The organism is Paenibacillus sp. FSL R7-0312 (assembly GCF_038004445.1).
Lineage (GTDB): Bacteria > Bacillota > Bacilli > Paenibacillales > Paenibacillaceae > Paenibacillus_AQ.
Genome location: NZ_JBBORE010000001.1, coordinates 6,281,483 through 6,339,153 on the forward strand (window position 1 = coordinate 6,281,483; position 57,671 = coordinate 6,339,153).

Annotated in this window: 54 protein-coding genes and 1 other RNA gene (2 of these 55 running past the window's edge); 19 read left to right on the forward strand and 36 right to left on the reverse strand. The window is 51.9% G+C overall.

Annotated features, from left to right (window positions below; all coding sequences use genetic code 11):
* Positions 1-1,235, reverse strand: the 5' portion of a protein-coding gene (locus MKX70_RS27420; RefSeq protein WP_042235047.1) for a DNA polymerase IV. Its footprint begins 58 nt before the window's first position; only the first 1,235 of its 1,293 coding nucleotides appear in the window; its start codon is at positions 1,233-1,235; its stop codon lies beyond the left edge, outside the window.
* Between the two features lie 270 nt (positions 1,236-1,505).
* Here MKX70_RS27420 and cimA point away from each other — a divergent pair, with 270 nt between their 5' ends.
* Positions 1,506-3,125: a citramalate synthase gene (gene cimA / locus MKX70_RS27425; protein ID WP_042235045.1), complete on the forward strand. Its 1,620-nt coding sequence runs from the start codon at positions 1,506-1,508 to the stop codon at positions 3,123-3,125.
* A gap of 95 nt (positions 3,126-3,220) precedes the next feature.
* Here the strand turns inward: cimA and MKX70_RS27430 are convergent, their stop codons facing one another.
* Complete coding sequence (locus MKX70_RS27430; protein ID WP_042235044.1) at positions 3,221-3,781, reverse strand: TlpA family protein disulfide reductase; 561 nt, start codon at positions 3,779-3,781, stop codon at positions 3,221-3,223.
* 131 nt (positions 3,782-3,912) lie between these two features.
* Here MKX70_RS27430 and MKX70_RS27435 point away from each other — a divergent pair, with 131 nt between their 5' ends.
* Entirely contained in the window at positions 3,913-4,383 is a 471-nt protein-coding gene (locus tag MKX70_RS27435) for a Mov34/MPN/PAD-1 family protein (RefSeq protein ID WP_052416237.1), read from the forward strand.
* Here the strand turns inward: MKX70_RS27435 and MKX70_RS27440 are convergent.
* From MKX70_RS27440 to MKX70_RS27450, 3 genes are read right to left on the reverse strand one after another with little or no spacing between them, the layout of a single operon-like run.
* Complete coding sequence (locus MKX70_RS27440; protein ID WP_042135741.1) at positions 4,369-5,118, reverse strand: exonuclease domain-containing protein; 750 nt, start codon at positions 5,116-5,118, stop codon at positions 4,369-4,371. The genes MKX70_RS27435 and MKX70_RS27440 overlap by 15 nt on opposite strands.
* Positions 5,115-6,188, reverse strand: a complete 1,074-nt coding sequence (locus tag MKX70_RS27445; RefSeq protein ID WP_042242170.1) for a DUF294 nucleotidyltransferase-like domain-containing protein — start codon at positions 6,186-6,188, stop codon at positions 5,115-5,117. The genes MKX70_RS27440 and MKX70_RS27445 overlap by 4 nt, the downstream gene beginning before the upstream one ends.
* Positions 6,189-6,230: 42 nt before the next feature.
* On the reverse strand, positions 6,231-7,619 hold the full coding sequence (locus MKX70_RS27450) for an ammonium transporter (RefSeq protein WP_042235041.1): 1,389 nt from the start codon (positions 7,617-7,619) through the stop codon (positions 6,231-6,233).
* Between the two features lie 676 nt (positions 7,620-8,295).
* On the opposite strand from MKX70_RS27450, the gene MKX70_RS27455 reads away from it, so the two are divergent.
* Both MKX70_RS27455 and MKX70_RS27460 read left to right on the forward strand, forming a co-directional pair.
* Complete coding sequence (locus tag MKX70_RS27455; protein WP_042135737.1) at positions 8,296-8,727, forward strand: MerR family transcriptional regulator; 432 nt, start codon at positions 8,296-8,298, stop codon at positions 8,725-8,727.
* Between the two features lie 34 nt (positions 8,728-8,761).
* Positions 8,762-9,439 carry a zinc metallopeptidase gene (locus MKX70_RS27460; RefSeq protein WP_442950510.1) on the forward strand — a complete coding sequence of 226 codons (678 nt, stop codon included), beginning with the start codon at positions 8,762-8,764 and terminating at the stop codon, positions 9,437-9,439.
* Positions 9,440-9,478: 39 nt separating this feature from the next.
* On the opposite strand, the gene MKX70_RS27465 is transcribed toward MKX70_RS27460, so the two are convergent.
* Both MKX70_RS27465 and MKX70_RS27470 read right to left on the reverse strand, forming a co-directional pair.
* On the reverse strand, positions 9,479-10,396 hold the full coding sequence (locus MKX70_RS27465; protein WP_039299738.1) for a LysR family transcriptional regulator: 918 nt from the start codon (positions 10,394-10,396) through the stop codon (positions 9,479-9,481).
* A gap of 14 nt (positions 10,397-10,410) precedes the next feature.
* Positions 10,411-11,037: a rhomboid family intramembrane serine protease gene (locus tag MKX70_RS27470; protein ID WP_042235039.1), complete on the reverse strand. Its 627-nt coding sequence runs from the start codon at positions 11,035-11,037 to the stop codon at positions 10,411-10,413.
* Positions 11,038-11,149: 112 nt separating this feature from the next.
* On the opposite strand from MKX70_RS27470, the gene tpx reads away from it, so the two are divergent.
* A complete protein-coding gene (gene tpx / locus MKX70_RS27475; protein ID WP_042235038.1) occupies positions 11,150-11,668 on the forward strand; it encodes a thiol peroxidase in 519 nt (172 codons plus the stop codon).
* A gap of 175 nt (positions 11,669-11,843) precedes the next feature.
* Here the strand turns inward: tpx and MKX70_RS27480 are convergent, their stop codons facing one another.
* The 3 genes from MKX70_RS27480 to MKX70_RS27490 form a co-directional block, all read right to left on the reverse strand.
* Complete coding sequence (locus MKX70_RS27480) at positions 11,844-12,233, reverse strand: DUF1499 domain-containing protein (RefSeq protein ID WP_039299722.1); 390 nt, start codon at positions 12,231-12,233, stop codon at positions 11,844-11,846.
* A gap of 173 nt (positions 12,234-12,406) precedes the next feature.
* Positions 12,407-12,598, reverse strand: a non-coding RNA gene (ssrS, locus tag MKX70_RS27485) — 6S RNA.
* 104 nt (positions 12,599-12,702) lie between these two features.
* On the reverse strand, positions 12,703-13,521 hold the full coding sequence (locus MKX70_RS27490; protein ID WP_042235036.1) for a YesL family protein: 819 nt from the start codon (positions 13,519-13,521) through the stop codon (positions 12,703-12,705).
* Positions 13,522-13,698: 177 nt separating this feature from the next.
* On the opposite strand from MKX70_RS27490, the gene MKX70_RS27495 reads away from it, so the two are divergent.
* Positions 13,699-13,794 carry a hypothetical protein gene (locus MKX70_RS27495; protein ID WP_039299719.1) on the forward strand — a complete coding sequence of 32 codons (96 nt, stop codon included), beginning with the start codon at positions 13,699-13,701 and terminating at the stop codon, positions 13,792-13,794.
* Positions 13,795-13,910: 116 nt separating this feature from the next.
* On the opposite strand, the gene MKX70_RS27500 is transcribed toward MKX70_RS27495, so the two are convergent.
* Positions 13,911-15,569 carry a DEAD/DEAH box helicase gene (locus MKX70_RS27500; protein WP_042235034.1) on the reverse strand — a complete coding sequence of 553 codons (1,659 nt, stop codon included), beginning with the start codon at positions 15,567-15,569 and terminating at the stop codon, positions 13,911-13,913.
* A gap of 319 nt (positions 15,570-15,888) precedes the next feature.
* On the opposite strand from MKX70_RS27500, the gene MKX70_RS27505 reads away from it, so the two are divergent.
* The 4 genes from MKX70_RS27505 to MKX70_RS27520 all read left to right on the forward strand — a co-directional run bounded on the left by MKX70_RS27505 (position 15,889) and on the right by MKX70_RS27520 (position 20,043).
* Positions 15,889-16,713: a YitT family protein gene (locus tag MKX70_RS27505; protein WP_039299805.1), complete on the forward strand. Its 825-nt coding sequence runs from the start codon at positions 15,889-15,891 to the stop codon at positions 16,711-16,713.
* A gap of 178 nt (positions 16,714-16,891) precedes the next feature.
* Positions 16,892-17,080 carry a hypothetical protein gene (locus MKX70_RS27510; RefSeq protein WP_171718441.1) on the forward strand — a complete coding sequence of 63 codons (189 nt, stop codon included), beginning with the start codon at positions 16,892-16,894 and terminating at the stop codon, positions 17,078-17,080.
* Positions 17,081-17,320: 240 nt separating this feature from the next.
* Complete coding sequence (locus MKX70_RS27515) at positions 17,321-18,556, forward strand: putative glycoside hydrolase (RefSeq protein WP_042235032.1); 1,236 nt, start codon at positions 17,321-17,323, stop codon at positions 18,554-18,556.
* Between the two features lie 131 nt (positions 18,557-18,687).
* A complete protein-coding gene (locus MKX70_RS27520; RefSeq protein WP_042235030.1) occupies positions 18,688-20,043 on the forward strand; it encodes an MATE family efflux transporter in 1,356 nt (451 codons plus the stop codon).
* A gap of 70 nt (positions 20,044-20,113) precedes the next feature.
* Here the strand turns inward: MKX70_RS27520 and MKX70_RS27525 are convergent, their stop codons facing one another.
* The 4 genes from MKX70_RS27525 to MKX70_RS27540 form a co-directional block, all read right to left on the reverse strand.
* Positions 20,114-20,374 carry a metal-sensitive transcriptional regulator gene (locus MKX70_RS27525; RefSeq protein ID WP_042235028.1) on the reverse strand — a complete coding sequence of 87 codons (261 nt, stop codon included), beginning with the start codon at positions 20,372-20,374 and terminating at the stop codon, positions 20,114-20,116.
* Between the two features lie 15 nt (positions 20,375-20,389).
* Positions 20,390-22,873, reverse strand: a complete 2,484-nt coding sequence (locus MKX70_RS27530) for an FAD-dependent oxidoreductase (protein ID WP_042235027.1) — start codon at positions 22,871-22,873, stop codon at positions 20,390-20,392.
* Positions 22,874-23,115: 242 nt separating this feature from the next.
* Positions 23,116-24,087, reverse strand: a complete 972-nt coding sequence (pfkA, locus tag MKX70_RS27535) for a 6-phosphofructokinase (RefSeq protein ID WP_042235025.1) — start codon at positions 24,085-24,087, stop codon at positions 23,116-23,118.
* Positions 24,088-24,160: 73 nt separating this feature from the next.
* The gene (locus MKX70_RS27540; RefSeq protein WP_042242166.1) at positions 24,161-25,243 is read right to left on the reverse strand and encodes a tetraprenyl-beta-curcumene synthase family protein; all 1,083 of its coding nucleotides are present in this window, start codon (positions 25,241-25,243) and stop codon (positions 24,161-24,163) included.
* A 225-nt stretch (positions 25,244-25,468) separates the two neighbouring features.
* On the opposite strand from MKX70_RS27540, the gene MKX70_RS27545 reads away from it, so the two are divergent.
* On the forward strand, positions 25,469-26,713 hold the full coding sequence (locus MKX70_RS27545) for an MFS transporter (RefSeq protein ID WP_042235023.1): 1,245 nt from the start codon (positions 25,469-25,471) through the stop codon (positions 26,711-26,713).
* A 210-nt stretch (positions 26,714-26,923) separates the two neighbouring features.
* Here MKX70_RS27545 and MKX70_RS27550 read toward each other — a convergent pair whose 3' ends face one another.
* Positions 26,924-27,121, reverse strand: coding sequence for a cold shock domain-containing protein (locus tag MKX70_RS27550; protein WP_036725228.1), 198 nt, complete (start codon positions 27,119-27,121; stop codon positions 26,924-26,926).
* A gap of 172 nt (positions 27,122-27,293) precedes the next feature.
* Between MKX70_RS27550 and MKX70_RS27555 the strand changes: the two genes are divergently transcribed.
* The 6 genes from MKX70_RS27555 (at position 27,294) to MKX70_RS27580 (ending at position 32,116) form a co-directional block, all read left to right on the forward strand.
* A complete protein-coding gene (locus MKX70_RS27555) occupies positions 27,294-27,527 on the forward strand; it encodes a hypothetical protein (protein ID WP_036702226.1) in 234 nt (77 codons plus the stop codon).
* 6 nt (positions 27,528-27,533) lie between these two features.
* On the forward strand, positions 27,534-27,704 hold the full coding sequence (locus MKX70_RS27560) for a hypothetical protein (protein WP_039299681.1): 171 nt from the start codon (positions 27,534-27,536) through the stop codon (positions 27,702-27,704).
* A 214-nt stretch (positions 27,705-27,918) separates the two neighbouring features.
* Positions 27,919-29,709 (forward strand): oligoendopeptidase F, encoded by a 1,791-nt coding sequence (gene pepF, locus MKX70_RS27565; RefSeq protein ID WP_042242164.1) that lies wholly within the window; start codon positions 27,919-27,921, stop codon positions 29,707-29,709.
* An 84-nt stretch (positions 29,710-29,793) separates the two neighbouring features.
* Positions 29,794-30,114, forward strand: coding sequence for a LapA family protein (locus MKX70_RS27570; protein ID WP_042235020.1), 321 nt, complete (start codon positions 29,794-29,796; stop codon positions 30,112-30,114).
* Positions 30,115-30,141: 27 nt separating this feature from the next.
* A complete protein-coding gene (locus tag MKX70_RS27575; protein WP_042235019.1) occupies positions 30,142-31,185 on the forward strand; it encodes a M42 family metallopeptidase in 1,044 nt (347 codons plus the stop codon).
* 106 nt (positions 31,186-31,291) lie between these two features.
* The gene (locus MKX70_RS27580; RefSeq protein WP_231637831.1) at positions 31,292-32,116 is read left to right on the forward strand and encodes a hypothetical protein; all 825 of its coding nucleotides are present in this window, start codon (positions 31,292-31,294) and stop codon (positions 32,114-32,116) included.
* 475 nt (positions 32,117-32,591) lie between these two features.
* Here the strand turns inward: MKX70_RS27580 and MKX70_RS27585 are convergent, their stop codons facing one another.
* The 11 genes from MKX70_RS27585 to hemE all read right to left on the reverse strand — a co-directional run bounded on the left by MKX70_RS27585 (position 32,592) and on the right by hemE (position 44,401).
* A complete protein-coding gene (locus MKX70_RS27585; RefSeq protein ID WP_156123086.1) occupies positions 32,592-32,915 on the reverse strand; it encodes a hypothetical protein in 324 nt (107 codons plus the stop codon).
* 445 nt (positions 32,916-33,360) lie between these two features.
* On the reverse strand, positions 33,361-33,846 hold the full coding sequence (locus tag MKX70_RS27590; RefSeq protein WP_042235013.1) for a tetratricopeptide repeat protein: 486 nt from the start codon (positions 33,844-33,846) through the stop codon (positions 33,361-33,363).
* A 462-nt stretch (positions 33,847-34,308) separates the two neighbouring features.
* A complete protein-coding gene (locus MKX70_RS27595) occupies positions 34,309-36,252 on the reverse strand; it encodes an ABC-F family ATP-binding cassette domain-containing protein (protein ID WP_340841274.1) in 1,944 nt (647 codons plus the stop codon).
* A gap of 50 nt (positions 36,253-36,302) precedes the next feature.
* On the reverse strand, positions 36,303-36,908 hold the full coding sequence (locus MKX70_RS27600; protein WP_340841275.1) for a TetR/AcrR family transcriptional regulator: 606 nt from the start codon (positions 36,906-36,908) through the stop codon (positions 36,303-36,305).
* Positions 36,909-36,974: 66 nt separating this feature from the next.
* The gene (locus MKX70_RS27605; protein WP_042242162.1) at positions 36,975-37,784 is read right to left on the reverse strand and encodes a DUF92 domain-containing protein; all 810 of its coding nucleotides are present in this window, start codon (positions 37,782-37,784) and stop codon (positions 36,975-36,977) included.
* A gap of 25 nt (positions 37,785-37,809) precedes the next feature.
* Positions 37,810-38,433, reverse strand: a complete 624-nt coding sequence (locus MKX70_RS27610; RefSeq protein WP_340841276.1) for a fumarylacetoacetate hydrolase family protein — start codon at positions 38,431-38,433, stop codon at positions 37,810-37,812.
* 75 nt (positions 38,434-38,508) lie between these two features.
* Positions 38,509-39,240, reverse strand: a complete 732-nt coding sequence (locus tag MKX70_RS27615; RefSeq protein ID WP_340841701.1) for a glycerophosphodiester phosphodiesterase — start codon at positions 39,238-39,240, stop codon at positions 38,509-38,511.
* 30 nt (positions 39,241-39,270) lie between these two features.
* Positions 39,271-40,656, reverse strand: a complete 1,386-nt coding sequence (locus tag MKX70_RS27620; RefSeq protein WP_340841277.1) for a CapA family protein — start codon at positions 40,654-40,656, stop codon at positions 39,271-39,273.
* 188 nt (positions 40,657-40,844) lie between these two features.
* Positions 40,845-42,317, reverse strand: a complete 1,473-nt coding sequence (gene hemG / locus MKX70_RS27625) for a protoporphyrinogen oxidase (RefSeq protein WP_340841278.1) — start codon at positions 42,315-42,317, stop codon at positions 40,845-40,847.
* A complete protein-coding gene (gene hemH, locus MKX70_RS27630) occupies positions 42,314-43,258 on the reverse strand; it encodes a ferrochelatase (RefSeq protein WP_340841279.1) in 945 nt (314 codons plus the stop codon). Before hemH ends, hemG begins: the two co-directional genes overlap by 4 nt.
* Before the next feature lie 81 nt (positions 43,259-43,339).
* The gene (gene hemE, locus MKX70_RS27635; protein ID WP_340841281.1) at positions 43,340-44,401 is read right to left on the reverse strand and encodes a uroporphyrinogen decarboxylase; all 1,062 of its coding nucleotides are present in this window, start codon (positions 44,399-44,401) and stop codon (positions 43,340-43,342) included.
* Positions 44,402-44,628: 227 nt separating this feature from the next.
* On the opposite strand from hemE, the gene MKX70_RS27640 reads away from it, so the two are divergent.
* Positions 44,629-45,849: an MFS transporter gene (locus MKX70_RS27640; RefSeq protein ID WP_042135690.1), complete on the forward strand. Its 1,221-nt coding sequence runs from the start codon at positions 44,629-44,631 to the stop codon at positions 45,847-45,849.
* Positions 45,850-45,885: 36 nt separating this feature from the next.
* On the opposite strand, the gene MKX70_RS27645 is transcribed toward MKX70_RS27640, so the two are convergent.
* Positions 45,886-46,515: an O-methyltransferase gene (locus MKX70_RS27645; protein WP_042234997.1), complete on the reverse strand. Its 630-nt coding sequence runs from the start codon at positions 46,513-46,515 to the stop codon at positions 45,886-45,888.
* 176 nt (positions 46,516-46,691) lie between these two features.
* On the opposite strand from MKX70_RS27645, the gene MKX70_RS27650 reads away from it, so the two are divergent.
* Entirely contained in the window at positions 46,692-47,825 is a 1,134-nt protein-coding gene (locus MKX70_RS27650; RefSeq protein ID WP_340841282.1) for a THUMP domain-containing class I SAM-dependent RNA methyltransferase, read from the forward strand.
* Positions 47,826-48,951: 1,126 nt separating this feature from the next.
* Here MKX70_RS27650 and MKX70_RS27655 read toward each other — a convergent pair.
* The 8 genes from MKX70_RS27655 to MKX70_RS27690 form a co-directional block, all read right to left on the reverse strand.
* The gene (locus MKX70_RS27655; protein WP_340841283.1) at positions 48,952-49,311 is read right to left on the reverse strand and encodes a hypothetical protein; all 360 of its coding nucleotides are present in this window, start codon (positions 49,309-49,311) and stop codon (positions 48,952-48,954) included.
* A gap of 358 nt (positions 49,312-49,669) precedes the next feature.
* The gene (locus MKX70_RS27660; RefSeq protein ID WP_042234994.1) at positions 49,670-49,909 is read right to left on the reverse strand and encodes a DUF1450 domain-containing protein; all 240 of its coding nucleotides are present in this window, start codon (positions 49,907-49,909) and stop codon (positions 49,670-49,672) included.
* A 42-nt stretch (positions 49,910-49,951) separates the two neighbouring features.
* Entirely contained in the window at positions 49,952-50,254 is a 303-nt protein-coding gene (locus MKX70_RS27665; protein ID WP_039308768.1) for a HesB/IscA family protein, read from the reverse strand.
* 126 nt (positions 50,255-50,380) lie between these two features.
* Positions 50,381-50,632, reverse strand: coding sequence for a hypothetical protein (locus MKX70_RS27670; protein WP_042234992.1), 252 nt, complete (start codon positions 50,630-50,632; stop codon positions 50,381-50,383).
* A gap of 168 nt (positions 50,633-50,800) precedes the next feature.
* Complete coding sequence (locus tag MKX70_RS27675; protein WP_340841284.1) at positions 50,801-52,921, reverse strand: family 16 glycoside hydrolase; 2,121 nt, start codon at positions 52,919-52,921, stop codon at positions 50,801-50,803.
* Positions 52,922-52,944: 23 nt separating this feature from the next.
* Positions 52,945-54,297 (reverse strand): FAD-dependent oxidoreductase, encoded by a 1,353-nt coding sequence (locus MKX70_RS27680; protein ID WP_340841286.1) that lies wholly within the window; start codon positions 54,295-54,297, stop codon positions 52,945-52,947.
* Positions 54,298-54,374: 77 nt separating this feature from the next.
* Positions 54,375-55,985 carry a helix-turn-helix domain-containing protein gene (locus MKX70_RS27685; RefSeq protein ID WP_340841702.1) on the reverse strand — a complete coding sequence of 537 codons (1,611 nt, stop codon included), beginning with the start codon at positions 55,983-55,985 and terminating at the stop codon, positions 54,375-54,377.
* Positions 55,966-57,671, reverse strand: the 3' portion of a protein-coding gene (locus MKX70_RS27690) for a sensor histidine kinase (RefSeq protein WP_340841288.1). The gene runs 43 nt beyond the window's last position; only the last 1,706 of its 1,749 coding nucleotides appear in the window; the start codon falls outside the window, past its right edge; it ends in the stop codon at positions 55,966-55,968. Before MKX70_RS27690 ends, MKX70_RS27685 begins: the two co-directional genes overlap by 20 nt.

Below are 57,671 nucleotides of genomic sequence, written 5' to 3' on the forward strand. Positions count from 1 at the left end.
TCCTTGTGATTGCGCAGCCGCGCAGAGTGGCTGTCAGTGAGCATGCCTGCCGTCAGCACCGCATTCTCGCCGAACTTGTTGCGCAGCATATCCATCGCCTTATTCAGCGATTCCTTCTTCGGCTGCCGTTCGTAATCGAACAAGTCAAGCTGAATCGCGGAATCCTCCTTGAGCGTCAGCCCCTGAAGGGTCACACCCAGCAGCCTCACCGGCTTATCGCCCTTCCAGTGGCGCGCGAACTGGTCCAGGGCAGCCTTATAGATATCTTCAGCGCTCTCTGTAGGTGCCTCCAGCTGGCGCGAACGGGTAATCGTCTTCATATCCGGTGTACGGATCGTAAGCTGCACTCCCGCAGCGACCAGACCCTGCTTCCGCAGCCGCCGAGCCACCTGATCGCTGAGATTCAGCAGGATTGGACGCGCCTCCGCAAGCCCCACTACATCCCGCGGCAGCGTAGTCGTATGCCCGATGGACTTGCTCTGCTCCCGCTCAGGGTTCACTACCCCGTGATCGATCCCGTTGCCGGCCCGCTTCAGCCACGAGCCCATCACGCCAAAATGTCCGACCAGCATCGCCTCATCCGCCGCCGCCAGCTGTCCAATGCTGTAAATACCCAGCTTCTTCAGCTTCTCGGCCGTCTTGCTGCCGATTCCGAACATCTCGTTGCAGGGTTTGTTCCATAGAATGGACGGCACATCGCGCAGCCGCAGCACGGATATGCCATTCGGCTTTTTGAGATCAGAGGCAATCTTCGCCAGCAGCTTATTGGGGGCAATCCCGATGGAGCAGGGTAGACCCAGCTCTTCCATAATACGCCGCTGCAGCGTCTCGGCAATCTGCGGAGGGGTCCCGAATTGGCGCGAACCGGTAATATCCAGATAACATTCGTCTATCGATACCGCTTCAAGCAGCGGAGTATAGCTGTAAGCAATTTGCATAAATGCATTCGAGTACTTGCGGTATAAATGAAAGTCCGGCTTAATAAGGATTAAGGATGGACAGATACGCAGCGCCTTCTGAACCTGCATCCCCGTTGAGATGCCAAGTCTGCGTGCGGCGTACGAGCAAGTGACGATGATTCCCCGTCTGGACTCCACGCTGCCGGCAACGGCCGTCGCTTTACCTTTATATTGCTCCGGATCCTCCGCCTCATGCACCGAGCAGTAAAAGGCATTCATATCCACATGGAGAATAACCCTGCCGCTTGCCGGATAATATTGATCCACATTCTGCATGGTATCTACCTTCTTATCTTCAGGGTTCCATTGTTATTTCCAGCATACCTCTTCACCTTGCGGGAGGTCAACTTGCAGAAGAGCCTCTTGTGACGATTAAATGAAAAGTTCTTTGTTACTTTCCCGCGTAAAAATGCTATAATATAAAAATTAATTTCATATATGTGTATGCTAACTACAACTACAACTTAAGCTAATGCTTCCGAGGCCAGTTTTGCACGAAGCGGTTTCAAGGAAGTTATGCTAAACAACACTTTTAGGAGGACACTCATGTCTAAGTCTATCTCCATCTTCGATACTACCCTGCGCGACGGCACTCAAGGCGAAGGGATCAGTCTGTCGGCGGATGACAAGCTGAAGATTGCCAGGAAACTCGACGATCTGGGTGTCCATTATATTGAAGGCGGCAATCCTGGAAGCAACAACAAAGACATCGAATTTTTCAAAAGAGTCCAGGAGCTCCATCTGAATGCCAAAATCACAGCATTCGGCAGTACCCGGCGCAAGAATTCGGTAGCGGAGCACGACGACGGGCTGCAAAGAATGATTGATGCCGGCGTTCCGGCAGCGACCCTGGTCGGGAAGTCCTGGGACTTCCACGTTCATACTGCGCTGCAGACTACCCTTGAAGAGAACCTGGCCATGATCGGCGACTCCATCTCCTACCTGAAACGCCAGGGTCTGGAGGTCATTTTCGATGCGGAGCATTTCTTCGACGGGTATAAGAACAACCCCGAATATGCTGCTGCCGTACTCGCCTGTGCCCGCGAAGCCGGAGCCGACTGGCTTGTAATGTGCGATACTAACGGCGGAACCCTGCCGCATGAAATTCAGGAGATTGTCTCCGGCATGGGCATCCAGCTTCCGGGTGCTGCTCTGGGCATTCATACACACAACGATTGCGAGCTTGCGGTAGCTAACACTTTAAGCGCAATCGGTGCGGGTGTACGTCAGGTACAGGGAACCATCAACGGCTACGGCGAGCGCTGCGGCAACGCCAATCTGTGCTCCATCATTCCAACCCTGCAGCTGAAGATGGGGTATCACTGTATCCCGGGAGATTCGTTACCCCAATTAACCAACACCGCCCGGTTCATCAGCGAAGTCGCCAACGTGAACATGCCGGTAAACCAGCCTTATGTCGGAACCGCGGCTTTTGCCCATAAGGGCGGCATTCATGTCTCGGCCATTCTGCGCGATTCGCGCACCTATGAGCATATCGCTCCCGAGCTGGTCGGCAACAAACAGCGTGTGCTTGTCTCTGAACTCGCAGGACAGAGCAATGTGCTGTCCAAAGCCCAGGAGATGGGGCTCAGTCTCGATCCAAGCAGCGAACAGGCCCGCAAGGTTATTGATAAGATCAAGGACCTGGAGCATCAGGGATATCAGTTCGAAGGGGCGGATGCCTCGCTTGAACTGCTGCTCCGGGAAGCTACCGGAGAGATGAACGAGCTGTTCACCTTTGAGTCGTTCAAGATGCTGGTAGAGAAAACTGCCGGCCGCCCCGTCGTCTCTGAAGCCTTCGTCAAACTGAAGGTCGGCGGCGAGAGCCTGTACACTGCGGCAGAAGGCAATGGTCCGGTCAATGCACTGGATAACGCGCTGCGCAAGGCGCTGCAGACGTATTTCCCGCAGCTTAAGGATATGCACCTCTCCGACTATAAGGTCCGGGTGCTTGACGAGCAGGACCAGACCGCAGCGAAGGTTCGCGTACTCATTGAATCCAAAGACTACGGAGACACCTGGAGCACAGTAGGCGTATCCAGCAACGTGATTGAAGCGAGCTGGGAGGCACTGGTCGATTCTATGCGCTATGCCCTGCTCGGACAGATTTCGCTGGATCAGGACACCCAGGCCAGCAGTGAACCGAGAGGCTTAGTCAATCACTAACTGCCTTTATCCATAGGTTGTTCAAAAGCAAAAGCCCTCCGGTGCGGAAGTACATCCGCACCGGGGGGCTTTGCAGCACCTTGCTGCCGGCCTCGTTAGGAGCCGGTTAAGGCGATAATCTTCTGCTCCAATTCCTCAGCGGTCAGGACACCCAGAATGATCTCGCTAATGACACCATTCTTGTCAATTAGTACATTAGTCGGGAATACGGCTCCATTATATTTATCGAAAATCTGGCCTTTCAGATCATACATCACCGGAAAAGCCAGCATGTACTTTTTGACGAACCGTTCTGCGTTGGGTTTATAATCCTGGCTGGTAACATTGATGCCGTAAATATCCAGCACGTCGCTGTATTTCATTGCCAGCCTGTTCAGCTCCGGAGCTTCCTGCTGGCAAGGATCACACCAGGAGGCCCAGAAATTCAGCATTACCGCTTTCTCCCTGGCTCCCCCGACTTCATACCGTTTGTCGCCTTCCTGCAGCATGAATGAAGGGGCTCTCAAGCCTGCGGAAGCACCAGTCTCCGGCTCCGCCTGCTGCTGAAGGACCGCGACCGCTTTCGGTTCAGCCTTGCTTCTATGCTCTATGGCAAGAACGGCCAGAAAAACAATCAGGGCCAGAACAGTCAAATTCCGTTTATGGACTGCTTTCATAGGAGTCAGTTCCTTTGCTTAGAGGTTTTTCCTCTATTGTACCCCCACCTGCTGCAGTTTCAAACGTTATTTACAATAAAAAAGAGGATTCCGTCAAAGACGAAATCCCATGAAGAGAGAGGGGTGAAGATATGACAGCTAGCCAGGGAATCCCCCAGTCCATCCGACTGAGCTCTTCCGTACAGCATATGCTGGGGAAGCATCTGCTGTCCTGTTATCCGCAGGAAGCCTGCGGAATCCTGCTGGGAGCTGCCGCAGCGGGTGGCATGTGTATCGACAGCTATGTGCCGATACGCAACGTAGCGCCTGACCCGCTGCATTCTTTTGTACCTGATCCCGGAGAGTGGATCAGAGCCGTATACCGTGAACCCGCACCTGTCGGATTTTTCCACTCCCATCCGCATGCTGCGCCCTGGCCTTCTCTTGCCGATCTAAATGGTTTGTCTTCGCTGGGGCCTGAATTCAAGATATACCTGATCGGCTCTCCGGGAACCCGCCATACCGGTACTCCGCTGTTGAACGGGTTCCTAATACAGCGTACGGACAATAGCGGCTCTGCACAGACACCTGCCCTACAGCATGTGCCCTTAAGTCCTGCTTAGATAAGCGTACAGATCGCCCAGTGTCTCCACCTGGTTCTTTTGGGAAATCTGCCGGAGATACGCTACCCATAATTTCGCCGTCATTTTGGCATCTTCAAGCGCATGATGACGGCCTTCAATCGGGATCTCGTGAATGGCCAGCAGCTCATCCAGCGTGTAATTACTGCGGTGCGGCTCCAGCCAGCGGGCCAGCATCATCGTATCCAGTACCCGGTGGGTCAGCTGCACCTTGGAGGTTTTCCATAAGGCGGCGTTCAGAAAAGATTTATCATGTGCACTTCCATGCGCTACCAGCACTCTCTGGCCGACAAAGGACATGAAATTGTGCAGTCCATCCATCAAAGACGGGGCACTGGATGTCATTTCTTCTGAAATCCCGGTCAGCCTGGTAATATTATCAGGAATAGCCGTCCCGCAATTCACCAGCGTATAGAAACATTCGTCTTCCTTAATCTCTTCCCCTACCACACGGATCGCCCCGAAGGACATAATCTCATCCCCTCCCTGATGGGAGAAGCCGGTAGTCTCAAGATCAAATATAACGGTCTCCAGCTCAGAGAGCGGAGTGTGCAGCACTTCCGGACGCCGTTTTTCGCGCATAAGAGAACGGATAAAAGCCATCTGCTGTGCGGTTTGCTGGGCCGATTCTCCGCCTCTCATGGAAGCGATGGCGGATGGCATTCCGCCTTGTCTCAGGTTGTTCCAGAACCCTCCGCCTTTGTTCGGCTCCTTCATGGCTGTCTCCTTTCCGCGGACCGGAGCTGTCGCTGCAGGGCCTTGTGCAGACGCCTGACCAGCAGCAGACTTTCCCGCAGCTCACTTCTGAGCTGCTTATTCTTCAAATCACTCTCGGCATAGTAATCACTGCTTGCAAGCAAGCCATCCTCCACCGTATAAGGCGTATTCACACGCATCTTCAAGGCCGTCAGAAATGCCCTCCGGATCTCTTCAAGATGCTGGTATTTGTCCAGTTCAGCCAAATGCTCAAGCCTCTTCAGCGTCGAAGAATCCTCTATCCCGTGCAGCAGCGACAAATGTCTGACAATATTGACAAGCGGGATATAAAGTCCGTATTTGACATCAAAACCGCCTGCATGATCGCCAAACCGCTCCGTGAGTACCTGTCCCAGCAGATTAAGTGTTGCCTTATGGCGAACGGTATTTCGCAGCACAGCCATCGTCAGCTTGTGATTGTCCGCAAAACCGGCATGAAAAGCTTCCTTCCACTTCGCGGACAATTCTACGCTGCCGGCCACATGGCGCATATCAGAAGCTATGATCAGGTAACGGACAGGCTCCCATTCCAGCTGCTCCATCCAGCCCTCCAGCTGATGCTCCCATTCAGACAGCGTTTTACGCCACAAAGGCTCGGAGCACATCACCTTGCCGCCGCATTTCTCGTAACCTGCAGTTTCAAGCACATCGGACAACATGGCGCCGAAGGCTTCGAAATAGCTTTTCTTGAGCCCATCCAGCTCACCTTCTACAATCAAACCATTATCCTGATCACTCCACAGCGTAGCTTCCTGTCTGCCTGCACTGCCGAATACAATAAAGGAATAGGCGCAGGGAGGCAGGCCATAGCCCGCCTCCTTCATCTGCGCCTCACATATGTGTACCGCTGTTTTTGCAATCTGATCATGCATTGCATTCACCCGGCACATCCATTCCTGGGCCGGAATAACGTTTAATTGCTCCAGAAGTACTTTTTGACAAGCGGTACGCCTGGCCTTAAGCTCCTGCGGCGAACCGGCCGTTACGATGGACATGTATCTTTCATCTTCGTTCCAGTCTGCTGTCTCCATCGAAGCCACTCGGTCCGCCTCCCTATTGAGTAGAAGATATAATTATTTCAAGGGTTTGGATTCCGATTCTGTGATCAGTTTCATTTGTTCAGGATAACCGTAAGTACCATGCTCACTGATATCCAGACCCATCAATTCTTCTTCTTCCGTTACACGAAGTCCGATAACCATTTTCATTACGTAGAGGATAATGAAGGACATCACCGCTACGAAAGCAAAGGTACCGATCACACCAAGCGCCTGTACTCCCAGCTGATGTGCACCTCCGCCGTAGAACAAACCGGCTTTACCGACACCAACAGTTTCAACAAGCTCAGGTGTTGCGAACAAGCCTGTAGAAATGGCTCCCCAAACCCCTGCAATACCGTGAACAGAGAAGGCGTAGATCGGATCGTCAAGACCTGCACGTTCCAGCCACTGTGAAGTCATGAAGGTGAATGCTCCAGCCACAAATCCGATAAGAATAGCCGCCCAAGGCTCTACAAATGCGCAGGCACCAGTGATAGCAACAAGTGCAGCAAGAACACCGTTCAGCATTGCCGGAATATCCGACTTGCCGAAGTACAGCCAGGAAGCAATCAGTGCCGCCAGACCGCCTGCCGCAGCAGCCAGGTTCGTTGTCAGTGCCACGTGGCCGAAGAATCCGCCCATAGGGGACAATGCACTACCCGGGTTGAAGCCAAACCAGCCGAACCAGAGAATGATAACGCCGAGTACTGTGAATACCTGGTTGTGACCAGGAATGATAACCGGTTTACCTTCTTTATTGAACTTGCCCAGACGGGGTTTAAGGAGGATTGTTGCCACAACAGCTGCAGTTGCACCTGTAAGATGGACCACCGTGGAACCTGCATAGTCCTGCATGCCCAGCTCAGCCAACCAGCCGCCGCCCCATACCCAGTGAGCCACAACCGGATAGATCACTACCGAGAAGAGAATTCCGAAAATGATGTATACGCTTAGCTTAGCACGTTCTGCCATACCACCAGATACAATCGCCAAGGATACTGCTGCGAAAGCCATTTGGAACAGGAATTTAACATTTAGGGTTACATCAGAGAATGCCAGGGATTCAAACGAAGAACCTGTTGTATCTCCACCGTAGAAGAAGCCTGTAGTACCGAAGAAGCTATTGCCGTTACCGAAGCCAAGACCAAAGCCCAGAGCCCAGAAACACAAGCTTGCAATGGCCAGTGTCAGTACCGTCTTGCCGGCAACGTGACCTGCATTCTTCATCCGGACCGAACCGGCTTCAAGCATTGCGAAACCAGCTTGCATAAAGAACACAAGGATAAATGCCAGGAACGTAAATGCAGTGTCAAGTCCAATTTGCAGATCCGGTGTTGCCGGACCCTCAGCAGCAAATGCGCTGACCGGATAGATCATCAGTGTAACCATGGCCAGGAACATCATCAACATCTTTTTTTTCATACTTTACCCCACTCCCCAATGTTATATTTTCTAACAAAGCGTGAAACTCTTAATGTCATTATAATCAGAAGTCAGGGAAATTGACAAGACTATTTTTTTGAATGTATTAATTTATTATTGGAAGCTCTCGATTTATTCACCATATGACAATTCTCCCGCAAGATTGCAGATATTCCGCAGAAACCGCCAGCTCCTATACTTGACAAGGATGCAAGCGTATACACTTTGTGCAGTATTCAAGATTATTCATTATGTATTTTTATTAATGTCTGTTAGTAAACATACCTTTTCACGCCGAATTTTTCCTGACATCAACCTTGTTTAGCTTCAATATAAAATAAGTTTAACTACTTTTCCTAAGCAGCTCATAAGAATATCTATGATGTTCAGGGTTCTTAAGTAAATACATCACATGTTATGTTATATATTACTTACACTTCTCAATCTGAGTCCCTACTATTCTGAACATTTTGCTCTGCGCTCTGCAAAGAAGGTATCTCCTCATATAAAACAACAGCGAATCTTTAAGAAATCACTGCATATACTTTAAGTAAGTGTGACGTTTGACTGTATAGTTTGCGATTTGGTATCATAAATGATAGGAATAATAATTGAAGCAGAGCACATCGCTGTATTACAGCCTGCCGCTTCGAGCGAGGTGAGATGACTTGGAGATATGACCCTTTACCGGATTGGTGAGCTGGCCAAGGCGGCCGGCACCAGTGAACGTACCATTGATTATTATACGAAGCTTGGACTTATTACACCCGAATCAAGAAGCATGAAGAACTACCGGCTGTACAGTCATGAAACCTTGATCAATTTACAACGTATTAATCAGCTAAAGCAGGAGAAATATACATTGGAAGAAATCAAATCCCTGATGGGCAAATGGAACGCAGCTACACCGGAAGCCGAGGTCTCGGGCAAACTGGTTCAGCTTGAGATTCAGATGCAGCAGCTTGAGCGCGAAGTCAAGGCTCTTGAACCGGTGATCAGCGGTTTGAAGCCCGGACAGGCCAACCGGGCATTAGCAGCATTAATTCCGCAAGGCGTTGCCTGCATGGAAGCGATCCGGCTTCTGCTGACGCAGGGGCCGCCAATGTAACAGCTTGTAACTTAAAGTGGAGGAATGAGACATAATGATGCCCCTAATGTATCTATTATTAATTATCGCTTTTATCTTCTCTGTCTGGGCCCAGTTCAGGGTTAAGGGTAATTTCAAGAAATGGGCCCAGGTGCCCAACCTGAATGGATTGACCGGATATGAGGCCGCACGCCGTATGCTTGATGCAAACGGACTGTACGATGTACCCATTGAACCGGTACGGGGTACCCTCTCCGACCACTACGACCCGATCAACCGTGTTGTCCGGCTGTCAGAGCCAGTATATTATGAAAGCTCCATTGCAGCGGTTTCCGTCGCCTGTCACGAGATTGGCCATGCGATTCAGCATAAGGAACATTATCCGATGCTTACGCTCCGCCACCGGATGTTCCCGGTCGTTAACTTCGCATCAGGTGTTGCACCCTTTATGTTACTGGCCGGTTTTATCTTCAGCTCGTTGAATCTTATTGGTCTGGGGATCATTTTCTTCTCGGCCGCAGTAGCTTTCCAGCTTGTCACGCTGCCTGTTGAGTTCAATGCCAGTAGCCGTGCACGCGAGATCATGGTACAGCAAGGATTCATCCGCAATGAAGAAGAACGCGGTGTCGCCAAGGTCCTGAATGCCGCAGCTCTCACATACGTGGCAGCAGCATTAGTCTCGCTGCTCGAGCTTATCCGACTGATCCTCATGTTCCTGGGCAACCGCGACTAAAAGTTAGCCTTAGTTAATCACAAACAATACCCCGGTAGGCTATGAGCCGACCGGGGTATTGTTTTGCTGTCTGTCTTTGAAATAAGTTAGCAGGAAGGTACGGAATGAACGGGCCACCAGCGGAAGCTTACCGTCCGCCCTGTGAATCAGCCCCACCGTTCTTGTAACTGAGGGTTCGACGACCCGGACCTGAGCCGGCTGCATTGGATTGGTCTGGTAGAACGCCATCTCCGGAAGCAGACTTACTCCCATCCCGGCAGCTACCAGACCGCGGATCGTATCTGTCTCCCCGCCTTCAAAAGCAATCTGCGGCTTGAACCCCGCCTGCAGACAAGCCTGCCATACAATCGGCCGCAGCGAGTAGCCTTGGCTGAATAAGACGAATTTCTCTTCCCGCAGCTGTTCAAGCCGAATCACTTCCTCTCCGGCCAGCGGATGATTCTGTGGCAGAATGGCGAACAGCTCTTCAGTCATTACAATATCGCCGGCCACATGCCCGTCATTCTCCGGAAATGGAGAAATGAAGGCCAGGTCCACCTCACCCGAAATCACATCCTTAATTAACGACGGATAGGCCCCCTGCTTAAAGCGGAATTTAACATGCGGATAATGACGGCGGAATTCCGCAACAATGGAAGGAATGAGATGGGTCCCGAGGCTATGCGGGAAGCCGATGCGGATCTCCCCGCGCTCCGGATCAAGGAATTCATGAACCTCCGCCACCGAACGGTCCAGTTCATTTAGGAGCGACTCTACTCTTTTGCAAAAGAGCTGTCCGACAGGAGTAAGCTGCAGGTTCCTCCCTTTCTGCATGAACAGATCTACACCAAGCTCCTGCTCAAGCTGATGGATCTGGCGGCTTACTGCAGATTGTGCGACATGCAGTTCTTCCGCCGCTCTGGTGACATGTTCTTTTTGGGCAACCTTTAGAAAATACTGCAGCTGTCTAAGCTCCACGTCTACACCCTCTCTTATCTTCGGTTTCGTTTGAACACGCGGATCATTAATCCATAAATGAAGAATCCGGCTACCAGACCGCCGATATGGGCCATATAATCTACATGCGGTGTGGCAAACGACATAATAATCCCCATCACCAGGAGGCCATACAGTGTCTTGCGCGAGCCCTCGTCCATCATCGTTCTTTGCAGTAACGCAATGTAGAGGAATGCGCCATAAACGGCGTAGATGGCACCGGAGGCGCCTACAGAGACAATCCCGATCTCAACTACTCCGCGGCCGCTGATGGCAACCCCCAGAAGGTTCGCCAGGAACCCGCCGGCCAGATACAACAGCGCATACCGCCACCAGCCCATCAGCCGCTCCAGGGGAGGCGCAAATACCAGCAGAGCGAAACTGTTAAAGAACAGATGGGCAAAGCCATTATGCAGGAACATGGCCGCAGCGTAGCGCCACAGCTCCTCTTTCTCTGGTCCGACATTTACCGTTGCCCCGAACTTCACGAGGGTCTGCAGATTCGTTGAGCCGCCATTCAGCGACAGCACAATGAACATCAGTACATTGGCCAGAATCAGCACACAGGTTACCGGATAATACCGGAGATAACTTTTCCACTTCTCGTATCGTATGAAAATCATAGCACCCATCCTTTTATGTATGTTGTCCGGCTCGACATTCAGCTTCTAAAAAGATTATAATTTATTGTGGCAGTAACAATCCAATATTGCAATCCAAGGAGGAAATAAGGACATGACGCAAGAAAGAACAGGCGTAGCTACTTTTAAAGGCAATCCCATTACTCTCGTAGGACCTGAACTGAAGGCAGGAGATTCCGCACCAGCATTCGTGGTAAGCAAGAATCTGCTGGAAGATGCTTCACTCGGTGATTATGCCGGCAAAATAAAGCTGATCAGCGTTGTGCCTTCCCTCGATACCGGTGTATGCGATGCACAGACCCGCCGCTTCAACAGTGAGGCCGCCGGTCTCGGCGATGACGTGGTTATCCTCACTATCAGCACAGACCTGCCTTTCGCTCAGGCACGCTGGTGTGGCGCTGCAGGCATTGACAGTGTAATTACACTCTCTGACCACAAGGAAACCTCCTTCGGACAAGCCTACGGTGTACTGATCAAGGAATTCCGTCTGGATATGCGTTCCATTTTCGTCGTGGACAAGAATGACAAGCTGGCTTATGTTGAATATCTCGCCGAAATGGCAGAGCATCCGGACTATGAAGCTGCCATTTCTGCTGTTCGGGCACTGTTGTAACCTCAAGCGCACCATACTTATACTTTTCAGTCTTACTTTTGTGAAAAAAAGCGGAAGAAGGTCATCCTTCTCCCGCTTTTTGCGTATGATGAGCCCTATTTATTATTGCCCGGCACGGCCTGTACCGTGCTTAGAAACCGCATACAATCTCTGGACAGAAAAGTGCAATTCGTTCTTAATCAGCCTTATATTTGCCCAGCTTCTTATCCAATGACTGGTACAAACGCTGAATGACACGGTAATTGGCACCCAAATCGCCAAGCGATCCTCTGGATGCAGAATACATATCTACGGCACAGCGTACCGGCGAGGTACTCAGCACAGATACGGTGATATCCAGTGTGCGACCGAATGCCGTTCTCTTCTCCAGGGTGATCTCCCCTACAGACTGTACTTCGTGAAGCACTTTGAATCCAGGAATCTTCTTCAGCGTTGCGGATACTTCATCCCACGCCTTGTCTCTTGAAAGAGTGTAATAACGTGTTTTGAGTGTCGGATCTTTTGCACGGTCGCTTGTTCCGTCATGACTGCGAAATAAACCGACCAAGGTTCTTTTCAACGACAAAATTCTTCCCCCTCTTCAAATCCCAAGTTCATTACTCTAAGTGTAACACTCTTATCCACGGAACAAAAGAGCATAGCGCACTTTGTCCGGGTAAATACCCCCGAAACACACACTATAAAAGGCACCCTACTCCTGCAGATAAGCAGGTAACAGGGTGCCTTGTCAAAAACAGTAGAAAACCCGCCTATGCCGTCCGGCTGCAGTGTCTTCTGAACCTGCTATAGCAGGTGGGTGACCGCAGAAGTCGTTTTTGAATTCCCCAAGTCGTATAGACAGGGCTGTTCAGCCGCGCTTCATGTAGATCTCCCAAGACATTATCATTGGTTCAAAACAACGAGCAACCATAACGTACATCGCAGGATTTATTAATATTATATTGCGTTTTAACGAAAAAGTAAACCTGTATGCGCTTTAATTAACACTGGAATAATTTTCCGTCTAAATCATTGATCTTTCAGTTATCGGAATGTTAACTCTTCTTGAGGTTAATACCCTCTTCCGCTTCCTCTTCATCCTCGTCAGAAGGCATACCTTCATTCTCGGCTGCTTCCAGCGCCGCCTGCTCTTCAGCCAGCTTCTTCTTCTCCACCTGCAGCTGCAGCTTATTGTACGTTGCATAGAAGTTAAAGAAAGCAAGCATAGCAATGAAAGTAGGAATACAAAGAGCGTAGAGCACCGGATACCGCAGACCTATATAGAGAAGAACCGCTGAACCAATTAGTGTAGAGAATACACGGATCGGCCGGGCGATGGTCAACAGAATGGAGTTGGTCACCACTTCCTTGAAGGTCATCTGGTAATGAACCACGATCGAGAAGAAATTGAACATGGAAACGAACAAAATAATCATCAGCACGAGCATCAGAATACCGACGATTTTGAAATTGGCCATTTGTGTCATGTATACGGTAACATCCACGTACATAATCACGAACAGCAGGGTGTAGATAATGCCTCCAAGCATGCTTTTGAAATAATTCTCTTTGTACCCCTGAAAAAAAGTGCGGAATGTGCTTACATCTGTGTTGCCCATTACCCATTTGCGTACCACTGTGAACAACGCCGCCGTAGCGGGAAATACAGTGAATGGCGCGAATACGCCAAGTACCCAGTTGAGCATGATCTGCTCATTCGGTCCGCCAGCTTCCGAACCCAGCATAATCATCTTCATAACTCCTGCGAACAGAAATGGAATCGAACACAGTGCCCACAAAATATTACTGAAGGCAATACGTGATATCCATTCTGTGATGCGGTATAAACCGCCCATTGCTCCCTTAAACTCCAATTCCCTTCCTCCTGTCTATCTAGCGCATACTGCGTATCTTAACTATACCCTATTTGACCCGGACTTTTCCAGCGCCCAAGTTTACAAGTTATAGGTAAGTGTCTACGCAAGCTCTGTGATCCGTCCATATATTAGAATCGTAACCACAACAACCACTGTTTAAAGGAGGTTAACCCCATGTCCGCACCCGGTTGCTGCAATCCTTGGACTTCCACCGGTACCATTCTCGTCCTGTTCATTCTGCTCGTCATTATTACCCGCACTTTCATCTAAACGTCCATGATAAGGATAAGGTATTACTCGAAGCATATCATTCTTATCTTTGCAAAAAAAAAGAAGACGAGAACCGCTCGCGGTCGCTCGTCTTCTTCTTATGTCAAACGGAATGCTTAAACGTCGTAATCCTGTTTAGCCGGACGGGTGCTTGTGCTGCTTGGGCGTGCCGACGGTTTACGGTCTGCGCTGCGGCTTGCACCGCCATCGCGTCCTGCTCCCGCATCACGGTTGCCTTTGTAGCCGCCGCCGTAGCTGCTGCCGCTGTTGCTGCCATAGCCGCTGCTGTAGCCGCCACGTGTGCTTCCGCCGCTGCTGGCATTATCACGGTTACCGCGATAGCCGCCGCCACTGCTGCTGCCAGTTCCGGAGCCTGTACGGTTGCCGCCATAGCCGCCGCCGTTAGGCTTGCGTCCGCTGCGGATATCGTTCTTGCCTCCGCGGCGTTTCGCACGGATCGGATCTTCAGGAGTCAGCTCGATTTGAGCATCCTTGTTATCGCCGGTAAGAAGCTTCATAGCTGCGGATAGCAGCTGTACAGAATCATATTGTTCCAGCAATTGAATGGCAATACCTTTGTATTCGTTCAGTTCCCCGCCATCCTCAACCATTGCCAGCAGACGTTCAGCTGTAATGCGCTGTTTGCCTTCAATAGCCTCAGCCATTGTAGGAAGCGGTTTGCGGGTAATACGGTGACGGGTAACACGTTCGATCAGATGCAGGTGATCCATTTCACGCGGAGTCACGAAGGACCATGCTGTTCCTTCTTTACCGGCACGGCCGGTACGGCCGATACGGTGTACATAGCTTTCCGGATCCTGTGGAAGGTCGAAGTTGATTACATGAGTTACACCCGAAACGTCCAGACCGCGGGCTGCAACGTCTGTAGCAACCAGTACATCAATACTGCCGTCACGGAATTTGCGCATTACAGCATCGCGCTGATTCTGCGACAAGTCACCATGCAGGCCATCAGCGGAATATCCGCGTTTCTGCAATCCTTCAGCAAGCTCGTCTACCCGGCGTTTGGTACGGCCGAAGACGATAGCCAGATCTGGGGACTCCATATCAATCAAACGGCTGAGCGCTTCGAACTTCTGGCGTTCAGGAACTTCAATATAAGCCTGATCGATTAGCGGTGCGCTGATTTGCTTAGGTATTACGGATACATGCTGTGGATTCTTCAGGAACTGCTGGGCAAGACGTTGAATGTTAGGAGGCATAGTAGCCGAGAAGAGCATCGTCTGACGTTCTTCCGGAACGAGCTTGAGGATCGTCTGGATATCCTCCATGAATCCCATATCCAGCATTTCATCAGCTTCATCAAGTACAATGGTCTGTACATCATCAAGACGGATGGTTTTGCGGTTGATATGATCCAGGAGACGTCCAGGAGTACCAATAATGATCTGTGGTTTCTTCTTAAGTCCGCGGATTTGACGGCCGATATCCTGCCCGCCATAGATAGCCAGTGAACGAAGTCCCTTGAAGCGGGTCAATTTGCCGATTTCTTCCGCTACTTGGATAGCCAGCTCGCGTGTAGGCGTCATAATCAATGCAACGATTTTCTCTTCTTCCCGGACGATCTTGGAAATGAGGGGAATCCCGAAAGCAGCGGTCTTACCTGTACCCGTCTGCGCCTGGCCGATCAGATCCGATCCGGCCATTGCAAGCGGAATAGCTTGCTCCTGAATGGGTGTTGCTTCCTCAAATCCTAGTTCAGTGATTGCTTGTAGCACTTTTGGCTCCAAGCCGAATTCTGCGAATGTTTTCAAATTATTCATGCTCCTTCTATACAGTGGACATTCCACATGCTTGTCTGTATTCTTAAGTAGCGGTAAACACATTTATAGGCTGTCCAATCATGCCGTATTTCCTGCATGGTTTAGCGCGTATTGGGACAAAAAAAATGTCCTATGATCAGGCCACTACATATACCTGACAACTGTAACTTCGCATTCTAAGCAATGCAAAAATACCATTGTAACGTCCTACTCAAGAATATCCTATACATTATATCACAAACCGGATCAGGAATACCAGTACATTCCTTTCTTTCATTACTTACATTAAACATAGAGGTGAATTTGTTTGTTGAAACTCAGACTATTCGGGAGTTATCTGGCCGTAATCTTCGGTTCTGCGATGATTGCCTGCGGCTTCAATCTGTTCCTGATCCCGCACAGACTGCTCAGTGGAGGAGTATCGGGCCTTGCCATGCTGGTCGGTTACTTCACTCCATTTAATATCAGCCTGCTGTACTTACTCTTCAATGTACCGCTGCTTGCCGCCGGCTGGTTCCAGCTCGGACGGAGGTTCATTATCCTCAGTATCCTCTCTGTCGGAGCCACAACCTGGCTGATGACCCTGGTACCGGTGCATCAGGTCTCCTCGGATATGCTGCTGGCTTCCGTCTTCGGAGGGGTGCTTGTAGGTGTCGGGGCCGGAGTGTCCTTCCGTGTGGGCGGCTCGTCCGGCGGATTCGATATTCTGGGCTCGATTATTACACGTTACCGCGATTTCCCGATTGGCAATGTCCTGGTCGGCCTTAACGGGCTCGTTATTCTGGCCGCAGCTTATTTCGATAACAACTGGAACCTGGCACTTGCTTCCATGGTCTCCATTTATGTGAGCGGTAAGGTCGTCGATCTGATTCATGTCAGCCACATCAAAGTCACCGTCTATATAGTAACAACCCGGACGGATGAGCTTCTGCAGCAATTGTTGGGGCTTCAGCGCGGTGTTACAAAGATTAAGACGGAAGGCGCTTATTCTCATGTGGAACGGGACATGCTAATGACAGTGACCACACGTTACGAACTCGCTGAGCTCAAACGGATCATCAAAACAAGCGACCCGCAGGCTTTTGTGAACATCGTTGAAACAGTCGGGGTTATGGGGTCTTTCCGCAAAAGATAGGCTCCGAAAAAAATGCGCATAATTTAAAATTGTGATATATTAGTACCACGCAGGACCCTTATCAATTTCATGAAGATTGTGATTTACCCCTCTTTTTTCCAGGCACTTCGTTTTTCCGGGTGGACCCTGAATTCAAATTCAGTTCGATTCGAAAAAGGAAAGGGTGATTTTTGTGGAAATGGAAACGGTAAAACTGTCAGCAATCGTCATGAGGTGGTATCCCGATATGATACCGTTTCTGAAGCAGGACGAACTCAATTCTGTAATCGTTCTGCGTGACGGTCTGAGTATTCTGGAACCGGCAGATGCCATGGATATCATCCATTACAGCATTTGCGAGCATCAGAATTCTGCGTATCTTCACTGAGCAAGCTGCCCTAAGAGCAAGTTTTTATAGTTGCCGCTTCAGATTCGGCCTTCGTGTCCGGATCCGAGCGGCATTTACTTTTTAATTCAGCGGTTCAAAATCTGTACATCCCGTTTATAAACAACAAGAGCGGTTTTTTATGACACCAAAAATTACGGGTATTGTTACAAGTCTGTTCTTTTTGAGTGCATCCGTTACTTTATACTTTAAGGGAATGTACATAAAGGGAGCGAATAACGAATGAACATCACCTGGGCATTACTGATGATGGCCCTGGGAGGCGTTGGTGTGCCGAATAACGGCCACGACGCTGATGTGGCAGCAGCACTGCAGAGCGCCATGAATCCCCCCATCGTCGCAGAACACACTACGAATCCAGAGACAACAGCGATTACACCGGGTGGAGCTGGCAGCACGCCAGCGCCGGAACCTTCACCAAGTGCAACACCAGAAGCAGGAATTAATACCGATCCGCAGCCGGATGCACCAAAGGTTAAGGGGATTTATGTAACAGCCTACAGCGCCGGGGGCGAACGCATGGAAACCCTGCTCGCCCTGCTCGACAAGACGGAACTGAATTCCATGGTCATCGATATCAAGGATGACGCCGGTTACATCACATACAAAACGGATAACACGGAGCTCCAGCAAATGGGACATCCCCAGCCGTTCATTGGAGATATCAACAAGCTGATGACACGTCTGAAGGAGCATGACGTATATCCGATTGCCCGGATTGTTGTTTTCAAGGACTCTGTATTGGCCAAGAAGAACAAGGAATTATCCTTTGTAAATACCGACGGCTCAGTCTGGGCTAACAAAGGCGGAGACAGCTTCGTGAATCCTTATAATGAAGCGGTGTGGAAATACAATGTGGATATTGCCAAAGAAGCTGCGAAGCTCGGATTCAAGGAAATTCAATTTGACTATGTACGCTTCCCTGAAGGCTTCGAGAAACGTGCAGATACACTGAAATACACCAAGAGTGACAGACCGCGTGTAGAAATCATTGCCGACTTTGTCAAATATGCCAAAGCAGAGCTCGCGCCGCTCGGCGTACGTATATCTGTTGATATCTTCGGCTATGCAGCCTCAGTTCCTGCAGCAGAAGGTATTGGTCAGGATTTCGTCAAAATATCGAAGAATGTAGATGTCATTAGCCCGATGGTCTATCCAAGTCATTATTCTACCGGCTGGTTTGATGTCAAAGATCCGGATAAGGACCCTTATGCTACAATCAAAGGCTCTATGGTCGATACACACAAGAAGCTTGATCCGCTCGGCAGCTACAAGCCGGTAATTCGTCCATGGATTCAGGATTTCACCGCCAGCTGGCTCGGCAGTGGCCATTATGTCAAATACGGCAAGAAGCAGGTTGAAGACCAGATCCGCGCCTTGAAGGATGAGAAGGTGGATGAATTCCTGCTCTGGAACGCCAATAACCGTTATACCTCGGAAGTGGATTACGAACAATAAGCTTACAGCAATTATCTGATGTATCCAATCACCATAAGAAGAACCGGAACCCGGCAATTGCCGGGTTTTTTACTGAGAATTAAGCATGTACATCCTACAACTACTATTAAGATAACGGGGCATCCACTATTATGAAACAGACATCTTCCCTTAAACAAAAAGCCGGACAGTTTCTGCATATCCTGCTTCCGATTCTCATTACACAAATTGCATTGTCGGCCATCACTTTCTTCGATACGAATATGTCCGGTAAATTCGGCACAAATGATCTCGCCGGTGTAGCTATAGGAACAAGCCTGTGGATTCCGATCCAGACCGGACTCAGCGGGATTCTAATGGGAATCACGCCGATTGTCTCTCATCTGATCGGCAGCCGCCGCAATAAAGATGTCGCCTATCAGGTCATGCAAGGCATGTGGCTCTCCTTGCTCGTATCGATGCTGGTGCTCATTCTGGGCGGATTGGCCTTATCGCCGGTACTCCATTTCATGAACCTGGAGCCAGAGGTACGCAATATTGCATTCCGGTTCCTGCGGGCGATTTCTTTTGGCATTATTCCATTGTTCGGTTATACCGTAGTCCGCAGCTGCATTGACGCACTGGGTCAGACCCGTGTCTCGATGTTCATCACACTGATTGCTCTTCCGGTTAACGTGGGCCTCAATTACCTCCTGATCTTTGGTAACTTCGGATTCCCCCGCCTTGGCGGAGCAGGTGCTGGTGTAGCCTCAGCCATTACATACTGGGTAATCTTCCTGATTGCCCTGGTCTTTATCTATCGAGCCGAGCCCTTCAGAGGCCTGCAGCTCTTCCGCAAATTCCATGCCATGTCGCTTAGCAGCTTTAAGGAACTGATGAAGATCGGTGTACCTATCGGTTTCTCAATCTTTTTTGAAACTGCGGTTTTCTCAGCCGTAACGCTGCTTATGAGCCGATTTGATACGGTTACTATTGCAGCCCACCAGGCAGCGATTAACTTCGCGTCTACCCTGTATATGATTCCGCTGAGCATCTGTATGAGTCTGACGATACTTGTCGGCTTCGAGAGCGGCTCCGGCCGCCTTAAGGATGCCCGACAGTACGGGATCATGGGTATTGGAACGGCAGCGGTCCTCTCACTGCTTACCGCGCTGGTGCTGTTGTTTGCCGGCAGCCATGTCGCCGGGCTGTATTCGGATGAACCTGAAGTGATATCTCTAATTCAGCATTTCCTGATCTATGCAATCTTTTTCCAAATCTCCGATGCCATCGCAACTCCAATTCAAGGTGTACTGCGGGGGTATAAGGATGTCAACCCTGCCTTCATCATTTGTTTCATTGCTTACTGGGTGATTGGTCTTCCAGTCGGATACCTGCTCGCGACTTATACTGATTTGGGCGCTTACGGTTACTGGATCGGGCTGATCACTGGTCTGGCTATAGGCGCTATTCTGCTGCTGTCGCGACTCATAAGGGTGCAACGAAGATTCGCTCTTCAGAAGGCTTGAGTATTTACAGCTTATATTCGAAAAACAGCCGCAGGCAAGAGGTGAATCCTCCTGTCTGCGGCTGCTCTTTTTAGCGGCTTTTCACAAGCAGCTGTACTGCTTCCTTGATGACCTGATCCGGAGTATTTCCCTTGGCCAGCTCCTCCTGAATGCAGTGCTCCAGATTGTCTCCGATAACTGCACCGGCAGTGCGGTCTACAGCGGTTCTGATCGCGGTCAGCTGGGTTACAATCTCCCGGCAATCCTTGCCCTCCTCCAGCATGCTGAGAACCCCCCTTACCTGACCTTCAATACGCTTCAATCTGTTTATTATTGCTTTGTCATATTCCACAGTTTCTTCGCCCCTTTAAATGAACAGATTAACACCCGAATCCTCTGCGGCACCGAGATAGCTGGCAACACCGCCAATCTCTACCCCTTCAATCAATTCTTCCTGTGAGATACCCATGATGTCCATACTCATAGAACAGGCCATCAGCTTCACACCGGCATTAAGCGCCCCCTGCATAAGCTGCTCCAGTGAATCTACATTCTTACGCTTCATCGTGTAGCGGATCAGTCTCGCACCCAGCCCGCCCATATTCATTCTTGATAAGGGCAGCTTTTGCGTTCCTTGCGGCATCATCATTCCAAACATTCTGTCGAGAACCGACTTCTTCACCCGCTGAGACTGCCCACGGCGCAGAACATTCAGGCCCCAGAAAGTAAAGAATATTGTTACCTGCTTACCCATCGCAGCGGCACCTGATGCGATGATGAAGGAGGCAATGGTTTTGTCCAGATCGCCGCTGAATACAACCATAGTTGTCCCTTCAGTAACTTTGGGGTTCTGTTTCTGTACCTGGAGAGCCTCTTCTGCATTCCATGATCCTTTGCGCACCAGCGCCTTCACTTTGCCTTCAGATACATCCAGAGATTCCAAGGTGTTATAAGTCTTGCTGCACCACTGTCTAATGTCAGCGGCAAAACCAAAATCCGTCGCGGTTATTTCAACACGCTGGCCTGCTTCCATTGACTTTACAGTTTCATATACTTTGAGTATAGGGCCCGGACATTGCAATCCGCAAGCATCCAGTAAAAGGCGCTGTTCAGTCTTCTCCTCTTTCGGGCTATTCCCTGTGTCGGATGGATCTGGAAGCGCTAAACCGGACGAAGTCATGTGCTTCTCAATACTCTGCGACCCGCCTCCTGCCATAGCGGCATAAGTTTTATATCCTCCGTCGACATTTCTTACAGCGTATCCGGATTGGCTTAACATTCGGGCAGCAATATAGCCGCGCAGCCCCACCTGGCAGGATACCGCTATTTCCTTGCCCCGCGGAATCTCTGTAAGCCGGTCTCTCAGCTCCGGCAGCGGAATGTTTATAGAACCGGGAATACAGCCAGATAACTGTTCTACTTCATCCCTGACATCAATAATAAGTCCGCCGCTGCGTGAGAATTCATCCACTTCATGCCACTGCAGGTTTCTTACGAGTCCCTCCATGAGGTTAGAGGCTACGTAACCCGCCATATTTACCGGGTCCTTAGCAGAGGAATACGGCGGAGCATAAGCCAGTTCAATATCTGCCAGCTCACCGGCTGAAAGATTGCCGCGAATTGCTGTGGCAATGACATCAATCCTTTTATCAACACCGCTGCTGCCCACTGCCTGCGCTCCGTAAACGGCTCCTGTCTGCGGATTGAACAACAGCTTGAGCGCTATCGGAGCGGCATCGGGGTAATACCCGGCATGAGAATTAGGATGTATATGCACAGCTTCAAAGGGCACCCCAAGAGACCTGAGCGTCTTCTCGTTATTACCGGTAAGCGCAGCTGTTAAATCAAAGATCTTAATTATTGCCGTGCCCATGGCTCCGCTGTATGCTGCTTCGCGTCCATTAATATGATCTGCCGCGAGACGGCCCTGCCGGTTCGCCCCCCAGGCCAAAGATACCATGGTATCGAAACCTTGGATGCGGTCCTTCACTTCAATGACATCCCCGACGGCATAGATAGCCGGGTCACTGGTCTGCAGGGAGGCATTCACTTTAACCGCCCCCCGGATACCAAGTGCAAGGCCACTGCTGCGTGCCAGATCATTCTCAGGACTGACTCCAATTGCCATGATCACCATATCAGTTAGAAGCTCTTCACCGGAGGAGAGGCGAAGCAGTCTGCCTTGTTGTTCAAAAGCCTCTACACCCTCATTCAGCCGCAACTCTACACCATGAAGTCGCATATGGTCTTCCAGAGGCCGGGCCATTTCCGGATCGAGGGGATTCAGAATCTGCTGGCCCCGGTCAATTACAGTTACTTCAAGACCCCGCTGCCGCAGATTCTCTGCCATTTCAAGGCCGATGAAGCCTGCACCGATCACTGTGGCATGTCTGGGCTGATGGCTATCAACATAAGCCTTGATGCGGTCGGTATCGGGGATATTTCTTAATGTGAACAAATTCTCTGCAGCAGAAATACCCTGAATAGGCGGCACTATCGGCCGCGCACCGGGAGATAACACTATGATATCGTATGGAATCTTTTCAACCTCTCCAGTGTTGATGTTGCGGCATTGTACCAGCTTGTGTTCGCGGTCAATCTCTGTCGCCTCAGTGAATATTTTCACATCGATATTGAAACGGGCCCGTATACCCTCAGGTGTCTGCAGAAACAACTTTTCTCTGGAATCAATAGTTTCTCCGATGTAATAGGGCAGCCCGCAGTTGGCAAAGGAAACATGCTCTCCACGTTCCAGAATAATAATCCGGTCTTCCTCACTCAATCTTCTTAAACGTGCAGCAGCTGATGCTCCTCCTGCTACTCCGCCAATAATGACAATAGTTCTTCCCACTTCTAATTCCCCCTTATGAATAATACCCCTATGGGTATAAATATATACGGGTGGGGGTATATAGTCAAGTAAAAAGATGTTCTTGCTGTAGGTCATGGCACCCGTATAACGGAATCCTATTTATCTATACAGCTCAGAGCAAAGAAATGTCGAGTTAAGCACCTCTTTCTAAATAGAATCACAGGAAAAAGACCGCCTGTCTTCAGGCGGTCTTAAAGGAAAATAATAATTCCCTGTTCCTACTATTGGGACAAACGGGAAGCCAATTCATACAGATCCGTGTCAAAGTCTTTCTTAGTATTCACTACTTTATCGATATCAGTAAGAGTCAGTTCACCCTTGATAATTCCGCATGCTTTGTCCGATTCGCCCTCAATCAGCTTGCGGACCGCGAAGTCACCCAGACGGCTGGCCAGGTTGCGGTCACCCGGAGTAGGTGTTCCGCCGCGCTGGATATGTCCCAAAACTGTTACGCGGGCATCCAGAGAAGCATGACGGTCCTTGAGTGCCTGCGCCACATCTTCGCCTTTGCCTACGCCTTCAGCAACAATTACAATACTGTGGCGTTTGCCGCGGGCAAAATTGTCCTTCATCCGGTCCGCTACTTCATTCAGGTCATACGGCATTTCAGGTACAAGGATTGTTTCCGCACCGGAGGCAAGACCCGCATGCAGCGCGATATCTCCGCAGTGGCGTCCCATAACTTCCACGATCGAAGAACGCTCATGGGAAGACATAGTGTCACGCAGCTTATTGATCGCATCCACTACAACGCCAACAGCCGTATCGAAGCCAATGGTGTAATCTGTGAATGAAATATCATTATCAATTGTTCCCGGCAAAGCCATGGTGTTAATTCCTAGCTTACTGAGTTTGTTCGCCCCTTTGTAAGAACCGTCACCGCCAATGACTACTAGGCCGTCGATGCCCATTTCATTAAGAATGTCAGCACCTCTTTGCTGGCCTTCCGGATTCAGGAACTCCAGACAGCGCGCAGATTGAAGAATGGTGCCCCCGCGTTGAATAATGTCACCTACACTGCGCAGATCCATCGGGAAAATATCACGGTTGAGCAAACCCTGATACCCGCGCTGAATGCCGAACACTTCAATTCCGAAGTAGATCGCGCTGCGGACAACCGCACGTACAGCGGCGTTCATGCCCTGTGAATCTCCTCCACTGGTTAGTACTGCGATTTTTTTTACGTTTGCCATTGTGTTTGTTCCTCCTTAAAATTGCGCCGGATATCCTCCGTATCAGAATGAGCCCCGGCAGCATCTAGTGCGACTAATACATGTGTTTGCGTATCCAGCGGCTGTTAACGAAGAAGAATAGCCGGGTCAGCGGGCTTTTTCTCATCAGCCGTTTGGATACAGAGCGAACCTCCCGCTGTTCGCTGACTTTCGGATCGGATAAATAAAGTGCCAAGAGCCCCTCGATGACCATACGATGCATTGAGGTCTCGGGAAGAGTCCGGACATCCTTGCGGGCCCACTCCACGATGGAAGCGATCCGATTCAGCATGGTATCAGTGTTGTCATAATAATTGCAGAAATTGAGGTCACCGCCTGCCCGGTCTTCGTCCTGGTCAATCAGATAATCCAGCATAATGTGCAGTCCGCACACATGCGGAAAGTAAGCAGCGCGAATCGAAGCCGATGCGTCCAGGCTCAGCTTGGGATCGCATGAGGCCAAAAAAAGCATAAAGACGCCAAGGGTTGAACCGGTTGCGGCTGCAAACTCATTCCACCCGAGATGAGGTGCACGATGGCCCTCTCTCTCCCACCATTCCTTCAGGGCAGCTTCCCTGAGCTCCGGACGGATGTGCTTGTAGACCTGAAGATCGGTGTATAATACGGCCAGATCACGAATCTCGGCGGCGGCGGCGGCGTATCCGGGAAGCTGGGAGGTCATCTCCTGGCATTTGCGGACCAGCCTGTACAAATATCCGCCGTCATTCTGTTCATTGCGCAGCTCGTAGTAATTCCCCGGCTCTGCCTCAGGGTTAATTGCATCAAGCATGGATTGATGCAGCAGCCGGAAATCGGCAGGGTCAAGTGAAGTACTACGATCACATAGGTTGTCCAAATAATCACTGATCGTCTGATAAGCAACAATTAGCGGAATCAGTATATGTCTCATCGACAAATTGCCGGCGGCATAAATACCGCCGCCTTCGCAATGAAACTGCTTCGTTTCAATGCTGGCAAGCGCTTGCTTGCGGAGCTCGGGATCGGGAATCCCTTCTGCATCCTGGCGCCAGAAATCGAGGCATGCCCGCACTTCCGGCAGCACGTACTTGTAGACCCTGTTCATCAGTCCAATGGGACCGCGCGGACTAAGGTAACGGCCTTGCTCAAATTCATTCAATGACAGTGCCTCCACATTGTTGTCTCCTTATCCAAATCATCATTATTATAATATGCAGAGCGTATTTGTACAAACAACAAAATCACTTTCGCAAAACCTTGAAAGATTCAGAAAAACGTTTTTCCACGAAACCCATGCCTCAACAGCTTTATGCTATACTATTACCCGTTCGACATTAAATGTATGAGATTAGGCTTTATTTCATATCTGGAGGAGTGCAGGTTCATGTATGCAGGACGGAGCGGCGGCCAATATAGCGATCAAAACTGGCTGCGATCCTTTATGTTCACCCTATACGGCACCAGTGTGCTGGTTGTATCCTATTTCCCTTTATTCTATTCACATTTGGGCTTCAGCAGCCCGCAGATGGGTCTGCTCTACTCTGTCGGCCCGCTGATCTCCATCCTCTCCAATCTGTTCTGGAGCATGATGAGTGACCGTCTGGGCACTGTCCGGAAGATCATGGCCCTCCTGCTCGGAGGTCAGCTGGTAACCGCTATCATTCTGGCCAGAGCCGCAGATTTCTCGAGTGTTATGCTTATTTTGTCCGTTTTCTATTTCTTCTATTACCCTGTATTTCCGCTTGCGGACACCATGGCCATCAAAATAGCCCAGCGTCACGGTCGGAACTTCATTGCCATCCGTGTATTCGGCTCGCTCGGGTATTCATTCTTCGCCCTAACGATCGGTTATGTGCTGAGAGCACTCGGTCCTGACTATAGTGTAGGCATTTGTATTGTGATTGTCGTGACCGCACTACTTATCACCTTCGGACTGAAGGATGTAAAAGTCAGCGAGCCAGTTTCCGCACACGTAAGCGGGGAAGCTTTAAGCAAACCGCTTAAAGGCGGCGGTCTCAAAGAAATTCTATTTCAAAAAGAAGTGCTGTGGTTCTTCAGCTGTGTCTTCCTGCTCGCTATGGGTTACCGCATGAATGAAGCCTTTCTGACCATCAGCCTCAAGGGAATGAATGCCGGGGATGAGATTGTCGGCTGGGCATTACTGGCTTCCGCTCTTAGTGAGATCCCTATCTTCTTCCTGCTGAGCAAATACGGCGACAAATTCAAGGAACTGCCGCTGCTTGCTTTCGCAAGCCTGATGTTTGCCTTGCGGTTCCTGTTCATGTCACTGGCTCAGGAGCCGGGAGCTGTAGTTGCCATTCAGGCTATGCACAGCGTCTCCTTCGGCATTTATTATGTAACCGCCGTCCGCTATATCACGCGGATGATCCCGGATCATCTCCGGGCAACGGGAATGGCACTCTTCACGGTTGTATGGTCCAGCGGTGCCGGTCTGCTCAGCGGCACCTTCGGCGGCCTGATCTATCAGGATGCGGGACGCACTGTATTTTATATGGTGGCTACCGGATTCTCAATCCTTGCTTTTATCGGCTTCCTGTCCAAGCACCTGATGGATGTGGGGGGAGGCCCCGACCGGCCGTTACGGAAAAAGGCCGGGACTCCGCTCTGAGTATTGTATTGTGGGAATTATCCAAACAGCCATGCCATCCCGGAGCCGGGAGTGGCATGGCTGTTTGGATTCTCATTCTATAGTAGAAATAAAAAAACACAGTTCCCTAGAGAACTGTGTGCTGCTTAAGTTGCTTGTTGCTACTCATGCAAATGCGTGTTGCATCAAATATATATATTGCGGCTGGCAGAAGCTCTGCCTGACCGTATCTTATAATTTAACTACGTTCGCTGCTTGTGGACCACGGTTACCATCCGTAACATCGAATTCAACCGCTTGGCCTTCATCCAAAGTCTTGAAACCGTCGCCTTGAATAGCTGAGAAGTGAACGAATACATCTTCGCCGCCTTCTACTTGAAGGAAACCATAACCCTTTTCTGCGTTAAACCATTTTACTGTACCTTTCAAATGAACAACCTCCTAAAAATACCGCCATATATGGCGTATGCTTACATTATACTCCATCTATACTTGTAAAGCAATCCATCTTTTCCCTGTATTCGTGATTTAATTTGCTTTTCCCTTCTCCGGTGCGTTATCATTGAGCCAAAAGCCAAAAATCGCCAGGGTGGTAATGATAATGATCAAAAAACATGAAATATACAAAACAGACAAATGGAATATGATGACAGTGGAAGTTCAGGGACGTTATATTATCCTCCGTGAAATTTCCGATCAATGGGGAGAAGAAACACATACCTTCATGAGCCGTCCGGCCATGATGCAGTGGGTCAACAACCGCTTCAACAAAGAGTCCTACAAAGACAATGAAGAAGAGTACAAGAATATCATCGCTGCCTTCAAACAGGTATAAGCGCGAATGAACAATGAGAGCCTTGTAATCTATGTAATTGTCGTTCTGTGTCTGGGTGCCGTGCTCATTATGAGCAAGGACAAGATGCCGCCGCGTTTGAAACGCGGCATGGCCTTAACTGCAGTCATCATGATTGCACTCGCTTTTGTCTTCATTATTTACAGCATGCTCGCATAATTTCACCGTAAGTAACTATAAGAATTAATAATCAGGATTTGGCAGGACATACTAAGCCTACTTTAAGATTCAGGAGGCTGCTGTCATGTCGTTTACTTCCAAATCCCTCCCGCTGCTGCTTGTTCTCAGCCTGCTGCCGGGGAATGTGTCCGCAGCAGTGCCGCAAGCCGAGACTATGTCTGCTGCATCCCATCAACCGAGGAGGATTATATCTATGGAACAATTACCCAAAAGAAGTGAAGTGCCCGCCGAGAACCGCTGGAAGCTTGAAGATATGTTTGCTTCAGAGGAACAATGGGATGCCGAATACAAGGAAGTGAAGGAGCTAATCAAAAGCGCCTCTGACTTCCAGGGCAAGCTTGATTCTCCTCAGGCCCTTAAGAAATGCTTCGAGCTGGACGACAAGCTGTCCCTGCTTACCGAACGCCTCTATGTCTATGCGCACATGCGCCAGGATGAAGATACGGCGGCTCCAAAGTATCAGGCGCTCTCCTCAAAGGCCAAGAAGCTGGGCGTTGAAGCCGGGGAAGCTCTTTCTTTTGTCACACCGGAAATTCTGGCCCTGCCAAACGAAACCCTGGACCAGTTCATTGCCGATCCTTCTCTCTCTGACTATACCTTCACCTTAACGGAAATGAAACGTGAGAAAGCGCATGTCCTCTCCAAAGCGGAAGAAGCATTGCTCGCTCAGGTGGGCACTCTAGCCCAGGCTCCGCAGACAGTGTTCGGTATGCTGAACAATGCGGATCTGAAATTCCCGAAGGTCAAGAATGAAGATGGCCAGGAAGTGGAGCTCACCCATGGCAGCTATATTCAGTTCCTGGAAAGCCCGGACCGTGAAGTGCGCAAGAATGCCTTCAAAGCGGTCTATGAGACCTACGGCAAGCAAAAGAACACCATCGCGGCTACGCTTAGTGCGAATGTGAACAAGAATGTATTTTACTCGCGTGTGCGCAAATACCCTTCCGTGCTGGAAATGTCCCTCTACGGTGACAATATTCCGAAGGAAGTCTACACTAATCTGATCGACACCATCCATGAAAGCCTGCCGCTTATGCACCGTTATATGAAGCTGCGCCAGAAGCTGCTTGGAGTAGATGAGTTACATATGTACGATTTGTTCGCTCCGCTCGTAGATGAATACAAGCTGAATATTACTTTTGAGGAAGCCAAGAAGATCACTAAGGAAGGGCTTAAGCCGCTCGGCGAGGACTACCTAAGCGTGCTGCAGGAAGGCTACGACAAAAGCTGGATTGACGTTTATGAGAATGAGAACAAACGCACCGGCGCATACAGCTGGGGAGCTTACGGCACCCACCCTTACGTGCTGCTGAATCATAATGACAACCTCAACAGCATGTTCACACTGGCGCATGAAATGGGCCATGCACTGCATTCCTACTATTCAGACACGACGCTGAAATACCGGGATGCCCAGTACACCATTTTCCTGGCAGAGGTAGCTTCGACCACCAATGAAGCCCTGCTGATGGATTATCTGCTCAACAAGTCGACCGATCCTAAGGAAAAGATGTACCTGCTCACCTATTATGCCGACCAGTTCCGCACTACCGTGTTCCGGCAAACGATGTTCGCAGAATTCGAGAAGATCATTCACCAGCGTGCTGAAGAAGGCGAATCGCTTACTCCTCAGGACCTCTCTGCTATCTATTACGACCTGAATGTGAAGTATTACGGTAAGGATATGGTCGTGGATAAGGATATCGAGATGGAATGGGCACGGATTCCGCATTTCTACAACAGCTTCTATGTCTATAAGTATGCTACGGGCTTCTCGGCGGCGACCAGCTTCGCCAAACAGATTCTGGAGGAAGGCAAACCGGCGGTGGACCGTTACCTCGGCTTCCTGAAGAGCGGCGGCAGTGATTATTCGATCAATATCTTGACCAAGGCCGGCGTTGACATGTCCTCTCCTGAACCGATCCGTGAAGCAATGAGCGTATTCGAGAGCGTAATCGAACAGATGGAGCAGTTGACCAAGTAAGACAGAAAGCTTAGTATTACAGTAATCCCTTGCCCTTGCGGGCAGGGGATTTGTATTGTCATACCATTCTGAGGAGGTAGCTATATGAAATTTCAATGGTCACTTATATTAGGTTTATTTTTCGCTCTGCTGACTGCAGTATTCGCAGTAATGAATGTGGATACGGTTCCCGTTAATTTCGGGTTCGACTTTGTCAGCATCCCGCTCATTCTTGTCATTCTCGGCTGTGCGCTGATCGGTGGCGTTGTTGTCGGTTCTTACGGCATTTTCCGCCAATATAAGCTGCAGAAGCAGATTAAAAGCTTGAACGCAGAGCTGACCAAGCTCCGTGATGCAGGTAATGCCATGGATTCAATGTCTGTCCCTAATGATGTCCTCTCTTCAGAAGGATCAGCCCAAGTATAACCATACACCGAATAGGAGGAACACCCCTTGCTTAACATTCAGCCTAATGAAGAATATATCCTTACCCTGCTCAAAAAACTGCTCGACACCCCCAGTCCCAGCGGTTTCACCGCCCAGGTGATGACTCTTGTGGCCGAAGAAGCGGCTGCACTGAATATTCCGCTGAGCTGGAATGAGAAGGGCGGCGCGATCCTGACTGTTCCCGGACTTGATCCTTCGCGCACCATCGGCATCAGTGCCCATGTAGATACGCTGGGCGCCATGGTCCGCTCCATTAAACCAAACGGTACCCTGCGCCTGACCTCTGTCGGCGGGTTCACCATGAATAGTATCGAGAATGAGTACTGCACGATTCATACGCGCAGCGAATTAACTTATACCGGTACAATCCTGACCAGCCACCCTTCCGTGCATGTGTATGCGGATGCGCGCGACTTCAAACGTGCGGAAGAGAACATGGAAATCCGTATTGATGAAGTGGTCTCGACCAAAGATGATGTGCTGAAGCTGGGCATTGCTGTGGGTGATTTTATTTCTTTTGACGCCCGTGCGGTATTGACGCCGAGCGGTTATGTTAAGTCCCGTCATCTCGACGACAAAGCCAGCGTAGCGGCCATCTTCGGCCTCCTGGAGAGCATCCGGCGCGAAGGCTGGAAGCCGCTCCATAACCTGTCCCTATTGATCTCCAATTACGAAGAGGTCGGACACGGTGCTGCCTGGATTCCGGGCGGGATTAACGAGATGATCGCTGTGGATATGGGCGCTATGGGTGACGATCTAAGCTGCAAGGAGACCGATGTCTCCATCTGTGCCAAAGACTCCTCCGGACCTTATGACTATGCCATGACCAGCAAGCTGATTGAGCTCGCTAACGGGCTGGCGATTCCTTTTGCGATAGATATCTATCCGCAGTATGGCTCCGATGCTTCAGCGGCGCTGCGTGGCGGAAACAACATCCGGGCCGCGCTGATCGGTCCGGGCGTGCATGCCTCCCACTCCATGGAGCGCACACACAAGCAGGCCGTGTTGAATACAGCTAAGCTGCTTGCCGCTTATGTTGGGGCGCACTGAATTAAAGATATGGCTGCGAGTTCACGGTGAGCTTAGGCTGTGCGGAATGAATCATAGAGACTATGAAGGCCATTAGCCATGCTGCGGAGTTTGCGGAGGGATGCTTGTGTCGGCGCGATTTGAGTTTGGGGGACGGCTGCAGAGTTTGCGGGGGCATCGCAGGTGGTGGATTGTTACTGCCGCTGTGTTGCTGACAGTGTTTGTAATCATCCTGGCTGCGCTTAGGCTGACAGATGATGAAGAGCAAGAGGTCTTTGACGGCCTCCCTCATAGGTACATCTATGCGGAGAGTTCAGGCGAGGTTCAGCTGCATATGATGTCGCTGAACCCGGAGGATGTGGTGCTGCGGCGCGCAGGGCAGCCGCTGCGACAGATTGCCGCCTATGGAATCAATGGCGGCTTCTTCTATGGCGATGACCTGCTGTCCATCGCCATCATGAACGACGTGCCGGTGAACGGCGCACCGCAGGGCTACGGCTCCGGCTGGTTCAACGCGAAGTACGAGCGGGGAACCCTGGTGTGGGATGGAGCCGCGGGAGCGTTCAGCGTACAAGTCGTTGCCTCCGGCGGCGACCTGGCGGTGAGTGACCGCGGGCATTACTGGGCGCAGGGCGGGATCAGCATGAACCTGCAGCATGAAGAGCTGTGGGCAGCTGCGGCGGCCGCAGAGCATCTTCCCTTTGAGGGCGAGCGGCGCCTGCGCTCCGGGCTGGTCTACGACCAGTCCGGCAAGCTGTGGCTGCTCGTCACGAATTCGCTCTGCACGGCAGCGGAGTTCCGCAACGCCGTGCAGAGATCCGTCCCCGGCGAGGGACGGGAAGGGATCTTCCTCGACGGAGACGGTTCATCGCAGATGAACGCAGACGAGGTAGTGCTGACCGGCGATTCGCGGCCGGTCGTGCAGATGATTGCCGTGGCGGGCGGGAAATAACCGGGGCCCGGAGCCTTACCCGGCCACGGACCTTCCTGCTCGCCACGATGCTTATGCCGATCACAATGCTTATAGCTATGTTATAGCGTAATAACCAAAGAGTGCTGTGCCAGTTCTATTCATAACTGGCACAGCACTCTTTCTGTTAACTGTATAAGATAAGCTGAACTATGGAAAGCATCGGCGGGAGACGTATCCCTATTTTTCACTATGGAATAATACTTTCCGGGTGAAGAGGACCAGAAAATCCGCTATTTGAGCAGATTCAGCGGATTCGCTGTCCAAGCGGACTCAGAGGCCCTTATATGACCGATTATGCCTCATTTCGGGCTTAATCAATAACATAACGGAATCTCAGTCCGCTTCACCCTCCCAAAGAGTATTTTTGGAGATAAAGCGGCTTGTCAGTCCGCCTCACTCTCAGGCTTGAGTATTTACAACCGATCCAACAGTAGAATGTAATGTTTTTGAAAATTTACAGGGATGGCACAAGTTCAATTCGCGGTATATCCCCGTTCTTATAGACCGGAATGAGCTGCACGGGGCTTTTGCCGGAATCAACTACAGCTATAGTGAGATCCTGTTCTGAAGTTTCCTTATGCCTCCGGGACAGCTTGTTATCAGCTGAAATAGGGTGAGCTATAACTGGTGCAGAGGTATAATTGTAGTATTGGAGCGCCTCTACATTGTGTTCAATGTGTTCATTGGCTTCATCGGGGGCTTCCGGCCTTCCGAACAAGAAAACAGCAGCAACAAACATGACACTTAAGCCTATATCTCTCAGTCGTATGTTCATCATGCACGCCTCCGCAAACAGTAAGATTGAAGAAACAATCTTTCTACATTTAAGCACATATATATAAGAACATCCTACCATAAATTTACTATATAAGACGCACTTAAGAGTTGAATTTGAAGCTTAGTCGTCACTGCGGTGAACCTTTGGACTTCCGGCCGCTCCCCCCCCCCCAGATTTCTTGATGATTACCGCTGTTCGCGGTAGATATCCGGTGGCTGATTATGCTTCCGTAGCTTGCTTTCCTGGAGAAAGCTTTCAGGCGCGGTCGCTATCGCTCCACAGTTCCAAGTTCCCTCTCCGCTTCTTTCGCTTTTTGTTATTTCTTAGTGCGTCCTATATGGTGCATAGCTATTCCGGGGAAATCTAATGTTGTATTTCTTCCACAGCGCAACAGGAAACCCGGCCTCTGAACTTCAGGTGCCGGGTTTCCTGTTGTGCGTTTAAATCACCATACCTGCTCCAGCTTATCTGCATAGAACATAATAGCTTTGCTGTAACTGTGAATCCCTGCATCGGCAGAGGTTTCGGACAACAGCTTAAGCAGCAGCTCCATCGCCTCTGCATGCGCACCCAGATTATGCAGCGTCATGGCCAGGAAGGCTTTGAACTCCGCACGCTGCGGAAATTCAAGCACGCCCTGCTCCAGTAGCTCCCGGGACTGTGAGTATGCCCCAAGCGTCCGGTACGTGCTTCCCAGTCCCAGCATTGCGCCTGCCTTCTGCTCCTCATCCGGAAGACCAAGAGCAAGACTCTGCTCGTAATAGGGCACGGCCTCGCGTTCCATGCCGAGCACATCATGCGTCCAGGCTAGCTGATAGTACAGCTCGGCATTGCCGTCATCCGCTGACAGCAGCTGAAGCAGCATGACTCTCGCTTTCTCTGCTTGCCCGGAGGTCCGCAGCGCTATGGCAGCTTCGAGGGTACTTGTCACTGGCAGCGACCTCCTTATATAAATAACTCTAATATAATTCTGACAGGAAAAATTAATAACTATATAACCGCTCTTTAGACAACAACCCTACAAGATACCGGCCAGTCACTGTGAGACTGACGGAGATACGACAATCGTCAATTCCCCACACTTGATTCGTTGCCGGCTGAATTGAAATTTCTTAGAGCTAGGAAGCAGCAGCGCGGACATAGATGTTGTACGTTTTTGCAACTTTGATTCATAAATAACCAGCTGTTCAGGAGGATTGTAGTACAAAATACAAGTATAATCCTGCCAAGCCGTTTGAAAAAGGTTAAATCCTGCCTTTATACAACAATCGCGGATTTGGGCCGATAAAATAAGGGAAATGTTGTTTTTGGGGCAGGATTTTATATCACAACAATGGGGAGCAGCGGAGAGAGTTTGTCACATCCTTAACCCCGCCCCGCAGAGCCGCAAACCTCACGCCTTACCCGCGATCTTCTCTGCCAGCTCATTCAGATACGTCCAGCGCTCCATCAGGCGCTCCAGCTCCGCTTCGGCCTGCCGCTGCTTATCCACCAGCTCCTGGAGCTTACCGGAGTCAGCAAAGGCCGCCTCCATCTGTGCGGAGATATCTACGAGATGCTGCTCGGCCTGTTCGATGGCCTCGTCGATGCCCTCGTATTCCTTCTGCTCCTTGAAGGTGAATTTCAGCTTCTCGCGTGACGGCGCGGCTGCTGGCGCATTCCCGCTCTGCTCTACAGCGGCAGTAGCACTGCGGCCTCCAGCGCCTTCAGACTTGCCGGAGCCACCACTGCCGGTAGGTACGTTTTTTGCCAGCCATTCTTCATATTCACTATAGTCACCAACATGCAGCCGGATCGATCCGTCCTCAAACGCAATCAGCTTATCCACCGTACGGTCCAGGAAGTACCGGTCATGCGATACGGTAAAGACTACACCGGGGAATTCATCCAGATAGTCCTCCAGCACGGCCAGCGTTCCGATATCCAGGTCATTCGTCGGCTCATCCAGCAGCAGAACATTCGGCGCTCCCATAAGCACGCGCAGCAGGTAGAGGCGTCTCTTCTCACCCCCGGAGAGCTTGGAGATCGGGGTCCACTGCATCGCCGGCGGGAACAGGAACCGTTCCAGCATCTGGCCGGCGGTGATGACACTGCCGTCGGCTGTCTTGATGATTTCCGCCTCTTCCTTCACATATTCAATCGCGCGCATGCTGAGATCCATATCCTGATGCTCCTGAGTGAAATAACCGAGCTTCACGGTTGTCCCCAGCTGAACCTCGCCGCTGTCCGGCGTAAGCTTTCCGGCGATCAGGTTGAGCAGGGTCGACTTCCCGCTGCCGTTCTTGCCGACAATGCCTACCCGGTCCTGCGGCACCGCGATATAAGTCAGGTCCTTAATCAAGGTCCGGCCGTCCATGGATTTCGTGAGATCCTGGATCTCGATGATTTTGCGGCCCAGTCTGGTGGAAGCCACAGAAATATCCATCGAGGCTGATGAAGTCCCGCCTGTACTCTCCTTCAGCTTCTCGAAGCGGTCGATACGCGCCTTCTGCTTCGTGGATCGTGCTTTGGCACCCCGGCGGATCCACGCCAGCTCGGTGCGCAGCAGATTCTTGCGCTTCTGCTCCACCGAGGCTTCGCGCTCTTCGCGGTCAGCCTTCAGCTCTAAGAAGCGGGAATAATTCGCTTCATAGCGGTACAGGCTTCCTCCGTCCAGCTCCAGCATTACGCTGGCTACGCGCTCCAGAAAATAACGGTCATGCGTAACCATCAGCAGGGCGCCACGCCGTTTCTGCAAATATTGCTCAAGCCAGGCTACGGAATCCGTATCGATATGGTTGGTAGGCTCATCCAGAATCAACAGCTCAGAAGGCGTAATCAGCGCCGCGGCAAGCGCTACACGTTTGCGTTGACCGCCGGAGAGGTTCTCCATCCGGGCATCAAATTGTGTGATTCCAAGCTTGGTCAGGACAATCTTGGCTTCGCTCTCAAGCTGCCAGGAGCCGGCGGCATCAATGGCCTGCCCGATTTTGACGAGTCTGGCTTCCAGCCCGGAATCACCCGGATTCTGCTCCAGCAGAGACATAATCTCCATGTACTCCCGCATCGTAGCCAGCTCTGGATCATCACCGGCAAAAACCTGCTGCAGCACGGTATTGCCAGGCTCATACGGCGGATTCTGCGCCAGATATTGTACACGTACATCATTGCCGATGGCAATCTGTCCGGCGTCTGGTGTATCCAGCCCGGCGATAATCTTCAGAAAGGTTGATTTCCCCGTTCCGTTGACACCAATGACGCCAATCTTGTCCCTGTCATCCATGCCAAAGGATGCATCACGGAATAACGTTTTCTCCCCGTAGCTTTTGGAGAGGTGTTCCACGGTCATAATATTCATCAGTTGTCCTCGCTTGCCTTATATTTATAAACCAGGTCTGGCTATAGCTCTCAGAATTCAGACGGAAGGTCGCCGAGTGCCGATTTCAAGCTGCCGAGTGCTCCTGTGATGAAAAGTTTAGCAGCAAACTTCGCCCGCTTATGCGCATCTTCTTCCGCAAACTCAGGGTTGAACAGTATATCCATCTTCAGACGGTCCAGCATTCCGATATACGCCTTAGCCATCAGCTCCGGCTCTGTTGCCCCGCCTTCCAGCAGCACCGTCACTACCGCCTGCATATAGGCTTCCATGAACTGTGCCATATACTCTACCAGCTCGGGATTATTGTTGGGTGCCCGGAAGAACAGCTTCGTATGCTGTTTGCGCTCATAATAATAGAACAGATGATGCTCGGCAATGACGGAGAGCTTATCAGTCAGTATAGAGCAGCTACTCAGCTTGGCTTCAAGCTGCTCCAGGAACCCTTCACAATCCCGGCGGGTTACCGCCATGAACAGTTCTTCTTTACTTTTAAAATATAAATAGACCGTGCCCTTGGCAATTCCGGCACGCTCTGCCACTTCCGACATCTTCGTTTCGTAGAAGCCGCCTGAACCGAAAAGCTCGTAAGCGGCATCCAGAATAGCTGCATGTTTGTGTACGGATGCGCTGCTCAACGGTTCACCTCCCAACCTTGATAATAAAATTAATGCCGGATAACGTAACTAAGGCCCGGCTATCTCCTATACGGCTCCTATGTAGCTGGCCAGCAGGGCCACCACGCCGCCGATGATTGAACTTACAGCATTTACAGTATCATTGTCCATCCAGCGCCAGCCCCGGGCGTACACGGTGGGCTTACCGCAGTGCTGCGAGGCTTCCACCTCGCGGCCGCAGACCGTGCAGCGGTTCATCCGCTGCACCGTTGCCCCCAGCACCGAGTCAGCAAAAGCTCCGGCAAGTCCGCCCAGCAATCCGGCGAGCACCAGCGTCAGCAGGGAATGCGGCGGCATGCCGGAGGCTGCCCGCAGCAGCCAGGAGGCCGCGCCAATCAGCGCACCCCCGGCAGCGGCAGCCAGCGTGCCCGGCAGCGATACGCCGCCGGAGGTACCCGCCTGCAGCACCTTCCCGGTCAGCACGGACCGCGGCGGCCGCTTGGCCAGCGTACCAATCTCTGTCGCCCATGTATCCGAGGTCACGGTAGCCATAACCCCGATGAACAGGAAACCCCAGATTTCCAGCGGATAAATCGCGTTAAGCAACACCAGCAGCATGCCAAGTCCGCCGTTCGCGAAGACCTGGCCGGCATCCCTGCGCCCTGTTTTATCATAGGTAGCCTCAAGCTCGGCCTTATTCTCATGATGAAGCTTGGAGAGCAGGCTGGAGGAGATGAAGAACAGCAGCAGAATGCCGAACCAGAAGGCATTGCCTGCCCCAAAATAGATGGTTCCCATCACAATCGCCGCCAGCATGCCCGAGAGGCTCAACGACTGCTTCCAGTATGCGGCCCCGGCGACCAGCAGCGCACCGCAGGCCCCGATCAGCCACTGCAGCACTTCAAGTCCTGATAACATCGCCCTAACCGATCAGGCAGGTGCCCATTAGCGTATCGCCCCAGAACAGCTCGAAAGAATCGCCGGGCACTACAGGTCCCACGCCAGCAGGCGTTCCGGTGAAGATGATATCATCCTTGCCGAGCCCGTAGCGGGAGGCAATAAATTCAACAATTTTTTGCAGCGAGAAAATCATGTTCTGCACGTTCCCGCGCTGTACCTCAATTCCATTCTTGCGGACGGTGAAATCCGTTGCTTCCAGCTCCTCCTGCTCAGGAAATGCAATGTAGGGAGTCAGCGGCGCCGCATTCTTGAAGCCCTTGGCGGGTGTCCAGGGCAGGCCTTTTTTCTGCAGATCATTATGCACATCACGGAGCGTGAAGTCGAGGCCCAGCGCCATCACATCCACCAGCTCCTCCACACTCATCCCCGGCACGTAATCACGCGCAATACGCAGCACCAGCTCACCTTCATAATGGATCAGTCCCGCGTCTTTGGGCAGATGGATGATCGCTTTATCAAGCGCAACAGCCGCATGCGATGGCTTCAGGAAGATCAGCGGCTCGGCCGGTACCTGATTGCCGAGTTCCTCCGCATGTAATATATAATTGCGTCCTACACAGTATACATTATTGACCGCTCTACTCATTGATGGTTCAGCTCGCTTTCTTCTCAGATTATCAGAACGAATGGATCTTATAGATGGATTAGAATGGATCTTAAGTCAGGCCTGCAAAAAGATATCGCCCCAAATATCCGGGCGGTTCGTACAGATCATGATATCCGAATGCATGGCGGACAAGCGCCGCATCTCCTTAGCTTTATTCACTGTCCAGGCCATGATCTTCACGCCCCGTTCAGCCAGGGATTTCGCCAGAACCGGGCTAAGCCGGTCGGAGCTGATGGATAAGAAGGAGCAGCCCAGCTCGTTCAGCTTTTTGGCCGGATCGCCTGACCTGGAATCATAGATCAGACCGGTACGGAACCGCGGGTCCAGCTCCTTAATCCGCTGCAGCGCACCGGCGTCGAAGGAGGTCAGCACCACATCCTCACGCATTCCCATGGTATTCACCAGGTCGATGACCGCTTTCTCAAGGCCAGGGTACATCTCCCCGCTGGTCTTCAGCTCAATGTTAAGCCGCAGTCTGCCTGACGCCAGGCTGAGCACCTCTTCTAGGGAGGGGACCCGCTCTCCGCGAAAAGCACGCCCTTTCCAGCTCCCCGCATCCAGACGACGTATATGTTCATAGTCCATGTTCTTCACCTTGCCGTGTCCATTGGTCGTGCGGTCCAGCGAATAATCATGGATGACCACAGGCACGCCGTCCCTCGTCAGTTGCACATCAATCTCCATCCACTGCACAAAGGGCAAGGCAATCGCCATCCGTACGGCCGCCAGCGTATTCTCGGGAGCTTTGCCGGAAAATCCGCGGTGGGCGACACACATGTTATTCATCATCTTTGGCACCTCCAGCAGAAGTAGGATTTATTGGGCCGGCTGCACAACGGTACCGTCATTACGGATCTTGACCAGACCGGAGGATAAGGATTCCACCTTATGCAGCAAAAGCTGTCCGTCCGCCTCATTCATCGGCACCGGTTGTCCCAGCTCAGCATCCATCGGACTCAGCTTGAGGGAGCACTGCCCCTCCTTGCTGCATTCCGCCTGGAATACAGCCGTCTCCCAGGTTGCCGGAAGACTGGAACGTGTGAAGATAAAGTTTCCTGTGCTGTAGGCAATCCATTTCCCTTTGTAGGGCTCAATCCCCTGCAGCACATGCGGATGTCCGCCCATCACCAGATCAGCTCCAGCATCGATAAAGCTATGCCCCAGCGTCTGTTGGGTCTTGTCATATTGCTCCATCCGCTCTTTGCCCCAATGGACAACAACTACGACAACATCGGCTTGTTTTTTGGCAGCGGCAATGGCCTTGAGTGCTTCTGCGCTGTCATAGACAGAGGCGAGACCCGGCTTGCCTGCTTCGGCCTTCCATTCGATCACCGGCATCACCCGTGTGAACCCGAGCAAGGCTATTTTGATACCCTGCCGCTCAAAATACTGCGCAGAGTAAGCTTCCTTGCTGTTCTTTCCTGCTCCGACATAAGGAATGCCCCGCTTGCTCAGGTGCTTCAGGGTATCCAGCAAGCCCTCTTCCCCCTGATCCAGGGTGTGGTTATTAGCCAGATTGACTGCATCTACGCCAGCTGATTTCAGTGCATCCAGCGCTTCCGGAGCTCCCTTGAATACAAACTGCTTGTTCGGGGCACCTACACCGCCAGTAGTGATCGGTGTCTCCAGGTTGACCACGGTCAGATCATCCTTTTTGAACATCCCGTCAAGTGCACTGTAAGAATAATCGTACCCCTTCTTCTGCAGCAGTTCCGCTACCTTACCGGCAAAGATGACATCTCCGCCAAAATTCAGCTTCACCGTCCCGCCTGAAGCGTTCTCCGGCAAGCCTGATATCTGGCCTCCAGCATTTCCCGTTGCCGTTTGGGGTTCAGCCGTTGCCGCTTCCTTAACTGTAGGAGCAGGCGTAAACACGGCTTCCGCAGTCTCCCTAGGCAGCGCAGTGGCCTCCGGTGTTGCTTCAGGTGTTGGCTCCGGACTGGCTGTAGCCTCTGCTGTAGGTGCCACCTCCGCAGGAGCTGCCGCTGTTGCAGAAGCTTCAGGCGAAGGCGAAGGCGAAGGATCGGCCACCACGACCGGAGGAGCTGAACTCTCCTTATCTTTGTTCTCCATGAAAGAATAGGCCAGCAGGCCGGTTATCATCAGAAGCAACACTACATTAAACCATGCCCAGACCGTTCTGCGCCTCTTTTTGCTGCTATGTTTCTTGCTCTGTCTACTGCGTGACCTCGGCGGATACATGAGTACTGGTAATCTCCTTTACCCTTAAAGTGTTTCTATTATAGCATATCTCTTCCGTGTCACTCCAAAGTAACCCATAGTCTTCCCGCCCCGCCGAGCGTGGCCTTGGCTTCAATGATTATTCCGGCACTTTATACATTTCCCTATAAAAAACGGTGAAGCGCCACTGCTCCGCTCCACCGCTTCCGTTATACCGTTACAGCCGCCGGTTCCGGCAGCTTCTCTAAATGGGCTGCAGCAGTCTCAGCCGTAAGCTTCGCCTGCTTAATGCAGTCCGGCATGCCGATGCCGTCATAGCCCGCGCCAAAAGCATACACACCCGGCAGCTTCTCCTCCAGCTCACTTCGCAGGCCGGCGATCCGGCCGGGATGGCCTACCGGATATTGCGGCATGGAATGCCTGAGCCGGGTAATCTCAGTGAACAGCGGCGCTGCAGTGATCCCCATAATTTCCTTCAGGTCTTTGCGTACCAGTTCAGCCAGCGCCTCATCCGGCAGGTCTACATTCTGTTCATCCCCAGACCGTCCGACGTAACAGCGCAGCAGTACCTTATCATCCGGGCTGGTATGCAGCCATTTCGTAGAAGTCCAGGTACAGGCCGTGATGTTCCGCCCCTCTTTGCGGGGGACCAGGAATCCGGATCCGTCATATTCGGTAACGATATCCTTCTTGGTAAACGCCATGACCACATTAGCCACTGATACATAATTGACAGCATCCAGCGCGGATACATCCACATGCGGACGCAGCAGCTCTGCGGCAGCGAAATTCTGCACGGTTACATAGACATCATCAGCTTGCAGCAGTTCACCGTTGTCCAGCTCCACCTCATAGCGCGGTGCAGTAGAGGCCTCTGCGGACACCCCCGCCCCGCTCCGTACTTTGATGGACACCGCTCCCGTTCCGGTCCGCTGCTGGGCATCCTGCAGATCATGGATCAGGGCATGCACCAGGCTCTGCAGCCCCTGACGGAAAGTCAGGAACGCGCTTTTCTTGGTTCCGGTATGGGTCTCCGCCGGCTTCCTGCCGGTCGTCATCCCGCGGATCAGACTGCCGTACTGGCGCTCGACCTCGCCGAACTGCGGAAAAGTAGCCTGGAGGCTGATCTTGCGCATATCACCGGCATAAATACCGGCGAGCAGGGGCTCGGTCATATTCTCCAGCACCTCTGTACCCAGACGCCGCTCGATCAGGTCACCGAGCGATTCATCCTCGGAGCTGCGGCGCGGCGGAAGAATGAAATCCATCATCGCCCGCATTTTACCGCTGAAGGAGACGAGGCCGCTCTTCAGAAACGGCTTCAGCTCCGTAGGAATCCCCAGAACAAGCCCGGCGGGCATCGGGTGGAGCTTGCCGCGCTGCAGTATGTAAGTCTTCTTGGCATTCGGATTCGTAGTCACCAGCTCGTGATCCAGCTCCAGCTCTCTGGCCAGATCAACCATAGCTGTTTTGCGGGCCAGGAAGGAGTCCGGACCTTTCTCAATGACAAAGCCGTCACGGTGCAGGGTCTCGATTTTGCCGCCAAGGCATTTATCCTTCTCAACCAATATAATTTCCGGCTGAATCCCGGCTTCCCGGTAAAACTTGCGGACGTAGTAAGCGGCACTGAGGCCGCTGAGGCCTCCGCCGATAATTACTACCTTGCGCGGTGAACCGCTCATGATTGCTTCACCTGTAACTGCCCGGCCTTCATACGCACCACATCGCTCAGCACTGACATATATGCCGGATCGCTATTCAAGGAATCAATCCGCAGCAGCCGCATATCCAGCTCTGAAGCCAAGGCCTGCGCCTCAATATCCAGATCGTACAGGACCTCTAAGTGATCAGATACGAAGCCAATGGGAGCGGACAGCACATATTTCACCTGAGCTTCGGCCAGTTCACGCATCGTATCCAGAATATCCGGACCCAGCCACGGCTCTGCAGTTCTGCCCGCGCTCTGCCAGGTGAACTGCCAGGACTCCACACCTGCCTGGTCGGCTATGGCTTTGGAGGTTTCCAGCAGCTGGTCACGGTACGGATCGCCCATAGCCAGAATACGTTCCGGCAGGCTGTGTGCACTGAACAGTACACGCACTTCATCCCTCGCCGCTCCGGTTTCCTCGAATTCATCCAGCTTCGCGGTCACCCGGCGGCTAAGCACATCAATCAGCTCCGGATGCATATGGTAACTCTCGACAAAATCCATATCAATTCCGCAGGCATCCGCTTTTTCCTTGGCCCGCTTGATATAGGTTCCAACGCTCATCACCGAGTAATGAGGGGCCAGCACAATGCCTATCGCCTGGGTAATCCCATCCCGGACCATCGCCTCCACACCATCTTCAATGAAAGGTCTGGCATGCTTCAGCCCCTGGTAGCAGACATACTGAATCTGCCCGCTGTTCAGCTTGGCCTGCAGGGCCTCCACCTGGCGGTCTGTATTCTCCCTGAGTGGGAACACGCCTCCAACAATGGCTTCGTAGCGGTCCTTCAGCTCTTTCAGCTGTTCAGCGGAAGGTGCATTGCCTCTGCGGATATGCGTGTAATACGCTTCTACATCCTCCAGACTTTCAGGCGTGCCGTACGACATCACGAGTACTCCAATTTTGGTAGTCACGGTTTCCATCCCCTTTAACGAAATATGTTCATAAAAACAAAGAGAGCAGCAATTGCTGCTATCTCATGTACCTTGCTTTAATTACGCCAGCGGTCCGGCTGCCTGTTTCAAGGCCGCTGCTGAATACTCATGTACATAATCCGTTAATTCCTTAAGTGTGTCCAACGAAGCTTCAGGAAATAATCCATGGCCCAGATTAAAAATATAACCCGGTTGTCTGATGCCTTCATCGATCAGTTCTTTCGCCCGTTCTTTCAATACGTTCATTGGTGCGGTCAGCAGATAAGGATCCAGATTGCCTTGAATCGCGAATCCTCCGCCAGTTCTGCGTCTGCCTTCGGTCAGGCTTACGCGCCAGTCCAGTCCGATCACATCGGCCTGGAGCCTGGCCAGGCTGGGGAGCAGCTCCCCTGAGCTGACACCCGGGAAGTAAATCTTCGGAACATCCAGATCAGACAGCTCGGCAAAAATCCGGGTGATTGTCGGCAGCACATAGGTTTCAAAGTCACGCGGGGCCAGCGCTCCAACCCAGCTGTCGAACAGCTGGAACGCCTTACCGCCGCTTCGGACATGGGCGCGAAGATATGTGATAACCATATCGCCCAGCTTCTCCATCAGCTTCTCCCACACGCGGGGCTGGCTGAACATCATTTCCTTGGTGCGGTGATAGCTCTTGGAGGGTCTGCCTTCAATCAGATAGCTGGCAATGGTGAAAGGCGCTCCTGCAAAAGTGATCAGCGGCACGTCCAGCTCTTTGTCGAGGAGGGAAATCGTTTCCAGAATGTGGCCCAGATCCCCTTCCACATCAATCGGCTTCAGCCGGTCGACATCCGCCGCCGAGCGGATCGGATTCTCAATGACCGGGCCGATATTCTTCACGATGTCGAAGTTCAAGCCAAGGGAAGCTACAGGATTCATAATGTCTGAATACAGGATGGCCGCATCCACACCCAGCTTACGCACAGGCATCAAGGTTATTTCAGCTGCAAGCTCCGGCTGTCTGCAGATCTCCAGCAGCGAGTATTTCTCCTTGATTTTACGGTACTCGGGATCATAACGGCCGGCCTGCCGCATGTACCATACGGGAACGTGCTCCGTACTCTGCTGTCTGCAGGCGCGGATAAAAGTGTCGTTGTAGGTCATGATAAGATCTCCATAAGATTTGATAGGTTACTGTGAAAACACATAACATTATTATGCCCTTTTTGCCAGCGGGTAACAACCGCTTCACCCTTAAGGGAATGACAATCCCATGACATTACTATGACAAGTGTTGCACTGCACGGCTAAAAAACTATGATATACTGATATAATGTCAATTTTTCGTGAACTATTTATCATTGAATCCCCTGAAAGGAAGTGAAAGCACTTTGAAGAATTGGGAGACCTGGAAAGTCAACCTCATGGTGCTTTGGTTTGGCCAGTTTCTGGTGAATGCCGGTATGACTATGATTACCCCTTTTCTGTCCCTTTATCTCGCTAAAGACCTGGGTGTGACCGGAGATCACGCGATCGGGATGTGGGCCGGACTTATTTTTGCCGCAAACTTCTTGACCTCGTTTATCTTTCAGCCCCTGTGGGGCAAGCTTGCCGACAAATACGGCCGCAAAATCATGCTGCTGCGCTCCAGCTTTGGTATGGCGATTGTCATCGTGCTGATGGGCTTCGCGCAATCCCCGATGCAGCTCCTGCTGCTCCGCCTGCTGAACGGCACCATCTCCGGCTTCAACCCCGCCTCCATCGCGCTGGTCTCGGGAACCACCCCGAAACCGCGTATGGGCTTCGCCATGGGACTGATGCAGTCCGGCGCTGTAGCCGGTACGATTCTCGGTCCGCTGATCGGCGGCTTGCTGGCGGACTGGATTGGGTTCCGTCCGATCTTTTATGTCGTGGGTGCGCTCTTGTTCGTTGCCTCCCTGCTCGCGTTATTCCTGGTCAAGGAGAAATTCGACCGGGTGGAAGCCGCGCAGGTGCCGCAGGTGTCTGTACTCGAAGGCTTCAAGGAGCTGGCTAAGGTGCCGCAGCTGCCGGCATTGTTTGGCGTGACGTTCCTGCTGCAATTCGCCATGATCAGCCCGATGTCGCTGCTGCCGCTCTATGTGGAGAAGCTGCACGGCTCCGCTGTGAATATCGCCTTCTGGGCCGGCATGGTCAGTGCCGTCACCGGCATCTCGAACATGCTGGCCTCTCCGCTGCTCGGCAAGCTCAGCGACAAGGTCGGCGCCCACCGGATACTGACCTATGCGCTGATTGGCGCGGCGCTGTTCCTGATCCCGCAGGCCTTCGTGACCAGCGTCTGGCAGCTGATCCTCGTCCGCTTCCTGATGGGCGTCTTCATGGGCGGGCTGCTGCCCAGCGTCAACGCCCTGATCCGTTCCTACACGCCTGACGGCAAGGAGAGCCGGGCCTTCGGCTTCAACAGCAGCACACTGGCACTCGGCAATATGCTGGGCGCGGTCATCGGCGGCTTCCTGTCCGGATATATCGGGATCGAAGGGCTGTTCATCATCTCCGGCGCGTTCCTGCTGATTAATACGGTCTGGGTAAGGCTCAAGCTGTACAAGAAGACTGAACCCCGGTTGTTCCGTTAGCTTAAGACAAGGCAAGCCCCGATTGGAGAGGACTAGCTACTTAACCATCGCCAGGGCCAGTCCGTCATAGGCGGGCAGCAGTGTGCTGCTCAGGCGGGGATCGGCTGCAATCATCTCATTGAAGCGCCGCATCGCCTGAACCGCCGGTCCGTTCTTCTCGGCATTGAGCGTACGGCCGCGCAGGAAGATGTTGTCCCCGGCAATGATCGCACCCGGTGAAGCAAGCCGGATCGCATATTCCAGATAATTCGGATAGTTCTCCTTGTCGGCGTCGATGAAGAAGAAATCATACTTTTGGCCCTGCGCTTCGAGCAGCATCAGGCTGTCCAGCGCCGGGCCGATTTGGTATTCTACCGCGTCCCCGAAGCCCGCCTGCTCCAGATGGCTATGGGCAAGCTTGGCATAGTCAGCCTTAAGCTCCAGGGATGTCAGGCTGCCGCGCTGCGTGAAACCGCGGCACAGGCAGATTCCGCTGTAGCCTCCCAGCGCACCGATCTCAAGTATCCGGCTGGCACGGGAAAGGGTAACCAGCATCGTCAGCAGTCTGCCGTAGCCTGGAGCGATGGACACCTCCGGCATTCCGTTTGCTGCGATGGCCTGTTTGACTTTTAATAGTAAATCATCCTCTGTATATAGCTGTTCGCTGTATTCTTCCTGATTCTGCATATGTATTCTCCTTTAAATTTCATTTTGTGTAGCACGGACGGGCATTGTGTAGAACCCTTCATTACCCTATACTGATATCTGAACGCTCTAATGGTTCACATTCACATGGAGAGCAAGCTTCTCTTATTGTACTGGCTTTGCGTATTTATCCACAAGTTAAACGGAGTTGAGAGCATTTGGGCAAATTACAATTGATCGCCACCGCCCCCATGGGGCTGGAGGCTGTAGTAGCGCGTGAATTGAACGAACTGGGTTATGAGACCACGGTCGAGAACGGAAGGGTATTATTCAGCGGAGATTATATCGACATCTGCCGCTGCAATCTGTGGCTGCGCACCTCTGACCGTGTATTGGTCAAAATGGGCCAGTTCCCGGCCAAAACCTTCGATGAGCTGTTCGAAGGCGTCAAAGCGATTAATTGGGAGGACTGGATTCCCGAGAACGGCGAATTCCCGGTAGAAGGCCGCTCCCATAAATCCCAGCTGACGAGTGTTCCTGCCTGCCAGGGGATCGTCAAGAAGGCGATTGTCGAGAAGCTGAAGCTGTCGTACCGTACCGAGTGGTTCCCTGAGAACGGGCCGCGATATGTGGTTGAAGTCATTCTGCTGAATGACATCGCGCTGATCACCCTGGACACCACCGGACCGGCGCTGCACAAACGCGGCTACCGCCGCCAGGCCACCGAAGCACCGCTGAAGGAGACCATGGCTGCGGCCCTGATCCAGCTCAGCCGCTGGAACGGCCACCGGCCGCTGTACGATCCATGCTGTGGTTCCGGCACGATTCTGATCGAGGCCGCGATGATCGCCTGGAATATCGCGCCGGGTCTGCGCCGCTCCTTCCCGTCCGAGCACTGGCCGGAGATTCCCCGGCGGCTGTGGGAAGAAGCCCGCGAGGAAGCCTTCGACGCTGTTCGTGACGACTACCCGCTGCAGCTGACCGGCACCGACATTGATCCGGAAGCGATTGAGATTGCCGAAGCCGCCGCCAAGAGCGCCGGGCTCTCCGGTGAGATCACCTTCAAGCATATCGCTGCCGCCAAGGCCCGCCCGGAAGGCGAATATGGCTGTATTATCACGAATCCTCCATACGGGGAGCGGATCAGTAATGATAAGGAAGTGGAGAAGCTGACCCGCCAATTCGGCGAGATGATGCTCTACCTGCCGACCTGGTCCTTCTTCGCCATCAGCCCGTACAAGGAATTCGAGCAATACTACGGACGTAAAGCGGACAAGCGCCGCAAGCTCTACAACGGCCGGATTGAATGCCAATACTATCAATACCTCGGTCCGCTGCCTCCGCGTAATTAGCAGGAGTGGCGGTTAACAACGATCAGATAACAAGCCTTAAGTTCCGTGCAGCCGGTCTGCGCTGCGGACTTAAGGCTTGTTTGTGCTAAAACCAACCGCTGAAGCAAAGAAACCGGCCCGGCCCCCAAATACTGCATTGGGCTACCGCGAAGGTAACCCGGCCAGATGTATGCGAAAAACCGAATACATTGGGCTACCACGAAGGTAACCGGGCCCAATGTATGCGAAAAACCGAACACATTAGGCTACCGCGAAGGAAAGCGGGCCCAATGTATGCGGAAAACCGAACACATTGGGCTGTCGCGAAGGTAACCGGGCCAGATGTATGCGAAAACAAACATGTCTTCCAAGGCACAACTCCAGCATGAAAATGAGCAGCGTGGCTAAAAAACAGAACATCGTCTTTTCATTTATTTAACATATTTTAACGGAAAACCGAACACAATTGGACTGGGTAAGCCACGTAAGCCAAATGTAATCGAAAAACCGAACACAATTGGAAAGGGTGCACCGCGTAGGCCAAATGTAATCGAAAAACCGAACACAATTGGACTGGGTGCACAGCGTAGGCCAAATGTAATCGAAAAACCGAACACAATTGGACTGGGTACGCCGCTTAAGCTGAATGTAATCGAAAAACCGAACACAATTGGACTGGGTACGCCGCTTAAGCCGAATGTAATCGAAAAACCGAACACAATTGGACTGGGTAAGCCACGTAAGCCAAATGTAATCGAAAAACCGAACACAATTGCTCCGAATGTGGTCGGTTTTTCGCATACATTCGCGGGTCGTATTAGTCTTTATACCAGATCTGGACTTTGGAGCGACCCTATATACTCATAGTACATAATTCGCTGAGATCCTCCGCTTGCTACAGGGCGAAATTTCCCCTTTTCCACCAAGCATGCGGCTGTATTTAATGACTGTAGTGGTATGTATTTTAAGCTCTCTCGCTGCATCACCCGGACGAAGAACACGATGGTGACGGATGGCTGACCGCATCAAATCTCGTTCAATTTTAGAATAGGATTTCTCTGTTTCCTTATTTGTAGTTCCTGCCGACAAATAAGGAAACAGAAGGTTCCGCAGCGCGGAAAGGATGAAAGACGGATTTTCTTTCATCTCATCCAGCGATATATATAGTACCATACATTCCTGTGACTGCAGGAAAAGCCCCCGGTTCAGGTACATCCTGATATTTACTCCGATCCGTGCCATGTGAGCCAAAATCCATAATCTCAAAAGCAATACGCGAAGATCCGATCTCCCACAGTTTATCGACAAAGTAGGATCTGCCGCGCCAGGCTTTAACTTCATATTCCGGATGCAGTCCCTGAAAATGTCCGGCTAGCGTCCACCAAACCTGCTCGACAAACAAGCGGTTACCATAGCCATGCCCCCGCTTTAGCGCATCAATCCGCTCCCCCTTTCTTCGTTTAAGATGATCGCTCAACCATTGATCATCTTCCGTCGTAAAGCTCATATTCATCCCCTCATTCTGCAATAAAATTTGAATTTAAATCAAGTAGAAACGGCTACGCCGTCCTTGAAACGACGGTGCGTTTCAGCGAGAAATAGAAGGATAAGTTGTCATGCGCAGCATATAAATTCTTATATTTACACAAAACCCCGCCTCCTTCCGAATGGAAGAGAGACGGGGTTTTGTGTAAATATAAATAGTGTGTCCCTTTGGTCTGGAAACACAATACAAAAATGTCAATATAAAAATTATCCGCAGCAGACCAATGTATTCGTTTGTCCGCATACAGTTCGCACAACAAAACAACCCCCGCAAACTTATGCAGAGGCTGTTCTTGTGTTCTATCACTACCAGAGCTGATCTATTTCTTCACTGCCGGCTGCTTGACGAAAGCTTCCGCTTTGGCCAGCACCTCATCTTCTGTCGGAGCGCTGATGTAACGGCCGTTGATATAGACAAACGGGCGTTTGCCGCAAGGTCCGCAGTAGGAGATACAGCCTGTTTTGATCTCGGCGTCAGGCGCCATCTTCAGCAGCTTGGGCACGATGCTTTTCATTTTGATATGATTGCACTCGTCACATATTCTTATATCGTTAGCCATGAAGCAACCCTTCTTTATGTCCGTAAAATACGGGCGGATCAATTAGTGATCGCCATGATTTCCTTTAGACGGATTAGTAATAACGAAGCCTTCCTCAGGGAAGTAGAGATAATCAATCTTCACACCATCCAGCAGCGGCTGGTTCGGATCAAGAATAACATCGATTTCTTTGTCAGTGGAGATGACTACGTCGTTCTCCTTAGGCGTGTCCAGATCCAGGCCGTAATGGGCATGGTCACCGTGGGAATGCGTAATCGCTACGCGCAGTTTAAGCTCACTGTTGCCTTCAAGCTCCATAGTTTTCTTTATCACTTTAGCCGCATTGCGGGTAATTTTGACGTTCATTCGATTCCATCTCCCGGGCATCTATAGTTTAAATACTCAATAATTCATTTTAAGGAATATAGGATGTAAAAGCAACCATATTGCTGAAATACATCAGATAGAGCATTTAAAAGTGTCGTAAAACCGTCATCTTAGGCTCTTCAGCGCCGGGTATTTGCGGTCCATCCGCGAGACGAACCAGCCCATCAGCAGCATCGTCACCCCGATGTCATCAATGGGTATAAACGGCATGAAATCAGGCAGCACCCAGTACAGCAGCGCAGGAATGGTGAACAGTAGCTTGTCTCCCATCGCGACGTCCGGTGAAATGATATATTGCCAGGAGCTGCGGAATATATGAGACCATTGTTTGAGCGACAACAGTTTTCTGAATTTCATTGAGTAGTCCTCCCTGCTTCATTTGCTTATGTCATTAGAAAAGGGCACAGCCGCCAAGCACCTGTTGAAAGGATTGCGGCCATACCCTTTGCTGTTATCTTACGCAAATTTGCAGAAATCGTTTCATTTTTAACTAAAATTTGACCGGATCATCAATCCCGCTAACCTTTATTCCGTAACCTTAACATCGTCGATCCGGGCAGTGCTGGAATGCATCCGAATCCCAATTTTCCCTCCGGCCGGCTGCGCCGCCGTATCGGTCCACTGGATCAGCTGGGTACCGCCGGCAAAAGCCGTAACCGTAATGCCGCTGACCGTCACCTTCAGCTCCGTCCACTGTCCGGGCGTAACAGCAACATCGGCACTGCTTACCATCGTGAGTGTTCCGGCTGTTTTTTTGAACAACTCCGCTTTGTCGCCTGAATCATTCAGTCTGAACATGTAATAATTCGACGCATCCGCATACCGGAACAGCAATCCAGCGTTGCCGAAGGCATTCAGCAGCTTAATTTTGGCCGAGTACGTGTAGTTCCTCCAGGAGGCATCGCCTGTATAGGCTAGCGCTTCCCCTGATGACGATGTCTGCGTCAAAGCTTTCGTACCGTCATCCGCTACGCTCCATGCCCCGCCTGAAGTCGTCCAGCCGCTGTAATTGTTATCCTCGAAATCATCCTGAAGCAGGGTAACCGGCGGTGTGATTGTACCCCTGAACTCGAATACACCGATATCCGGCACGCCGTTATACAATGTGTTTCCGAAGTAATCGAGACCCCCGTTGCCTGCAACCACCGCCCCGGCATTGATCAGCGGAGAGGTCTGCGCCAGCTTATAACCGGCTGCCGAAGCGAGTCCTGTGGCCGTGCCTGGACTGACGAAGCCGGGATTGCCGGTGATTTTGTTAGGATCGCTGGGAACACCCGAATTCAGCCCGTAGAAGCTGTTGTGATCATACGTCATTCTTGGACTGTTCGTGTATTGACCGCTGGCAGCATTATAAAAGATATTATTCGTGTAATAGGCCATTCCTGTATTGCTCGCATGGGTCAGCGCCTTGTTCTGCGTTCCCGAACGGTAGATGATATTGTTGTAGACGTACAGATTGCCGCCGCCGTTCACCAGATGGAACACCCCGTTCGCATCCTTATCATTCTGGCTGATATTGTAGCGGAAGATATTATTATTAGTGTTGTTCATGACCAGCAGTGTGCCGCCCTCGTTGTTATAGCTATAGTTATACTGGTAGATACTATCGTGCACCTCAATGTCGAAGTCCCACGGCTGGCCGTCTCCGCCCAGCATCCGGGTATCGGAGGCCTCGTTGTACTGGAAAATAGCACCTTTGGTATAATAAGCCCACTGTGCCGCAACGACAGTGATATCCTCAAGGTAATTGACAATGGATGTATTGACCTCGCAGGCTTCTCCAATGGATTTCGTGTTGTTGTATTCGATCAGCGGCGAGGCGCTGGCTCTGACCAGGATGCCGTCCCGGTGGATCTTCTCCACCACATTGCCCCGGATCACCACACCCCGGAAGGCATCGAACTTATGAGTCCATGCATTATTGAAAAAAGCATCCGTCATCGTCTGTATCCCTGTATCCGCCACGTTGATAACTGTGTTATTCTCGATCAGAATATCATCCCAGGTGCTCTCGGTTGCGGTATTGGTTCCCCGGGCATGTACATTAATTCCGCCCGTTCTGCGGTCCGTACCAAAGATATCGTGGATGTCGAGATTGCGGATATAAATATGCCGGAAGTTCCCCGCCCCTGCTCCTTCGCCCACAACCAGCACACCGTTTCTCCGCATATCCGTGGGCTGCTGTCCGCTTGTAATCTCCAGATTATTGATCTCCCAGTAGGAGACATTGCGTAATCTGACCCCGAAGCCTTCACCGCCCACGGCGGTGTTGCCGAAATGTATCAGCGGCTTGGCTCCGCTGCCGTAGCGGTCTACTATGATCGGGTTCCCCTCAGAGCCTGAGCCCTGCAGATCAAGATACTGATCAGTCCACACGCCGCCTGCCTTCAAAAGAATCCGGTCACCCGGGCTGAAGGTAGTGCTGTTCACTTTGCCCAGCGTCTTCCAGGCTGCCGTTTCACTGGTACCGGAGCTATTGTCGCTGCCCAGGGCAGAATCGACGTAATACGTCGTCCCTGCGGCCGCTGCAACTGGACCTGACAAGCCGGATAGGAGACTGAACAGTAAAAATACGATCATGCCCAGCAGGGTGAGCCTGCCCGGCCTGCTTTGCCTTGAACTAGGTTTCACTTGGTTACTTGACATGTTAATCACTCTCCCGCAATTAGTTATAACGCAGCCAATGCTTCACCAAGCCAGGCCCCCTGCTGAACCAGCCCGCGCTGAAGTGCGGTGATATCTACCTTCCGGCTCTGGCTGTCCGTTCCGGCAGCCATCGCTGCCGCCATTCCCGCCGCCTGCCCCATCGCGAAGCAGTTGGGCATCACACGCAGCGAGCCTTGCACTACGCGGTCCGAGGAGGCTGCGCGTCCTGCCACCCACACATTATCTAGACCAACCGGCAGCATGCATCGGTAGGGAACGCCGTGGGATTCGCCGGGCGGCAGATGGTGAATATGCATGGCTCCGCTGCTGCGCGCCATATGGATATCGATGAAATAGCTATTGCGGGCAATATCATCCGGGAAGGACACCATATTCATGAAATCATCCTGTGTGAGAACATAATCGCCCACAATCCGCCGCGTCTCGCGGATGCCGATCTGCTCACCGGTGGACACGAGGTGGGCATGTTCAAAGCCGGGCACGTATGCCCGGAAGAATTCCAGCTGGCGGAGGACCAGCTTACGGCCTTCCACAGCCCCCCGGGTCAAATCCTCCGCTCTGGAGCCGTCGATGCCGAAGACATGGCCGAAGTTGACGCCGACCAGGTAATCGGCAACCCAGGACAGGCCAGAGACCGAATCCCGGCCCTGCGGCAGCTTCCCGTCCGCTTGGGCCTGCTGCACCGCCCGATGAATCTGATCGGTATCGCCGCATTCATTCAAATATTTCAGGAAGCGCTTTCGGTCCACATTAGCCAGCAGATAACACATCGTCGCCGCCTGAAGCTCACCCGCTTCCCCGCCTTTATGGAACGGCGCTCCTGCCAGGGCAGCCAGATCAGCATCGCCTGTCGCATCGATCACTGTCTTCGCCTTGATGAGGCTCCGGCCGGATTTATTGACGATAACTACACCCTGGACCTTGCGTCCGGTCTCGTCCATCACAGTCTGACTGGCAATGGTATGCAGCAGCACCCCGGCTCCGCTCTCTGCCACAGCATCGTCGTATACGCGCTTAAGCACCTCCGGATCGATAGGCACCCAGTCCAGCTCGGCGCCGAAACGTTCGCGGAATTCAGGCTCACATTCCGCTTTCATCTGTTCCAGCAGCTCAAGACCGATGCCGCGGACAACAGCCTTCTCCCCGTCACTGTAAGGACAGAAGGCCGGCACCAGGGCAACGGTGCCCATGCCGCCCAGGAAACCGCGCTGCTCAATCAGCAGCGTCCGTGCTCCGCTTCTGGCGGCGGAAATCGCAGCCGCCACGCCCGCAGGCCCGCCGCCTGCAACCAGCACATCCACTTCTTGCGAAACGGTGATTACTTCCGCAGGTAATCTAAACGTAGTTTCACTCATTACAATTCCTCCTTAATACAAGCCTATATAGATTGAAGTTGAATTGATTCCAATGGGGATGTTGTTCATTCCCTAGCCTAGTCTGCTCGTTCCTCACCCGTACCCTCTTCTACCGGCCCGGCTTTGTATTCACTGGGATTTCTCCCGCTGTATTTCTTGAACACTTTGGAGAAATACGCCCGGTCGGAGAAGCCCAGCGTGTAGGCTACATTCTCCACCGTCTCATGCGGGCGCGCCAGCATTGTGATCGCCATATTCATTTTGTACTGATTGACGTAATCGGTGAAATTGATGCCGGACAGCTTCTTGAAATAGCGGGAGAAGTAGCTGGCATTCAAATGCAGATGCTCCGCCATATCGGTCGAGGTCACCATCTGGTCCACATGCTCCTCCAGGAAACGGTCCACCTCCTGCAGCCGGATATCCTTCTCCTGCGCCGCCACGGGTGCCAGCGTATGCTGTCTCCACAGATTCCGCAGTTCCCGCTTGGTCAGGCGGGCCGCCTCCTGGATATGAACCGTCTGCTCCAGCTGGGTGAAGAAGTCCTCCTCGGCAAGGCCTCCGGCTTCAAAGGCCATCTGGCGCACAAAATTGCCGTAAACCTCCTTCACCAACCGGGGCAACAGCCTATCCGCGGTGACCTGCTGCGTCCATTGATTGACTGCCAGATCAATCCAGGCGGCCTGCCCCTCCTCCAGCGCCAGCGACAGCATCCCGCGTTCCTTATCTCCGCGCCATTCGGCCGTCTGCCCGAAATCCGCCTGTTCTTCAAGGACGGCAATAGGCGTAACCGCATGATAGAAGTTGTAATCGCGGCTGTCCATAAGCGTCTTATACAGCGAGTCGAAGTTCCGCAGCGGCACGGAAGCCCCGGAATAGAACCCCCGCAGGGTAATCTTGAGGTACTGCTCTACCTTGTCCAGCACCGATTGCATAAAATCAGTCAGCCCCGTTCCCGGGCAGCCGGGGTCAGCTATATTCCAGACCAGATAAATGTCTGCGTCCCTGCTCATAATCGGTGTAATGGAGGTTTCCCCGGCGGACAGCTCCAGCGCTATATTGTTCACGGCAAAATGAATCAGCGGAATATCCTTGTACCGGTAACGCTCGGTTACAGAGGCGGCATCCATATGGATAAACCCGTGGCGCAAATAAGGATGCTTCCAGGAGATCCCGAGGCGCTGTCCGAACTCCAGCGTCTGCTCCTGATCTGCTGTACCGGACAGGAGCTGCTTCAGGAAGCTCTGCTTCAGCACTTCCTTATTGCGCTCAATCGCCTGGCGGAAGGAATAACGCTCCAGCAGTTCTTCGCGGCTCTTGAAGCGGCTCATCGCTTTGCTTAAACTGCTCTTGAGCTGTTCAGGCGATAATTCATCCTTGATAAGATAATCATCCGCCTCCAATTGAATGGCCCGCTTCGAATAATGGAAATCCTCATAGCAGGTCAGGAAGATCAGGCGCACCTCCGGCTTCGTAATACGGAAGGCATCCGCCAGCTCCAGCCCGTCCATGCCAGGCAGGCCGATGTCGATAATAACGACATCCGGCAAAGCCGCATGAAACTGCTCCAGCGCATCTTCACTGCTGAAGGCCGAAGCTACCAGCTGCAGCTCCAGTCCCAGTGACCCGAGCAGATATTCTACATATTCCAGCATCGGGACATCATCATCAATCAGCATCAGGGTCATCAAGGGGGACCGCCTCCTTCTCACTCGTTACGGGGATATATAGGGTAAAAGTCATGCCATCATCATCTGTTCTTGCCTGTGCGCTCAGCCGCGCGCGGTATCCGTACAGCACCTGCAGCCGGCGTGCCGTGTTCACGAGTCCGACCCCTTTTTCCGGCCACAGAGCCGTGTCTTCATTTCCTTGCAGGCGGCGGTTCAGGCGCTGGAGCTTATCTTCCAGCATCCCCCGGCCATTATCGCTGATGCTGATCTTCAGCATATCGTCTTCAAACGCTGCCTCGAGCAGGATCGCCGGCTTCGCCGGACGTGCAGAGAAGCCGTGGCTGATGGCATTCTCGACAATGGGCTGCAGCAGCAGTCTTGGCAGCATAACCTCGCCCACCTTCTCATCCAGCACGCATTCAAAACCGATATCCAGGCGGTTACGGATCTGCATCACCTGCACATAGCTGCCCAGCACCTTGCACTCCTCCGCCAGCTCCAGCGGCTTATCTACATGAACATATACGCGCAGCAACTTCATCAGCGCATCGATCATCGCGCCATGGGACTGGTCACCGCTTAGCAGCAGATCCACCTTGATGGAATTGAGCGTATTCAGCAGAAAATGGGGACGGATCTGCGCTGCCAAGGCCTGAAGCTCCAGCAGCCGTTTCTCCTCCTGTTCACTCTCGACCTGCTGCAGCAGCTGATTCATATCATCCAGCATCTGGTTGAAGGCTGATGACAGCACCGCGACTTCATCCTTGCCCCGGACCGGAATCCGCACAGCGCGGTTGCCGCCGACATACTGCTTGACACTTGCCCGCAACAGACTGATCGGCTTATTGATATACCCGGCCCACAGCATGGACAGGATCAGAAACGCCAGGAAGAACAAACCAACGATCGAAATTGAAACCAGAAACTCGCGGTTGATATGGCTGTCGATGGAGCTGCGCGGCGTCTTGCTGGTGAGCAGCCAGCCCACTTTTGGAATACGGACCTCACTGACCAGCATCTGACTCTCCTTCGGGGTATCCGCTCCGCCCGTGACCGCGATACTTCTGCCAAGACCATCGGCCAGGGAGAGAATATTCGCGCTATTGCCCGTATCCAGCAGGGTATGAAAATAATGGCTTGGAATACCCACGTACAGCGTCGCCAGCTTCTCCTGATTCAGCGGATCGGTAATGAAGCGTACAGCGTAGTAATAGTCCGGTGCCGATGGGTCACCGCCGTAGGGGAACCATTGCAGTGAGATCTTCTCCTGCTCATTCAGCTTGCTGCTCTCCTGCAGAAGCTGCTCCGGCAGGCCCGAAAAGACGGGAATATTCTGGTTGCCGATCAGAATCCGGTTCTCCCGGTTAACCAGCATAATCTGCAGATCGGCATCCAGCGACTGAACGGACAATATATTGGCCGTGGTCTTGAGTTTATTGTAGTGGGTATACACTCCGTAGTTCCCGAAGTTCCCGGTGTTTTTTAAATAGCGCAGACTCTCCAGCACGGCCGGATCATAAGCCTCAGAGAAATAGACCGAGACAAACGAGATGCTGTCTACGGTTTTTTCAATTTGACTCCCGATAACCTTCAGCGTCTCCTCGCCTGAACGCGAGATTTTATCACTCACATTCTCTCTCACGGAGGTGTACGACCAGAAGGTAACGACAATAAAAGGCAGCAGGATCAGGATCAGGAACGTGA

Excerpts from the sequence above, each read along its gene's own strand:
- cimA (WP_042235045.1), top strand. The coding sequence starts at position 1,506 with ATGTCTAAGTCTATCTCCATCTTCGATACTACCCTGCGCGACGGCACT.
- MKX70_RS27430 (WP_042235044.1), bottom strand. The coding sequence starts at position 3,781 with ATGAAAGCAGTCCATAAACGGAATTTGACTGTTCTGGCCCTGATTGTT.
- MKX70_RS27435 (WP_052416237.1), top strand. The coding sequence starts at position 3,913 with ATGACAGCTAGCCAGGGAATCCCCCAGTCCATCCGACTGAGCTCTTCC.
- MKX70_RS27440 (WP_042135741.1), bottom strand. The coding sequence starts at position 5,118 with ATGAAGGAGCCGAACAAAGGCGGAGGGTTCTGGAACAACCTGAGACAA.
- MKX70_RS27445 (WP_042242170.1), bottom strand. The coding sequence starts at position 6,188 with ATGGAGACAGCAGACTGGAACGAAGATGAAAGATACATGTCCATCGTA.
- MKX70_RS27450 (WP_042235041.1), bottom strand. The coding sequence starts at position 7,619 with ATGAAAAAAAAGATGTTGATGATGTTCCTGGCCATGGTTACACTGATG.
- MKX70_RS27455 (WP_042135737.1), top strand. The coding sequence starts at position 8,296 with ATGACCCTTTACCGGATTGGTGAGCTGGCCAAGGCGGCCGGCACCAGT.
- MKX70_RS27460 (WP_442950510.1), top strand. The coding sequence starts at position 8,762 with ATGATGCCCCTAATGTATCTATTATTAATTATCGCTTTTATCTTCTCT.
- MKX70_RS27470 (WP_042235039.1), bottom strand. The coding sequence starts at position 11,037 with ATGATTTTCATACGATACGAGAAGTGGAAAAGTTATCTCCGGTATTAT.
- tpx (WP_042235038.1), top strand. The coding sequence starts at position 11,150 with ATGACGCAAGAAAGAACAGGCGTAGCTACTTTTAAAGGCAATCCCATT.
- MKX70_RS27495 (WP_039299719.1), top strand. The coding sequence starts at position 13,699 with ATGTCCGCACCCGGTTGCTGCAATCCTTGGACTTCCACCGGTACCATT.
- MKX70_RS27510 (WP_171718441.1), top strand. The coding sequence starts at position 16,892 with ATGGAAACGGTAAAACTGTCAGCAATCGTCATGAGGTGGTATCCCGAT.
- MKX70_RS27515 (WP_042235032.1), top strand. The coding sequence starts at position 17,321 with ATGAACATCACCTGGGCATTACTGATGATGGCCCTGGGAGGCGTTGGT.
- MKX70_RS27520 (WP_042235030.1), top strand. The coding sequence starts at position 18,688 with ATGAAACAGACATCTTCCCTTAAACAAAAAGCCGGACAGTTTCTGCAT.
- pfkA (WP_042235025.1), bottom strand. The coding sequence starts at position 24,087 with ATGGCAAACGTAAAAAAAATCGCAGTACTAACCAGTGGAGGAGATTCA.
- MKX70_RS27545 (WP_042235023.1), top strand. The coding sequence starts at position 25,469 with ATGTATGCAGGACGGAGCGGCGGCCAATATAGCGATCAAAACTGGCTG.
- MKX70_RS27555 (WP_036702226.1), top strand. The coding sequence starts at position 27,294 with ATGATCAAAAAACATGAAATATACAAAACAGACAAATGGAATATGATG.
- MKX70_RS27560 (WP_039299681.1), top strand. The coding sequence starts at position 27,534 with ATGAACAATGAGAGCCTTGTAATCTATGTAATTGTCGTTCTGTGTCTG.
- pepF (WP_042242164.1), top strand. The coding sequence starts at position 27,919 with ATGGAACAATTACCCAAAAGAAGTGAAGTGCCCGCCGAGAACCGCTGG.
- MKX70_RS27570 (WP_042235020.1), top strand. The coding sequence starts at position 29,794 with ATGAAATTTCAATGGTCACTTATATTAGGTTTATTTTTCGCTCTGCTG.
- MKX70_RS27585 (WP_156123086.1), bottom strand. The coding sequence starts at position 32,915 with ATGATGAACATACGACTGAGAGATATAGGCTTAAGTGTCATGTTTGTT.
- MKX70_RS27595 (WP_340841274.1), bottom strand. The coding sequence starts at position 36,252 with ATGAATATTATGACCGTGGAACACCTCTCCAAAAGCTACGGGGAGAAA.
- MKX70_RS27610 (WP_340841276.1), bottom strand. The coding sequence starts at position 38,433 with ATGAGTAGAGCGGTCAATAATGTATACTGTGTAGGACGCAATTATATA.
- MKX70_RS27615 (WP_340841701.1), bottom strand. The coding sequence starts at position 39,240 with ATGAATAACATGTGTGTCGCCCACCGCGGATTTTCCGGCAAAGCTCCC.
- MKX70_RS27620 (WP_340841277.1), bottom strand. The coding sequence starts at position 40,656 with ATGTATCCGCCGAGGTCACGCAGTAGACAGAGCAAGAAACATAGCAGC.
- hemG (WP_340841278.1), bottom strand. The coding sequence starts at position 42,317 with ATGAGCGGTTCACCGCGCAAGGTAGTAATTATCGGCGGAGGCCTCAGC.
- hemE (WP_340841281.1), bottom strand. The coding sequence starts at position 44,401 with ATGACCTACAACGACACTTTTATCCGCGCCTGCAGACAGCAGAGTACG.
- MKX70_RS27645 (WP_042234997.1), bottom strand. The coding sequence starts at position 46,515 with ATGCAGAATCAGGAAGAATACAGCGAACAGCTATATACAGAGGATGAT.
- MKX70_RS27655 (WP_340841283.1), bottom strand. The coding sequence starts at position 49,311 with ATGAGCTTTACGACGGAAGATGATCAATGGTTGAGCGATCATCTTAAA.
- MKX70_RS27660 (WP_042234994.1), bottom strand. The coding sequence starts at position 49,909 with ATGGCTAACGATATAAGAATATGTGACGAGTGCAATCATATCAAAATG.
- MKX70_RS27665 (WP_039308768.1), bottom strand. The coding sequence starts at position 50,254 with ATGAACGTCAAAATTACCCGCAATGCGGCTAAAGTGATAAAGAAAACT.
- MKX70_RS27670 (WP_042234992.1), bottom strand. The coding sequence starts at position 50,632 with ATGAAATTCAGAAAACTGTTGTCGCTCAAACAATGGTCTCATATATTC.
- MKX70_RS27675 (WP_340841284.1), bottom strand. The coding sequence starts at position 52,921 with ATGTCAAGTAACCAAGTGAAACCTAGTTCAAGGCAAAGCAGGCCGGGC.
- MKX70_RS27680 (WP_340841286.1), bottom strand. The coding sequence starts at position 54,297 with ATGAGTGAAACTACGTTTAGATTACCTGCGGAAGTAATCACCGTTTCG.
- MKX70_RS27685 (WP_340841702.1), bottom strand. The coding sequence starts at position 55,985 with ATGACCCTGATGCTGATTGATGATGATGTCCCGATGCTGGAATATGTA.